Annotated in this window: 50 protein-coding genes (2 of these 50 only partly in view); 12 read left to right on the top strand and 38 right to left on the bottom strand. The window is 39.1% G+C overall.

The features are described from left to right. Window positions 1–376, bottom strand: the 5' portion of a protein-coding gene (gene metB, locus B6A32_RS02620) for a cystathionine gamma-synthase (protein WP_085301181.1). 782 nt of this gene lie to the left of the window's left edge; only the first 376 of its 1,158 coding nucleotides appear in the window; the start codon lies at window positions 374–376; its stop codon lies off the left edge, out of view. A 230-nt stretch (window positions 377–606) separates the two neighbouring features. Here metB and metJ point away from each other — a divergent pair, with 230 nt between their 5' ends. Next, on the top strand, window positions 607–951 hold the full coding sequence (gene metJ, locus B6A32_RS02615) for a met regulon transcriptional regulator MetJ (protein WP_085301180.1): 345 nt from the start codon (window positions 607–609) through the stop codon (window positions 949–951). A gap of 164 nt (window positions 952–1,115) precedes the next feature. Here metJ and B6A32_RS02610 read toward each other — a convergent pair whose 3' ends face one another. The 12 genes from B6A32_RS02610 to ampD all read right to left on the bottom strand — a co-directional run bounded on the left by B6A32_RS02610 (window position 1,116) and on the right by ampD (window position 18,347). Next, window positions 1,116–1,529 carry a VOC family protein gene (locus B6A32_RS02610; protein ID WP_085301179.1) on the bottom strand — a complete coding sequence of 138 codons (414 nt, stop codon included), beginning with the start codon at window positions 1,527–1,529 and terminating at the stop codon, window positions 1,116–1,118. A 166-nt stretch (window positions 1,530–1,695) separates the two neighbouring features. Further along, on the bottom strand, window positions 1,696–3,075 hold the full coding sequence (gene ccoG / locus B6A32_RS02605; protein WP_085301178.1) for a cytochrome c oxidase accessory protein CcoG: 1,380 nt from the start codon (window positions 3,073–3,075) through the stop codon (window positions 1,696–1,698). Window positions 3,076–3,259: 184 nt separating this feature from the next. Next, the gene (locus B6A32_RS02600) at window positions 3,260–4,693 is read right to left on the bottom strand and encodes a sigma-54 interaction domain-containing protein (RefSeq protein WP_085301177.1); all 1,434 of its coding nucleotides are present in this window, start codon (window positions 4,691–4,693) and stop codon (window positions 3,260–3,262) included. A 359-nt stretch (window positions 4,694–5,052) separates the two neighbouring features. Further along, window positions 5,053–6,294: a malic enzyme-like NAD(P)-binding protein gene (locus B6A32_RS02595; protein WP_085301176.1), complete on the bottom strand. Its 1,242-nt coding sequence runs from the start codon at window positions 6,292–6,294 to the stop codon at window positions 5,053–5,055. A gap of 674 nt (window positions 6,295–6,968) precedes the next feature. Then, window positions 6,969–8,267, bottom strand: a complete 1,299-nt coding sequence (locus B6A32_RS02590) for an adenylosuccinate synthase (protein WP_085301175.1) — start codon at window positions 8,265–8,267, stop codon at window positions 6,969–6,971. A gap of 126 nt (window positions 8,268–8,393) precedes the next feature. After that, a complete protein-coding gene (locus tag B6A32_RS02585; protein WP_085301174.1) occupies window positions 8,394–8,579 on the bottom strand; it encodes a DUF2065 domain-containing protein in 186 nt (61 codons plus the stop codon). A gap of 130 nt (window positions 8,580–8,709) precedes the next feature. Continuing rightward, window positions 8,710–10,146 carry a dihydrolipoyl dehydrogenase gene (gene lpdA, locus B6A32_RS02580; protein ID WP_085301173.1) on the bottom strand — a complete coding sequence of 479 codons (1,437 nt, stop codon included), beginning with the start codon at window positions 10,144–10,146 and terminating at the stop codon, window positions 8,710–8,712. 262 nt (window positions 10,147–10,408) lie between these two features. Then, window positions 10,409–12,391: a pyruvate dehydrogenase complex dihydrolipoyllysine-residue acetyltransferase gene (gene aceF, locus B6A32_RS02575; RefSeq protein WP_085301172.1), complete on the bottom strand. Its 1,983-nt coding sequence runs from the start codon at window positions 12,389–12,391 to the stop codon at window positions 10,409–10,411. Between the two features lie 25 nt (window positions 12,392–12,416). Continuing rightward, window positions 12,417–15,092: a pyruvate dehydrogenase (acetyl-transferring), homodimeric type gene (gene aceE, locus B6A32_RS02570; RefSeq protein WP_085301171.1), complete on the bottom strand. Its 2,676-nt coding sequence runs from the start codon at window positions 15,090–15,092 to the stop codon at window positions 12,417–12,419. A 153-nt stretch (window positions 15,093–15,245) separates the two neighbouring features. Further along, window positions 15,246–16,013 carry a pyruvate dehydrogenase complex transcriptional repressor PdhR gene (gene pdhR, locus B6A32_RS02565; protein ID WP_101685900.1) on the bottom strand — a complete coding sequence of 256 codons (768 nt, stop codon included), beginning with the start codon at window positions 16,011–16,013 and terminating at the stop codon, window positions 15,246–15,248. A gap of 574 nt (window positions 16,014–16,587) precedes the next feature. Next, window positions 16,588–17,484, bottom strand: a complete 897-nt coding sequence (gene ampE / locus B6A32_RS02560; protein ID WP_085301169.1) for a beta-lactamase regulator AmpE — start codon at window positions 17,482–17,484, stop codon at window positions 16,588–16,590. A gap of 272 nt (window positions 17,485–17,756) precedes the next feature. Beyond that, complete coding sequence (gene ampD / locus B6A32_RS02555) at window positions 17,757–18,347, bottom strand: 1,6-anhydro-N-acetylmuramyl-L-alanine amidase AmpD (RefSeq protein WP_198946859.1); 591 nt, start codon at window positions 18,345–18,347, stop codon at window positions 17,757–17,759. Between the two features lie 92 nt (window positions 18,348–18,439). Here ampD and B6A32_RS02550 point away from each other — a divergent pair, with 92 nt between their 5' ends. From B6A32_RS02550 to yacG, 9 genes are all read left to right on the top strand, one after another. Further along, the gene (locus B6A32_RS02550; RefSeq protein ID WP_085301168.1) at window positions 18,440–18,961 is read left to right on the top strand and encodes a retropepsin-like aspartic protease family protein; all 522 of its coding nucleotides are present in this window, start codon (window positions 18,440–18,442) and stop codon (window positions 18,959–18,961) included. Continuing rightward, window positions 18,962–19,849, top strand: a complete 888-nt coding sequence (gene nadC, locus B6A32_RS02545; protein ID WP_085301167.1) for a carboxylating nicotinate-nucleotide diphosphorylase — start codon at window positions 18,962–18,964, stop codon at window positions 19,847–19,849. Window positions 19,850–20,186: 337 nt separating this feature from the next. Further along, on the top strand, window positions 20,187–20,615 hold the full coding sequence (locus tag B6A32_RS02540; protein WP_269844033.1) for a pilin: 429 nt from the start codon (window positions 20,187–20,189) through the stop codon (window positions 20,613–20,615). Window positions 20,616–20,757: 142 nt separating this feature from the next. Then, complete coding sequence (pilB, locus tag B6A32_RS02535) at window positions 20,758–22,464, top strand: type IV-A pilus assembly ATPase PilB (protein WP_085301166.1); 1,707 nt, start codon at window positions 20,758–20,760, stop codon at window positions 22,462–22,464. 198 nt (window positions 22,465–22,662) lie between these two features. After that, window positions 22,663–23,916, top strand: coding sequence for a type II secretion system F family protein (locus B6A32_RS02530; protein WP_085301165.1), 1,254 nt, complete (start codon window positions 22,663–22,665; stop codon window positions 23,914–23,916). A 139-nt stretch (window positions 23,917–24,055) separates the two neighbouring features. Continuing rightward, a complete protein-coding gene (locus B6A32_RS02525) occupies window positions 24,056–24,937 on the top strand; it encodes a prepilin peptidase (protein ID WP_408607652.1) in 882 nt (293 codons plus the stop codon). Between the two features lie 114 nt (window positions 24,938–25,051). Continuing rightward, window positions 25,052–25,666 carry a dephospho-CoA kinase gene (gene coaE, locus B6A32_RS02520; RefSeq protein WP_085301163.1) on the top strand — a complete coding sequence of 205 codons (615 nt, stop codon included), beginning with the start codon at window positions 25,052–25,054 and terminating at the stop codon, window positions 25,664–25,666. A gap of 116 nt (window positions 25,667–25,782) precedes the next feature. Next, complete coding sequence (gene zapD, locus B6A32_RS02515; protein ID WP_085301162.1) at window positions 25,783–26,529, top strand: cell division protein ZapD; 747 nt, start codon at window positions 25,783–25,785, stop codon at window positions 26,527–26,529. Window positions 26,530–26,668: 139 nt separating this feature from the next. Then, window positions 26,669–26,905, top strand: coding sequence for a DNA gyrase inhibitor YacG (gene yacG / locus B6A32_RS02510; protein ID WP_085301161.1), 237 nt, complete (start codon window positions 26,669–26,671; stop codon window positions 26,903–26,905). A gap of 78 nt (window positions 26,906–26,983) precedes the next feature. On the opposite strand, the gene mutT is transcribed toward yacG, so the two are convergent. The 3 genes from mutT to B6A32_RS02495 form a co-directional block, all read right to left on the bottom strand. Beyond that, the gene (mutT, locus tag B6A32_RS02505) at window positions 26,984–27,379 is read right to left on the bottom strand and encodes an 8-oxo-dGTP diphosphatase MutT (protein ID WP_085301160.1); all 396 of its coding nucleotides are present in this window, start codon (window positions 27,377–27,379) and stop codon (window positions 26,984–26,986) included. A gap of 228 nt (window positions 27,380–27,607) precedes the next feature. Next, window positions 27,608–30,286, bottom strand: coding sequence for a preprotein translocase subunit SecA (gene secA, locus B6A32_RS02500; RefSeq protein ID WP_085301159.1), 2,679 nt, complete (start codon window positions 30,284–30,286; stop codon window positions 27,608–27,610). Window positions 30,287–30,412: 126 nt separating this feature from the next. After that, on the bottom strand, window positions 30,413–31,309 hold the full coding sequence (locus tag B6A32_RS02495; RefSeq protein ID WP_085301158.1) for a M23 family metallopeptidase: 897 nt from the start codon (window positions 31,307–31,309) through the stop codon (window positions 30,413–30,415). A gap of 27 nt (window positions 31,310–31,336) precedes the next feature. Between B6A32_RS02495 and B6A32_RS02490 the strand changes: the two genes are divergently transcribed. Then, entirely contained in the window at window positions 31,337–31,798 is a 462-nt protein-coding gene (locus B6A32_RS02490) for a DUF721 domain-containing protein (protein ID WP_085301157.1), read from the top strand. A 177-nt stretch (window positions 31,799–31,975) separates the two neighbouring features. Here B6A32_RS02490 and lpxC read toward each other — a convergent pair whose 3' ends face one another. The 21 genes from lpxC to mdh form a co-directional block, all read right to left on the bottom strand. Next, window positions 31,976–32,893, bottom strand: a complete 918-nt coding sequence (gene lpxC, locus B6A32_RS02485; RefSeq protein WP_085301156.1) for a UDP-3-O-acyl-N-acetylglucosamine deacetylase — start codon at window positions 32,891–32,893, stop codon at window positions 31,976–31,978. Between the two features lie 136 nt (window positions 32,894–33,029). Continuing rightward, window positions 33,030–34,193 (bottom strand): cell division protein FtsZ, encoded by a 1,164-nt coding sequence (gene ftsZ / locus B6A32_RS02480; RefSeq protein WP_085301534.1) that lies wholly within the window; start codon window positions 34,191–34,193, stop codon window positions 33,030–33,032. An 81-nt stretch (window positions 34,194–34,274) separates the two neighbouring features. Beyond that, window positions 34,275–35,510: a cell division protein FtsA gene (ftsA, locus tag B6A32_RS02475; RefSeq protein ID WP_085301155.1), complete on the bottom strand. Its 1,236-nt coding sequence runs from the start codon at window positions 35,508–35,510 to the stop codon at window positions 34,275–34,277. A gap of 5 nt (window positions 35,511–35,515) precedes the next feature. Then, window positions 35,516–36,295, bottom strand: a complete 780-nt coding sequence (locus B6A32_RS02470) for a cell division protein FtsQ/DivIB (RefSeq protein ID WP_085301154.1) — start codon at window positions 36,293–36,295, stop codon at window positions 35,516–35,518. A 3-nt stretch (window positions 36,296–36,298) separates the two neighbouring features. Then, window positions 36,299–37,234 carry a D-alanine--D-alanine ligase gene (locus B6A32_RS02465; protein ID WP_085301153.1) on the bottom strand — a complete coding sequence of 312 codons (936 nt, stop codon included), beginning with the start codon at window positions 37,232–37,234 and terminating at the stop codon, window positions 36,299–36,301. Then, window positions 37,234–38,655 (bottom strand): UDP-N-acetylmuramate--L-alanine ligase, encoded by a 1,422-nt coding sequence (gene murC, locus B6A32_RS02460; protein WP_085301533.1) that lies wholly within the window; start codon window positions 38,653–38,655, stop codon window positions 37,234–37,236. Before murC ends, B6A32_RS02465 begins: the two co-directional genes overlap by 1 nt. 44 nt (window positions 38,656–38,699) lie before the next feature. Next, entirely contained in the window at window positions 38,700–39,806 is a 1,107-nt protein-coding gene (murG, locus tag B6A32_RS02455; RefSeq protein WP_085301152.1) for an undecaprenyldiphospho-muramoylpentapeptide beta-N-acetylglucosaminyltransferase, read from the bottom strand. Then, window positions 39,799–41,061, bottom strand: coding sequence for a cell division protein FtsW (gene ftsW / locus B6A32_RS02450; RefSeq protein WP_085301151.1), 1,263 nt, complete (start codon window positions 41,059–41,061; stop codon window positions 39,799–39,801). Before ftsW ends, murG begins: the two co-directional genes overlap by 8 nt. Next, the gene (gene murD / locus B6A32_RS02445; RefSeq protein ID WP_233131301.1) at window positions 41,061–42,455 is read right to left on the bottom strand and encodes a UDP-N-acetylmuramoyl-L-alanine--D-glutamate ligase; all 1,395 of its coding nucleotides are present in this window, start codon (window positions 42,453–42,455) and stop codon (window positions 41,061–41,063) included. The genes ftsW and murD overlap by 1 nt, the downstream gene beginning before the upstream one ends. A 10-nt stretch (window positions 42,456–42,465) precedes the next feature. Further along, window positions 42,466–43,548, bottom strand: a complete 1,083-nt coding sequence (gene mraY / locus B6A32_RS02440) for a phospho-N-acetylmuramoyl-pentapeptide-transferase (protein WP_085301150.1) — start codon at window positions 43,546–43,548, stop codon at window positions 42,466–42,468. Next, the gene (locus tag B6A32_RS02435) at window positions 43,548–44,948 is read right to left on the bottom strand and encodes a UDP-N-acetylmuramoyl-tripeptide--D-alanyl-D-alanine ligase (protein WP_085301149.1); all 1,401 of its coding nucleotides are present in this window, start codon (window positions 44,946–44,948) and stop codon (window positions 43,548–43,550) included. The genes mraY and B6A32_RS02435 overlap by 1 nt, the downstream gene beginning before the upstream one ends. Continuing rightward, window positions 44,945–46,561: a UDP-N-acetylmuramoyl-L-alanyl-D-glutamate--2,6-diaminopimelate ligase gene (locus B6A32_RS02430; protein WP_085301148.1), complete on the bottom strand. Its 1,617-nt coding sequence runs from the start codon at window positions 46,559–46,561 to the stop codon at window positions 44,945–44,947. Before B6A32_RS02430 ends, B6A32_RS02435 begins: the two co-directional genes overlap by 4 nt. After that, a complete protein-coding gene (locus tag B6A32_RS02425) occupies window positions 46,554–48,311 on the bottom strand; it encodes a peptidoglycan D,D-transpeptidase FtsI family protein (RefSeq protein ID WP_101685878.1) in 1,758 nt (585 codons plus the stop codon). The genes B6A32_RS02430 and B6A32_RS02425 overlap by 8 nt, the downstream gene beginning before the upstream one ends. 20 nt (window positions 48,312–48,331) lie before the next feature. After that, on the bottom strand, window positions 48,332–48,646 hold the full coding sequence (ftsL, locus tag B6A32_RS02420) for a cell division protein FtsL (protein WP_085301147.1): 315 nt from the start codon (window positions 48,644–48,646) through the stop codon (window positions 48,332–48,334). Between the two features lie 15 nt (window positions 48,647–48,661). Then, window positions 48,662–49,603, bottom strand: coding sequence for a 16S rRNA (cytosine(1402)-N(4))-methyltransferase RsmH (rsmH, locus tag B6A32_RS02415; RefSeq protein WP_085301146.1), 942 nt, complete (start codon window positions 49,601–49,603; stop codon window positions 48,662–48,664). A gap of 50 nt (window positions 49,604–49,653) precedes the next feature. Then, on the bottom strand, window positions 49,654–50,112 hold the full coding sequence (gene mraZ / locus B6A32_RS02410; protein ID WP_085301145.1) for a division/cell wall cluster transcriptional repressor MraZ: 459 nt from the start codon (window positions 50,110–50,112) through the stop codon (window positions 49,654–49,656). A 272-nt stretch (window positions 50,113–50,384) separates the two neighbouring features. Next, the gene (locus tag B6A32_RS02405) at window positions 50,385–51,494 is read right to left on the bottom strand and encodes an ABC transporter ATP-binding protein (protein WP_085301144.1); all 1,110 of its coding nucleotides are present in this window, start codon (window positions 51,492–51,494) and stop codon (window positions 50,385–50,387) included. Continuing rightward, the gene (locus B6A32_RS02400) at window positions 51,494–53,119 is read right to left on the bottom strand and encodes an ABC transporter permease (RefSeq protein ID WP_233131300.1); all 1,626 of its coding nucleotides are present in this window, start codon (window positions 53,117–53,119) and stop codon (window positions 51,494–51,496) included. The genes B6A32_RS02405 and B6A32_RS02400 overlap by 1 nt, the downstream gene beginning before the upstream one ends. Window positions 53,120–53,143: 24 nt before the next feature. Next, entirely contained in the window at window positions 53,144–54,157 is a 1,014-nt protein-coding gene (locus B6A32_RS02395) for an extracellular solute-binding protein (RefSeq protein WP_101685876.1), read from the bottom strand. 183 nt (window positions 54,158–54,340) lie between these two features. Further along, a complete protein-coding gene (locus B6A32_RS02390) occupies window positions 54,341–54,820 on the bottom strand; it encodes a YcxB family protein (protein WP_085301143.1) in 480 nt (159 codons plus the stop codon). Window positions 54,821–54,998: 178 nt separating this feature from the next. Further along, window positions 54,999–55,934: a malate dehydrogenase gene (gene mdh, locus B6A32_RS02385; protein ID WP_085301142.1), complete on the bottom strand. Its 936-nt coding sequence runs from the start codon at window positions 55,932–55,934 to the stop codon at window positions 54,999–55,001. A 266-nt stretch (window positions 55,935–56,200) separates the two neighbouring features. Between mdh and argR the strand changes: the two genes are divergently transcribed. Further along, on the top strand, window positions 56,201–56,674 hold the full coding sequence (gene argR, locus B6A32_RS02380) for a transcriptional regulator ArgR (RefSeq protein WP_085301141.1): 474 nt from the start codon (window positions 56,201–56,203) through the stop codon (window positions 56,672–56,674). 201 nt (window positions 56,675–56,875) lie between these two features. Here the strand turns inward: argR and B6A32_RS02375 are convergent, their stop codons facing one another. After that, a protein-coding gene (locus tag B6A32_RS02375; RefSeq protein ID WP_085301140.1) for a Dyp-type peroxidase crosses the window boundary here: on the bottom strand, window positions 56,876–57,671 show its 3' portion. 128 nt of this gene lie beyond the right edge of the window; the window shows 796 of its 924 coding nt (coding positions 129–924); its start codon lies beyond the right edge, outside the window; its stop codon occupies window positions 56,876–56,878.

Genomic DNA, 57,671 nt, shown 5'->3' with positions numbered 1-57,671 from the left:
CATTTTGATCAACCACTATTAAGTTAAACTGGCCACGTTTAGCAAGATAGGTAAATAGTCGAAAACTTCCACCATAACAGTCGTGGGGTATAACAATGGTGTCATCAGTATTTAATAATTGGCAAATAAGATGAACAGCTGACATGCCCGTACTGGTAACTATACCAACAGCGCCCTGCTCTAATTCAGCAATAGCACTGGCAAAAGTGGCTCGTGTTGGGTTACCCGTTCGCGAGTAATCAAATTGCCCTTTTTCATTAAAGCCCTTCAGTGCATAGGTACTTGAAAGATGAATCGCAGGAATAACAGCACCATGATGTTGGTCGCTATTTATACCAGCGCGAACTGCGGTAGTGGCAATTTTTTTCTCGCTCATGTGAACTCCAGATTGAACATATTCTATATAGATGTTTGGACGTCTATCAATCTAAACGGTTTAAAGTTCGCGGTCAAGCACTTTAGACATCTAAACTTCTACACATTCGTTATTGACTCGCGCCCCACAACCAGTAAAATTAACAAGTAAGATAAAACGAGTTGCTAACTGGTATACCAGACACGCTAACTATAAGTTTATCGCAATTAATTATGCATAGAGGAATATTCATGGCAGAGTGGAATGGCGAGTATCTTAACCCTTACGCCGAACACGGGAAGAAAAGTGAACAAGTAAAAAAAATCACCGTGTCTATCCCTTTACGTGTGTTAAAAGTACTTACTGATGAACGAACACGCCGCCAAGTTAATAACTTGCGTCATGCTACAAACAGTGAACTTTTATGTGAAGCGTTTTTACACGCGTTTACTGGCCAACCATTACCTGACGATAGTGATTTGGCTAAAGACAACACACAAAAATTACCAGCAAGTGTTCGCAGAGCCTTAGAAGCACAAGGTGTAACTGACTTTAGTGAATACGAAACTGACATTGAAGAAGAAACAGAAAGTTAATGGGATATAAACCCTTAGGTTTATAAATGACAAAAGGCGCTAAAAGCGCCTTTTTTATTGCCGTTAAGTGCAATATTCAATCAATTATTGAGCTTAAGTTCTCTTGGCTTAGTTTATCTTGGCTTAGGTTATCTGGCCATATTAACAGCATAATGACGTTAAAGTTAAAAACTTGAGTCATTCAACTGCAGTAAATCCCATTTCGTGCCATACAAGTCTTTAAACACCACCACAGTGCCATAATCTTCAACGCGTGGCTGTTCGGTAAACTCAACACCTTGGCTTTTCATGTGCTCATAGTCTCGCCAAAAGTCATTAGTTTGTAGGAATAAAAATACCCGCCCGCCAGCTTGGTTACCGATTGACTGATGTTGCTGTTCATTACTCGCTTTCGCTAATAATATATTCGTACCTTCCGCATTAGGGGGTGAAACTTGTACCCAACGCTTTCCATTACCTAAGTCGGTATCTTCAATAAGCTCAAAGTTAAGTTTTTGGGTATAAAATTCAATTGCATCATCATAGTTTTCCACTACTAGGGCGATATTGACAATACGTTGCTTGATTGTTTTAGTCATTTTTAAGTTACTTCTGTTAAATGGCGTATGTTAATCGGCTTCTGTTAAACAATTCTGCTTTAGTTATCAGCTAAGCCGTGGTTATTGTGGCTTGAATTATCACTAAAATAACCACGACTTAATGTTTAAAGGTCTCAAGTATAATGACCTTAACAATCTTACAAAATTAGTTAGAAAAGAATTTTGTTGTTTTGATAATGCTAACTTCCGGCATATTTTCAACGGCGACACTCAATGTCACGGGTGAAATTTTTTGTCTAACTTTGTCTGGCGTCATGGTTAATTTTATCGGTACGCTCGCGATTTCTCCAGCTTTTATCTGCACATTATCATCAACGCTTAAACTGACACTTTTCTCCAATACATTAATTGTAAATTGGCGATCAACTTTTGATTTGTTCGTTATTTTTAATAAATAGCTGTTTGTTACATTGTCTTTAAAGTCGAGCTGAAATAAGGTTCCGCGATCACGTAAAATTGAAAATTCGATCGGCACTCGTACTTGAATAGTAAAAACCATATACGCCATAGCCAGTAGTGACAAAACGCCATAGCCTATAATTTTTGGTCTCAACAATTTTACTTTTTTACCTTGTAATGCATTTTCACTGGTATAACTGATCAAGCCTTTGGCATAATTAAACTTTTCCATGGTTTGATCACAAGCATCAACACAAGCTCCGCAGTTAATACATTCATATTGCAGGCCATTGCGAATATCAATACCCACCGGGCAAACTTCTACACAAAGATTACAGTCGACACAATCGCCCAAGCCTAACGCTTTTGGATCTTCTTTACGCTTGCGAGCGCCACGATTTTCGCCACGTAATTTGTTATAGGCTACAAGCAGTGTATTTTTATCGAACATCGCTGACTGAAAGCGTGAATACGGGCACATATAAATACACATTTTTTCACGCAGCCACCCTGCATTTCCATAAGTACAGACTGCAAAAAATAGCACCCAAAACGTTGTTAGGTTATCCCATTGCCATTGTAGTAGATCAAGATACAACTCATGGGCTGGTAGAAAGTAACTAATAAATGTTGTCGCGGTAAAAAACGCTATCAAGCACCAAATCAAGTGTTTGGTAAACTTTCTTGTGAAGGTATTTAAGGTCATTGGCTGTTCGTCACGTTTAATACGCTGATTACGACTACCTTCTAACCACTCTTCGACCCAAATAAAACTAAAAGTCCATACCGTTTGTGGACAAGTGTAACCACACCATATACGACCTAACCAAGTCGTTAAAAAGAAAAGTAAATAACAACTAACCAGCAGTAATCCCGCTAAAATGACAAAGTCTTGTGGGAAGAAGGTTTGTGAAAAGAAATGAAACTGTTGTCTACCAATGTCTAGCAAAATTGCCTGATGCCCTTGAAACGTTAACCAAGGGAGTAAAATAAAAACTAAAACAAATATCAAACCTGTGTATTGTCGAATACGTTGATAAGTGCCTTTTTGCTGACGAACATAAACTGAGGATTCAGATTTGTATGGTTTAATGATCAAATCTTCTGCTTTAAAATCAAACTTCATGGAGTGCTACTGAGCTAAGGTTAAGATAGCCTGCTATAGCAAAATTTGAACCAACAACAAAAAACAAGTTAAGCTGTTGTTTAATAGTATCTTTAAGAAAGAACTTGAGAATATAAACACAAACACACACACGATATATCACGTAAGAACGATATATCGTGCCCACAGGGGTTTTTCTTTATAATTAAAATGATCCGTTCGGCCGTACAATTTTCAATTTTTTCATCCGTGATCGCAAGGTACTTTCAGGTAAACCTAATTGCTTTGCAGCACCCGACTCTCCACCGATACGCCATTTAGTTAATTTTAATGCGTTCAATATATAGCGTGCTTCAACTTGTGCTAAGGTTTCAATTACCGGTGGTAGCAAAGTTTTATTGCTGGTTTTAAAATTAAAATTTAACACGGTTGATTGGGTTAGGATCATCTCTCGTTCAAGTAAGTTTTGTAATTCTCTAATATTCCCAGGCCAAGAGTATTGCATGAGTTGCGATAAGCTTCGGTTACTAATAGCACTGATATTTTTTCCTAACTTTTTATTTAACGTACCGATAATAGCTTGCGATAACAGTGGAATATCTTCATAGCGCTCTCGTAACGGTGGCACAGTGATCGGAAATACATTAAGTCGGTAAAATAAATCCATTCTAAAAGTACCCTGATCTAGCATTGCCAATAAATCACGATTAGTCGCTGCGATAATTCTTATATCTACCTTTAAAGTTTCACTACCGCCAATTCGTTCAAACTCTTGCTCTTGTAGTACCCGCAATAGCTTACCTTGTGCCTCTAGAGACAATTCACCAATTTCATCGAGAAACAAGGTACCATCATTAGCTAACTCAAAACGGCCTTTGCGACGCGAAGTAGCCCCGGTAAAAGCACCTTTTTCATGACCAAACAGTTCAGATTCAAGCAGGCTTGGTGTAAATGCGGCACAATTAACTTTTACCATGGTAGAGTTTTTACGTTGGCTCAAGGCGTGTATGTTTCGTGCAACCAACTCTTTACCTGTACCATTTTCACCTAAAATTAATACGGTACTATCAGTTTGTGAAACTAACTCTAATTGCGACAGCATTTCCATCATTTTAGAACTTTTACCCACCAAGCCTGTAGGTGACCAGGTTTGAGCTAGCTCATTTTGTAGGTAGGTATTTTCTGCTTGTAACTGCTCAGTTAACGATTGCACATTTTCAAGTGCACTGCGAAGTGCAAGTTCAACTTGTTGCTGTTGGCTCACATCTCTAAATACAGCAACAGCACCAACAATAGTATTATTTTTATAAACCGCACGTGTTGTATATTCTACAGGGAAGTTACTACCATCTTTACGCCAAAATACTTCACCCGCTACCTGGCGAGAAATACCATCAAGGGCCGTATTAAATATTTTGCAATCACATGCTGGATAATGCTCACCATTGCTATAACTATGATGATGAAATTGATGAATGTTTTTCCCTAATAATTCAGCACTAGACCAGCCTGTCATGGCTTCTGCTGCTGAGTTAATAAAAATTGCATTACCGTTTATATCGAGACCATAAATACCTTCACCAACCGCGTTGAGTAATATCTCAGAGTCAGCAAGGTAGGCTTTTATTTCTTTATCCATTTATTTTCCTAAATGAAAAACTAAGCTCAAATTACGGCGATAATTTAGGCCAAATACTGAACATTGAATATACCACGATATACCGTGGCTTAGATTAACAATAATACCAACTTATTGGTCGTTTTATCAAACCCTGTAATTCATCGTTACTCTGTTAATTGAGCGATGGCTTGGCTCTAGCGTACTTATTTAACTGAGCACATTTATTTAGATGTTTTTTTAGCGCTAGGTTTAAATTATGAAGATTTTCGTTCACAGTGCCCAGAAATATAAATAACAAAAAGGGAAGCCTGAGCTTCCCTTGATACGATTAACAATACTCAGCACAAAAGTTGCTCTGCTGATTTATGCATGAATGATTAGCCGTTATAGTCTTCGGGCATTGCTAGCGCTGCTACACCAGAATCAACCGCAGCTTGGGCAACCGCAATAGCTACAGCCGAACGCAAGCGTGAATCCATAGGCTTAGGAATAATATAGTCTTTACCAAAGCTTAAGCTTTTACTACCACTTGCATCGAGAACCTCAGCTGGTACAGGTTCTTTTGCTAATGTACGAATGGCGTGTACCGCCGCAATTTTCATTTCATCATTAATAGTACGTGCACGCACATCCAGTGCGCCGCGGAAAATAAATGGGAAGCAAAGCACATTATTGACTTGGTTTGGATAGTCTGAACGACCTGTCGCTATAATTAAATCGTCACGCGTTGCTAATGCTAGCTCTGGCTTAATTTCAGGATCAGGGTTCGAACAAGCAAAAATTACCGGCTTATCAGCCATTAATTTAACGTGCTCAGACGATAAAACATTCGGTCCCGACACACCAACGAATACATCTGCACCGTCAATAGCTTCTTCTAACGTACGTTTGTCTGTATTGTTCGCAAATAATTTTTTATATTCATTTAAATCGTCACGTCGGGTATGAATTACACCTTTTGTATCGAGCATATAAATTTTTTCACGCTGAGCACCACACTTTATTAATAATTCCATACAAGCGATTGCTGCAGCCCCTGCGCCCATACAAACAATATTGGCAAGGCGAAGTTCTTTACCTTGAATTTCTAATGCATTTATCATACCTGCAGCAGTTACAATGGCCGTACCGTGTTGGTCATCATGAAATACAGGAACTTTACAGCGTTCAATTAACGCTTTTTCAATGACAAAACATTCAGGCGCTTTTATATCTTCTAAGTTAATACCACCAAAGCTGTCTGCAATATTAGCAACAGTACTGATAAAGTCTTCTACCGTTTTATGCTTTACTTCAATGTCGAAAGAGTTAATGCCAGCAAAACGTTTAAATAATAGCGCTTTACCTTCCATTACTGGTTTAGAAGCCATAGGTCCTAAATTACCTAAGCCTAAAATCGCTGTACCGTTAGTAATAACAGCAACGGTATTACCTTTACCGGTGTATTTATAAACATCATCAGGATTTTCTGCAATAGCACGTACTGGCTCAGCAACACCAGGACTATAGGCGAGCGAGAGATCTTGGCTGGTTTCAGCCGGCGTAGTTAATTCAACACTAATTTTACCTGGAGTTGGGTATTGGTGATAATCAAGTGCTTGTTGTCGAAGATCTGTCATGTTATTTCCTAGTATATAAGTCTGATGGGAGAGCCTGCCGGTTAATTAAATTTTCTAATAATGTCATTAAACATACTATTGCAATATCTTGGTTGAGTTCAAGCTATTTTGTATATATTAATTAGCTACAAGCTATAATAAATATAGCTTTAATATAAACGTTTTTCATATAACTGAGCTGAATAGTCAAGATATTACGCCCACTATTTATAGAAAAAAAGCAATTAGAGCTCACTATCGATTCATAATGCATTTAAAAGTAAACTAAGAGTTTGTGTTAGTTGTATTACTTATAAATATAAGTGTGCTTGTATTATTTCATGACGATTAACAGAATTTAGCCACAGCGTACTTTAAGAGTTTACACAGTTGTGACGCGCGCCGATCTTATCACACATTATCACTGGTTAACCTGTTACATTGAAATTATTTATCAGTTGAAACATTAACCAATACGCATGTAGCTCCATTGATATTTGCAGAGTATATTGAAGGCTTTCTATGGCGGGTTATTGCTTAACCTTTGTTGTGGTAGCTGTTAATGGTTAATGAAGAAAATAGGCACTAACTTTCTAAGATGCTCACAGAGATGTTTGCATGAAATAATTAAATCCTACACATAAAAAAACCACCTAGAAGGTGGTTTTTTTTAAGCTTGTAACGTTAGATATTAATTACTCGTCAAACGGGTTAACTAAAATCATAGTTTCAACGCGATCAGGACCAGTTGAAATAATATCAACAGGAACACCGGTAATTTCTTCAATTCGCTTAATATAAGCAATTGCATTAGCGGGTAAAGCATCTACAGAAGTAGCGCCTACTGTTGTTTCACTCCAACCTGGCATTTCTTCATATACTGGGGTAATTTTCTCGTAACCCTCAGCAGCAGTTGGCGGTACAGTAATAATATCGCCTTCAGCGGTTTTATAGCCTGTACATATTTTTAATGTTTCTAAGCCGTCTAGAACGTCTAACTTAGTTAAACAAAAGCCACTAATGCTATTTACTTGTACTGAACGATGCATTGCTACGGCGTCAAACCAACCACAACGACGTTCACGGCCAGTCGTAGCACCAAATTCATGGCCTACTGTACCTAAGTGATGACCTACTTCGTCGTCTAATTCTGTAGGGAATGGACCAGAGCCAACACGTGTTGTGTATGCTTTTGTAATACCAAGTACGTAATCTAAGTAAAGCGGACCAAAACCACTACCAGTAGCTACGCCACCAACAGTTGTATTAGACGATGTTACATATGGATAAGTACCGTGGTCGATATCAAGTAATGTGCCTTGCGCGCCTTCAAACATGATAGCGTCACCCGCTTTACGCGCTTGGTCTAGCATTTCTGAAATATCGGCAACCATGCCTTTTATCACTTCAGCAACGGCCATTGCATCGCTAAGTACTTCTTCGTAACTCACTGGCTCAGCTTTGTAGTAATTTGTTAAAACAAAGTTATGGTATTCCATAATTTCTTTTAATTTTGCAGCAAAAGAGTCTGCACAAAATAAATCACCAACACGTAAACCACGGCGAGCAGCTTTGTCTTCATAAGCTGGCCCAATACCACGGCCTGTAGTACCAATAGCTTTGCTACCACGTGCTTTTTCACGTGCTGCATCTAAAGCATTGTGGTAAGGAAGAATTAACGGACATGCATCGCTTATTAAAAGACGTTCACGTACAGGTACGCCACGTTCTTCTAACATTGCCATTTCTGTCATAAGTGCTTTTGGACAAAGAACAACACCGTTTCCGATTAAACATTTTACGTTATCACGTAATACGCCTGATGGAATAAGGTGTAGAACGGTTTTTTCACCGTTAATGACTAGTGTATGACCCGCATTGTGGCCACCTTGATAGCGCACTACATATTTTGCTTTATCAGTAAGTAAGTCTACGACTTTACCTTTACCTTCGTCACCCCATTGGGTGCCCAGAACTACGACGTTTTTACCCATGTTCACATATTGGTAAGAAAATTAGGCGGGGATTCTATCAAATATCAATATTGAGTCCAAGCAATAATTGTTGATTTTTAGCGCGATAAAAAAAAAGCCTGTAATAGTGCAGGGTTAGCAAAGTAATTAATTTACCATCCAGAACATTACAAGACCGATAATGACTAAAAAAATGCCTACTTGGCGAATGGCACTAACAGGTTCATTGGCTAATTTTAGAACATAAGCACGCCATTTATTAGGAAAAAGTGCCGGAATTAAGCCCTCAATTATCAAGGCAATTGCAATAGCCAGTAATAATGTAGAAAACATGGTTTATCCTCGCTTAAAATTGATCAATAACTTATTACATTTGGTATTATTTTTTAATGACAAAAAAGCCAGCTAATTCAGCTGGCTTTTAGAGAAAAATAAAGCAAGGTATAAGCGTTAGCTTAACTCATTACTTTTTCTTTTTAACTGCTTTTACATTAGGTAAATCAGTGATTGAACCTTCAAAGATTTCTGCTGCTAAACCAATTGATTCATTTAGTGTTGGGTGAGCATGAATCGTTAAACCGATATCTTCAGCATCTGCGCCCATTTCAATAGCTAAACAAACTTCACCTAATAATTCACCGGCATTAATACCAACAATGGCACCACCTAAAATTCGGCCAGATTCTTTTTCAAAAATAAGCTTAGTTTTACCTTCAGTACGTGCTGAAGCAATCGCACGACCAGAAGCCGACCATGGGAAGTTAGAAACTTCTATGTTTAAACCTTGATCTTTTGCTTCACGCTCAGTAACACCAACCCATGCCATCTCAGGATCAGTATAAGCAATAGAAGGAATGCAACGTGGGTCAAATTCGTGTTTCTTGCCTGAAATAACTTCAGCTGCACAATGTGCTTCATGTACTGCTTTATGCGCTAGCATAGGCTGGCCAACAACATCACCAATAGCAAAAATATGAGGCACGTTAGTGCGCATTTCTTTTGAAACATTGATGAAACCACGCTCATCAACATTTACGCCAGCTTTATCAGCAGCAACTAAGTGACCGTTTGGCTTACGCCCTACAGCAACTAAAATTTTGTCGTAACGTACTTGGCCTTCTGGTGCATTTTTGCCTTCGAAAGTTACGTATAAACCATCGTCTTTCGCATCTACAGCAACAACTTTAGTTGATAACATGACTGATTCGAAACGTGGCTTGTTGTATTTTGTATAAATTTTAACAATATCTGCATCAGCAGCTGGCACTAGTTGGTCAGCAAATTCTACAACTGAAACTTTAGAGCCTAATGAGCTATATACTGTGCCCATTTCTAAACCTATGATACCGCCACCTAAAACTAGCATTTCTGCAGGAACATCTTTAAGTTCTAGTGCGCCAGTTGAATCAATAACACGTGGGTCATCATTAGGAATAAATGGTAAGTCAACAACAGAAGAGCCACATGAAATAATAGCATTCTCAAAAGTAATTGTTGTGTTGCCGTCTTTGCCTTCTACTTCAATCGTTTTGTCTGAAGTAAATTTACCGTAGCCTGTTACCGTTTTAACTTTACGCATTTTGGCCATACCGCCAACACCTTGCGTAAGCTTACCTACTACGTCTTTGTCTTTCCATTGACGAATTTTTTCTAAATCAATCTCAGGTTGGCCAAAAGTAACACCGTGTGCTGCCATATCTTTAGCATCATCAATTACTTTAGCAATATGAAGTAATGCTTTTGAAGGAATACAACCTACGTTTAAACATACACCACCTAAACTGTCGTATTTTTCTACTAATACAACATCTAGGCCTAAATCTGCTGCGCGAAATGCTGCTGAATAACCACCAGGGCCTGACCCTAAAACGACTACTTGAGTTTTAATCTCGTTGCTCATGCTAACCTCAAAATTAATGTGTTAAGTGCTGGTTATGCCAGCTTGTATTTGCCAAACGTTTATTAAAGGTGTAAACAATTAATATTTTTAGCACTTTCGATATTTACTTGCCGCAATTTTACTTAAAGCGTACAAGGATCGCTATCTTTAATCCGCAATTATTGATGAAACGTTGGCAAAAATGAAATAATTCAACGGTTATTTCATTCTGCCAACTTATTGTTTCATATCAATGCCTAATTTTAAATGCTGTATAGCAGCACTATAAAATTAATTTTCTTATATCACTCATAACGCCTGCTAGGTGCACAGTAAAGCGTGCCGCTAGCGCACCGTCAATTACACGATGGTCGTAAGACATAGATAATGGCAACATTAGCTTAGGCTCAAAGTCTTTACCATTCCACTTAGGTTTCATTTCTGATTTAGAAACACCTAAAATAGCTACTTCAGGTGCATTAACAATCGGCGTAAATGCCGTACCGCCAATACCACCAAGGCTTGAAATAGTAAAACAACCGCCTTGCATGTCACTTGCTTTTAGCTTGCCATCTCGTGCTTTAACACTGATCTCAAGTAATTCACGTGATAACTGGTGAATACCTTTTTGATCAACATCACGTACTACTGGCACAACTAAACCATTCGGTGTATCAACAGCAACACCAATGTGAATATACTTTTTAAGAATTAAGCTTTCACCGTCTTCACTCAAGCTAGAGTTAAACACAGGGAAGGTGCGCAAGGCATCTGCTGCGGCTTTTAAAATAAACACAAGAGGGGTAATTTTAAAGCCAAGCTTTTGCTTTTCACAAATAACATTTTGCTCTTTGCGAAAGGCTTCAACATTCGTAATATCCGCTTCATCAAACTGCGTAACATGTGGAATAGTTACCCAGTTACGATGTAAAAATGGTCCCGATATTTTCTGAATACGGGTTAATGCTTTTGTTTCAATTTCACCAAACTTAGAGAAATCGATTTGCTTAGCACTAACAACTTGTAAACCACCTTCACCTGACGCTACTGAACTACCTGCATTAGCTTTCGGACGTGACAATTCATATTTAACATATGACTGAACATCTTCTTTTAAAATACGGCCTTTACGTCCAGAACCTTTAACTAAAGTTAAATCAACACCAAACTCACGCGCCAACCGACGAATAGAAGGTGATGTGTAAATAGCACTCGCATTAGTTAAGCCCATTTGTGGGTGGTGCGGTACAGGCGCTGCTTTTTTAGCTGAAGGTGCTGGCGTTGCAACCGTGGCTGTTTTAGCCGCTGGAGCAGGAGCTGCTTGAGCTTCTTGTGCAGGTGCGCCCGACGAAGTTTCAAGCTTAATAACAATAGAGCCCTGTTTAACTTTATCACCCGTGCTGATCAACACTTCTTTTACCGTGCCAGCATGTGACGAAGGTACATCCATTGTTGCTTTGTCGGTTTCTAAAGTAATTAAACCGTCTTCCGCCTCAATTACATCACCAACAGCAACGAGTACGTCGATGACATCAACTTCACCCTCTTCACCAATATCTGGAACAGCAATATCGATAACTTCACTGCTAGCAGCAGGCGCTGATTTTTCAGCAGCAGGAGCTGGTGTTTCTGCTGGAGCTTCTGCCGTTGAGCTTGTTTCAGCAGGCGCACCTGATGAAGTTTCAAGCTTAATAACAATTGAGCCTTGCTTAACTTTATCACCGGTACTAATGAAAACTTCTTTTACCGTTCCGGCGTGCGGTGAAGGCACGTCCATAGTGGCTTTATCAGTTTCTAGTGTAATCAAGCCATCTTCAGCTTCAATTACATCGCCAGCAGCCACTAGCACTTCAATTACGTCAACTTCGCCATCTTCACCAATATCAGGTACCGCAATTTCGATAACTTCACTACTTGTTGCAGCTGCCGGTGCTTTTTCTTCAGCAGGCGCTTCAGCTTGTTCTGCTTTTGGTTCAGATTTTTGCTCTGGCTCTGCTTCTTTTGGTGCTTCATCGGCACTGCTTGTTGCAGCCCCTTTCATTTCAGCAATAACATCGCCTTCTTTAATTTTGTCACCAACTTTCACAGAAAGCGCCACAAGTTCACCTGCAAATGGTGCAGGAATATCCATTGAGGCTTTATCTGTTTCAACAGTAATAATACCTTCGTCGGCTTCTAAACTATCACCAACTGCAAAGCATATTTCGATAACTTCTACTTCATCGCCACCGACATCTGGGACTAGAATTTTTTCAATATCAGACATTTCTTAATTCCTTATCTCGACTTAATTACGCGTAAAGCGGATTAAGTTTGTCAGCATTAATGTTAAAGCGTTTAATTGCTTCACTTACGACAGTACGTTTAATATCACCACGATTTGCCAATTCAAAAAGAGCAGCTACAACAATGTAGTTTTGGTCTACTTCGAAATGTTGACGTAAATTATCGCGACTATCACTGCGACCAAAACCGTCAGTACCTAATACACGATACTCAGTATCAATGTAGGCACGTACTTGGTCAGAATAGTTTTTAACATAATCTGTTGCCGCAATTGCTGGGCCATTATCAGCTGTAATTACCTTAGAAATATAAGCAGTTTTTTGCTTGCTTTCAGGGTGTAGCATGTTCCAACGTGTTACTTCTTGACCTTCGCGTGCCAATTCGTTGAATGAAGTAACAGAATATACATCACTTGAAACACCGTAATCAGCTGACAATATTTGTGCTGCTTCACGTACTTTTTGTAAAATTGTACCTGACCCCATTAATTGAACATTCGCTTTCGCTTTTTTAGCTTCAACGCGCTCAAGTTGGTAAATACCTTTAATGATTTCATCTTCAATTGTTTTGTTTTCTGGTATAGCCGGGTGTTGATAGTTTTCATTCATTAACGTTAAGTAGAAGAATATATTTTCATTTTCTTCATACATGCGACGTAACCCTTCACGTACGATAACTGCAATTTCATAACCGTAAGTTGGATCATAAGTAACACAGTTAGGAATTAAACCTGCTTGTACATGTGAATGACCATCTTGATGCTGCAAACCTTCACCATTTAGTGTTGTTCTACCGGCTGTTGCACCTAATAAGAAACCACGCGCTTGGCTATCGCCAGCAGCCCATGCTAAATCACCAACACGTTGGAAACCAAACATTGAGTAGTAAATGTAGAATGGAATTGTCGTGGCATTACATGTTGAGTAAGACGTACCAGAAGCAACCCAAGACGCCATAGCACCTAATTCGTTAATACCTTCTTGTAGTACCTGGCCTTTTTTGTCTTCACGGTAATAAGCAACTTGGTCAGCATCTTGTGGTACGTATTTTTGCCCTTCGCTAGCATAAATACCTACTTGGCGGAATAAACCTTCCATACCAAACGTACGTGCTTCGTCAGGAATAATTGGCACAATACGCTTACCGATTTTTTTGTCTTTTAATAAGCTATTAAGTACACGAACAAAAGTCATTGTTGATGATACTTCACGCTCACCTGAGCCTTTTAAAATCGGATCAAATATTTTTAATGCTGGAATATCAAGCGACTCTTCTGCTTGTACACGGCGTGCTGGTAATGAACCACCTAAGGCTTCACGACGCGCTTTCATGTATTTGTATTCTTCGCTATCTTCTGGGAATTTGAAGAAAGGAAGGTCAGCAATATCGTTATCACTTACCGGAATGTTAAAACGGTCACGGTAATGCTTAAGTGAATCAACGTCCATTTTCTTAACGTTATGTGCAATATTTAATGCTTCACCTGATGCACCTAAACCAAAACCTTTAACGGTTTTCGCTAAAATAACGGTTGGACGACCTTTTGTTTCCATTGCGCGTTTGTATGCCGCGTAAACTTTAACAGGATCATGGCCACCACGGTTTAAGCGATAAATATCTTCATCTGACATATTAGCCACTAGTGCCGCTGTTTCAGGGTACTTATTGAAGAAGTTTTCGCGCGTATATTTGCCACCTTTAGCTTTACAGTTCTGGTATTCACCATCAACAGTTTCGCTCATTAGTTGCAATAATTTACCTGAGGTGTCACGGGCAATAAGTGCATCCCAGTAAGAACCCCAAATAACTTTAACGACTTCCCAGCCTGCGCCACGGAATGTACCTTCAAGTTCTTGAATAATTTTACCGTTACCACGAACAGGACCATCTAAACGCTGTAAATTACAGTTAATAACAAATGTTAAGTTATCTAAACCTTCACGTGTTGCTAAACCAATAGCACCTAATGATTCTGGCTCATCAGTTTCACCATCACCTAAGAAACAGTAAACACGTTGCTCAGAGCAGTCTTTAATACCACGATCAGTTAAGTACTTAAGGAAACGGGCAGTGTAAATAGCTTGTAATGGACCTAAACCCATTGAAACCGTTGGGAACTGCCAAAAGTCTGGCATTAAATGTGGATGAGGGTATGAAGACAAACCTTTACCATCACATTCTTGGCGGAAGTTATTCATTTGGTCTTCAGTTAAACGCCCTTCTAAGAAAGCACGTGAATAAATACCTGGAGAAATATGACCTTGAGCGAAAATAAAATCGCCACCGTCTTTATCAGACGCCGCTCTAAAGAAGTGATTAAAACCTACATCGTACAACATAGCAGAAGAGGCAAAACTACCAATGTGACCACCAAGCTCTAAATCTTTTTTAGAAGCGCGTAAAACCAATACTAAAGCATTCCAACGAATAGCAGCACGAACACGCGCTTCAATTGTTTGGTCAGCTGGCATATGCGGCTCTAACCCTGGTGGAATAGTATTTACATAAGCAGTTTTGGCGTCAAATGGTAAATGTGTACCGCTACGACGGGCTCTATCGATTAACTTTTCAAGTAAAAAATGAGCGCGTTCAGGGCCTTCATTTTCTAACACAGACTCCATTGATTCCAACCATTCTTGGGTTTCCATTGAATCAATATCTTGATTTGGGAGCTCAGACATAATTACTTAGTCTCCATATTGTTATTTGTTAAGTAAATTTAATTGTTTAAAGATAGCTGATTTTAAGCAGATAACCTTAATTCGTATTGTTTCTTATCTCTTAAATACTTTTTTAAATTATTACAGGGCATATTGAGCCACTTTCATCTTTAATTAAGTATCCATTCTTGCTCTTTTCATTCTTCTTATTGACCGCTCCATGCGGCTATTTTCCTGCGACATTTTTAATAGCACTTCTTCAATAAACGCTAAATGTCGATGGCTAGCTCCCCAAGCCGCTTGGGGTTTACCACTAACAATCGCACTCATTAAACGCGTACGGTAGTCAGATATTCTGCTAAACACGTCAGGTCGCTTAGCTAAAGTTGTTAAATTTTTCTCAATGTTATCAATCAACAATGGCGCCATACTGGTAGCTAAATGTAAAATAACCGCATTATGACTGGCACCACATATTGCAATGTAAAACTCAAACACAGCTTCAGCTTCAAGGCGATAACTATCTTCAAGTTGCGCTGTGCCTATATTGTCATGTTTGCGTTGAATTTCATCAAAATCGGCTTGAGTGCCTCGCATAGCTGCATAATAAGCTGACATGCCTTCAATGCCATGACGAAATTCTAATAAATCAAATTGCGATTCTTTATTGTTTGCCATTAGGGCAAATAATGGATCAGAGAACCCGCTTAACACTTTCTCGCTGACAAAGGTACCGCCACCTTGGCGACGGGTAACTAAACTTTTAGCTTCTAACTTTTGAATGGCTTCGCGCAATGAAGGTCGAGAAACGTCAAACTGTTTTGCTAGTTCGCGCTCGGCTGGTAATTTTTGGCCCGGTTTTAAGCTACCTTCAAGGATCATTGTCTCAAGCTGCGCCAGAATTATATCTGACAGCTTTGCTTGCTTAACCGGTTTTTCAATAGTCGGAATCGACATTCATAACCCTTAATTATTCAGATAAAACGTATCTAAATTCATTAACTCAATTTCGAAATCACATGGTAAATTGGTCTTACCATTAGATTAATTGAGATGTAATGTATCAAATACAGTCGCTGTTGTAAATACAGTGGATAATATATCAACAATCAAAAAAGTCATTAACCGTAGGTATAAACTGCAAAACTAATAAAATAAAAATAACGAAATCAATGAGTAAATATACACACTGATTTTTCAGGTTTTTATGAAAAATTATTATTGCGGTGCTTTTGCATTAATACCAAATGTAATAAGTTATTGACGATGTAAACCGCCTTAAAATGATCGATTATTTATTTCGATTGGGATAACACCATGAGATAGCATACCCAACACTAACAATAGCCGCTGAGTGATCTAATGATTAAAAAAACTGAACGCTGGATAAGCACTCATTATCTAGCGTTCAGGTTAAAATAAATCTAGGTATTTTGAATTAGGAAGTATAAACGAATAGGTGTTGGTAGTAGTTTTGGCTGATACAAAAACTATCAGCCAAAAACATAAGCAGGTCTTACGAGAGTATGCCTGTTAATATAAGCACAGCAATAATCACTAAAAATAATAATAAGGTACGCTTGGCTAATTTAACCAATAAGCAAGGCTCAGCGGTGCAGTCACCGGCATCGACCATAAAGTCTTCAGACATTTGCGCAACAGCTATTAAGACTTTGCTTGGTGGCTTTTCAAATTCAAATAAGTTTTCAAGCCATACCGGCATAGCTTTAGAAAAGTGGCCAACAAACATGTAACCAAAAGCAACTAACCTTACTGGCAACCAATCTACCCAAAACAATAACTGCTGATTATTTTGGCAAACTTCTTGTCTGCTTTTGTTATCTTGCGCATTTTCGTTAGTTTCAACGCTTTCATCTGCTTTATTAACTTCACTAGTTTCTTGATCATTTGCACATTCATTTACCGTGGTAAGTAAGCGATAAAAAAGTGCGCCTGCCGGACCAAATAATACAAAAAACAACATAACGGCGATAAAATAACGATAATTTAACCAAACCATTGTTTGACCAAAGCCCATACTGGCAATGTTTTTATCTTGCTGTAATTGCAGCTGCTGCAGCTCACAACTGGTTAACTCGCCTTTAAGCGCTGAAACTAAATAACTTTTATAAGCGTCACGGGTTTTCATACAACCAAAACAAACAATTAATATGAGTGTTGAAGCTATTAGATAGAGCAAGGCGTTATCAATTTGCTCAAGTAAAAAATAACAAGCGATCACTGGAATAAAAATAACCGCATAACTTTGCAGTGTAGAGTTTTTAAAATCAGCAAGTAACTTTGTGCGCTTAATTAGCGCCATATATCGCTGATATAAAGTAGAAAACTGCCACGCACTTGAAGATAAGTAACGTTCGGCAGCTAAAGCAATTAATAAACTAATTAAGCTCATTTGTAATTATCCATATGTATTAAAGTTATTGTAGTGAAGCTGCAAGAATTTAGCTGTAAGCTGTCAGTTTTAAGTTATTGCCAACGCTCTAATATCATTTGTCTCACTGATATTTCTTTTCGATAGCTTTCCCTCATTCTTTTACTGACAGCTTATAGCTCTATCTCTTACTGACAGCTCAAAACTGACAGCTTATAGCTCTATCTCTTACTGACAGATCGTAACTGACAGCTTATAGCTTTATCTTTTACTGATAGCTCAAAACTTAAAGCTTAAAGCTTTTTTGTATCTAGTAACGTTTGAAAATGTTGCCAATCAAAGGCTTCACCGGGATCTGTTTTTCTACCTGGTGCTATGTCGCTATGTCCAACAATATTATTTTTTAGTGCCGGATACGTAGTAATCAAACATTGGCTTAAATTACTGAGTTGTTGGTATTGTGCTTTAGTATAAGGAATATCGTCTGTACCTTCTAGCTCAATACCAATAGAAAAGTCATTACATTTTTCTCGACCTTGGTAAACTGAAACACCCGCATGCCATGCTTTATCATTGAACGAAACATATTGAACAATATGACCATCACGTTTAATTAGGCAGTGCGCAGAAACACGAATGTTATATATATCCTCAAAATAAGGATCAATGTTGGGATCTAACTTGCCGAGAAAAAAGTTGGTAATGTGACCACCACCAAACTGCCCCGGAGGTAGGGAAATATTATGCACAACCAACAGGTTTATAGCTTCATTTTTAGCTCGAGGCTCAAAATGACTAGAACGCTGAATTTCAGCGCTATTTAACCAACCCGCCTTAATGCGCAGTTCAGGGCTACTTTGCTCATTATTTTGCAGAAATGACATACAATACTTCACACCTTGTTTATCAAAGCACTATTACATAGTAAAGTTATCATCAGAACAAGAAAATATATTAATCTAATTATTGGGCGTATATGACTAAAAGTAACACTTCAACAAATTTTGGCAAAAGCTTTGTCTGGATAGCTTGGATTATCGGCATTGCATTATTAGTGTTTGTTTTTCAAGATGTGTTAGACCAGCAATATAACCCAAACGAAACGCCGCAACTTTTATTACAAGCCAATGGTAAAGCCGCGGTTACCTTGCAACAAAACCGCCAAGGCCATTATATTACTAATGGCACGATTAACGGTTCGCAAGTTACCTTTTTGCTTGATACTGGTGCTACGCATGTTTCAATTCCAGCTCATATCGCAAAAAACTTATCTTTAGAGCCGCAAGGCCAAATGCGCGTGCAAACGGCTAATGGCACAATTACGGTTTATCAAACACAAATAAATGAATTACGCATTGGCAATATCTATCTGTATAATGTTGCGGCGAATATCAATCCGAGTATGGCGGCTGATGAAATTCTGTTGGGCATGAGCGCCCTAAAAAGAGTAGAATTTAGCCAAACCGGAAAACAACTAATTTTACGAGAGCAGTATTAAATGTTACCAGCATCATTATTAAACGATATCATCAAAACCGTTACTTGGGCATTATGTGAAGACTTAGGTGTAAACGACTATAACGAACTCGCCAATAGCAGCGACATTACTGCTGAGCTAATACCTGCAGAAAATCAAGCTGTCGCCAACATTATCAGCCGTGACGAATGTGTTATTTGTGGTGTTGCTTGGGTTAATGAAGTGTTTAAACAGCTCGATAGCATTTACAACACCAACACCAAAATCACTTGGTTTGTAAACGACGGGCAACACGTTACCGCCAATACCACGTTATTTGAATTAACCGGCAATGCGCGCATTTTATTAACCGGCGAGCGTACCGCATTAAACTTTTTACAAAGTCTTTCAGGTACGGCAACAATTACTAGCTCGTACGTTAAACACCTTGAAGGTACTACAACCAAATTACTTGATACCCGTAAAACTCTACCGGGCCTTCGTAGCGCACAAAAATACGCGGTTACTTGTGGTGGTGGTGTTAATCATAGAATTGGTTTGTTTGACGCCTTCTTAATTAAAGAAAACCACATTGCTGCTTGTGGTTCCATTGAACAAGCCATTAGCACCGCTCGTATTAATCATGCGGATAAAACTGTAGAGGTTGAAGTAGAAAGTATCGATGAATTAACTCAAGCTTTGAACGCTGGTGCTGACATTATTATGCTAGATAATTTCAGTACCCAAATGATCGAACAAGCGGTTAAATTAACCGCAGAAATATCTGCCGGTAATACAAAATTAGAAGTTTCTGGCAACATGACTTTAGCCACACTTAAAGATTACGCGAAATCAGGGGTAGATTTTATCTCGGTTGGCGCTTTAACAAAACATGTGCAAGCAGTCGATCTTTCAATGCGCTTTGTTTAATGGATAACTTTGTTAACTAAGTTAATGATGAATTGTTATTAAACATAAAGCAGGCTTTTAAAAAAAAGTCTGCTTAATTTTAATGCAAACCTCACAACCTAATCAGATAAAAATTTAATTTTTTAAAATTAAGCCCTAAAACCTGCTAATTTTTCACTAAATAAAATCTTATGCTTTGAAGTTAAAATCTTGTTAAACACCATAAATTTTAGCAATTAAGCGTTAAAAACAGCTAAAATCAAAAAAAAATTAAAAAATATGGTAACAATGTTTTACATTTGGCAAATTTTGTCGCAGTATCAATTCAGCCCCTGTAATTATGTATGGAATACTTAAAATGAAAAAACTAAATACAATGAAAAAAGCGAAAGGTTTTACTTTAATTGAATTGATGATCGTTGTTGCGATTATCGGTATTTTGGCAGCGGTAGCATTACCTGCTTATAATACTTACACTGAAAAAGCTCGTTATTCAGAAATTCCACTTGCTGTAGGTTCGGTTAAAGCGGCTATCGAAACTTGTTTTCAAACACGTGGTGATTATTCTTTAGGGAATTGTGATACATACGCTAAAATAGGTGCAGTTAAAGCTGGTGCTGAAGCTGGTGATGAAGTTGCATCAGTTGTTATTACCGCAGGAACGGCTGTCATTACTGCAACTGGTTCAGATTCTGGCGCCTCTACTTATATTTTAACACCTACAGCGGCTAATAACTCATTAAACTGGGCTCAAACTGGTACATGTATCGCCAATGGTGTTTGTTAATTTTTAAATAACTAAGAACATAAAAAGCTCCTATTGGGAGCTTTTTTTATACCTTAAAAGTAATGAAAATTGTTTTTTGTTTTTCATGCTTAAAATAGTTACACTGTAACTTGCAGTTATTAATAGTTTTATTAAGAGATCTATGAAAGGACTTCACCAACAATCAAGCTTACTCTCTGCTTTAACTAAGCAAAACGTTGTGCCTAGCGACAAAGCAGAAAATATTAGTGTAGATTTTATCCAACAAAAAAAACCGTTTATTCGTTATTTAGTTGAAGATAAAGACATTGATGCAGAAGCTATTGCCAACACCTTATGCCGTAGTTTTGGCTGTCCGTTAATTGATCTCGCTAATTTTGATACTAGCTTAGTGCCCGAAGGTGTACGTAACGAAAAATTAATACGTAAGCACCATGCACTGCCGTTATATTTACGTGGCAAAGTGTTATTTGTTGCCATGTCTGATCCAACCAACCTTGATGCCCTAGAAGAAATTCAATTTAATACTGGATTTTCTACCGAGTTAGTGCTTGCTAATGAAACAGCGCTTGCCGCTTGCATTGAAAAAATATTAGAAGAAGACAGCGATGCCCTGGATATTTCTGATATGGATGCAGAAGAATTAGCGGGCATTGATGTTCAAGAAGAACGACAAGAAGAAGACAATACCGGCGGTGGTGACAAAGAAGACGCACCCATAGTAGTTTATATTAATAAAATATTACTCGATGCTATTCGCAAAGGCGCGTCAGATTTACATTTTGAGCCTTATGAAAAATCTTACCGCATTCGTTTTCGTATCGACGGCATTTTAAACGAAGTGGCTAAGCCACCAATAACACTTGCTTCTAGAATGGCTGCGCGATTAAAAGTCATGTCGAAATTAGATATTGCTGAGCGTCGAGTTCCCCAAGATGGCCGCATAAAATTAGCCTTGTCGAAAAAGAAATCGATAGACTTTCGTGTCAGTACCTTGCCTACTATGTGGGGCGAAAAAATAGTAATGCGTATTCTTGACTCGTCAAGCGCCATGCTAGGTATCGACATGCTCGGCTATGCACCTGAGCAAAAGAAAATTTACATGGAAGCATTAGCACAGCCTCAAGGCATGATCTTAGTTACTGGACCAACAGGCTCAGGAAAAACCGTATCACTTTATACCGGCTTAAATATTTTAAATACTGAAGAGCGTAATATTTCAACCGCGGAAGACCCAGTTGAGATTAATCTTGACGGTATTAACCAAGTACAAATTAACACCCGTTCTGGCTTAACCTTCCCTAGCGCATTACGTTCATTTTTACGTCAAGATCCCGATATTGTTATGGTAGGTGAGATTCGTGATTTAGAAACCGCTGAAATTGCCATTAAAGCCGCACAAACTGGTCACTTAGTTTTATCTACGCTCCATACTAACTCAGCGGCTGAAACCTTAACGCGCTTATTAAATATGGGTGTACCTTCATACAACGTTGCTAGTTCAGTTTCTGTTATTATTGCCCAGCGACTGGCCCGTCGTTTATGCCTTCAATGTAAAGAAGAAGAACATATTCCAGAAAATGAACTACTCGCACAAGGCTTTTTACCCGAACAACTTTCAGAGATTAAATTATTTAAACCTGTAGGGTGCGATCTTTGTACTGGTGGCTATAAAGGCCGAGTCGGTATTTACGAAGTAATAAAAATCAGCGATGTTACCGCCAACTTAATCATGACCGGCTCTAACTCTTTAGAAATAGCCGAGCAATGTCAAAAAGAAGGCTATAACAATCTACGCCAATCTGGCTTAGAAAAAGCAGCACAAGGCGTAACCAGTTTAGAAGAAGTTAATCGAGTAACTAACGCTTAATTTATTTCTAAGTTACTTATATACTTAAAATATTACTATTAATGTTATCTATCAAACAAACTGCTAGTAATTGCTTATCTCGAATTTTAGCGATAAGCTGATTGTATTATTATCCAGCTTAAAATCAGTTATAAAAGCGCCAACGATAAGCTGTGCTCTAACAAAGACATAAAAGTCACTAATAATTAGGTTATGCGAATGGCTGTTTCTTCAAAAAAAACAAAAGATAAAAAGACTAAGATTAAAGCGCTCGATATTTATAAGTGGCAAGGTCTAAACCGTAAAGGTAAGAAAGTAAGTGGTGAGCTTAATGCCGGCAGTGTTTTAGAGCTTAAAGCTCAGCTACGTAAACAAGGTATAACGCCCGGTAAAATCAGTAAAAAAGCGAAACCTTTATTTGGTATGGGTGGCGATAAAAAAATAACTCCTGCTGATATTGCTGTAGTTACACGCCAAATAGCCACTATGTTAGGTGCCGGGGTTCCTTTAGTGCAAACTATTGAAATGATAGGTTCTGGCCATAACAATGGTAATATGCAAAAACTACTAGGAACCATAGGTAATAAGCTACAATCGGGTATTCCTCTATCGGAATGTTTACGTGAGCACCCACAGTACTTTGATGATTTATATTGTGATTTAGTGAATTCAGGTGAGCAATCTGGTGCGCTTGAGACTATTTATGATCGTGTCGCAACCTATAAAGAAAAAGCAGAAGCATTAAAAGCTAAAATTAAAAAAGCCATGACTTATCCTATTTCGGTATTAGTGATAGCCTTTGTAGTTACGGCAGTATTGTTAATCTTTGTTGTGCCTGTTTTTAAAGATATATTTGATAGCTTTGGTGCTGAGTTACCTGGTTTTACTTTACTGGTACTTGCCATTTCTGAATTTATGCAGGCCTATTGGTACTTTGGTCTTGCCGGCATATTCCTCTCTATTTATCTTTTCAAAAAAACACACGCTAATAGCCTAAGTTTTCGTGATAGCGTAGATAAAAAAATATTAAAAGTCCCTGTTGTTGGTGATGTATTAAAAAAAGCTGCCGTAGCTCGTTATGCCAGAACCCTTTCAACAACATTTGCTGCCGGTGTCCCTTTACCTGATGCACTAGAATCTGCCGCAGGAGCCTCAGGTAACGCAGTGTTTCGTGATGCTATTTTAGAAATACGTGCTGAAGTAACCTCAGGTATGCAAATGAATTTAGCCATGCGAAATTGTGCCATATTCCCTGATATGGTTATTCAAATGGTTGCTATTGGTGAAGAGTCGGGCGCAGTTGACGACATGCTTGCTAAAGTAGCAACCGTTTATGAGCAAGAAGTAGACAACGCGGTTGATAACTTAACTACCTTACTAGAACCTATGATTATGGCTGTTTTAGGTGTCGTTATTGGTGGTTTGATCATTGCGATGTATTTACCGATATTCCAAATTGGTATGGTGGTTTAAAGGTTTACTCCTTGTGTGTTATAAAATAAAAAAACGATGCTAGTCATCGTTTTTTTATCGATATATCCAGCACTTTATTTAACATTTTATTTAGCTTTTATTTAGTACGATAGATTCACTTAATTTTGAGGCAAAACTCTTGAGCGATATAATTACATTGATGAGCAATTCCCCTGCTTATTTTTACACTATTGTAGTAGTTTTTTCTTTGTTAATAGGCAGTTTTTTAAATGTGGTTATTTATCGCCTACCTAAAATGCTTGAGCAAGGTTGGAAAAGCGAATGTCGTGAATTTTTAGCCGATGAGTTAGCAAAACCAATACAAGCTAACGAAAACCCTATTACCCTTTCAACACCCAGTTCTAGTTGCCCTAAATGCCAACATAAAATACGCTTTTACGAGAATATTCCGGTAATTAGTTGGTTATTTTTACGTGGCAAGTGTAGCCAATGCAAAGCTAAAATTTCGCTACGCTACCCTTTGGTTGAACTTACCACTGCTATATTAAGTGTGGTTATTGCAGCACATTATGGCGTTACTTTTACCACATTGATGCTGCTAATATTAACCTGGGGTTTGGTTTGTTTAACCTTAATTGATGTTGATCACATGCTATTACCTGATCAAATAACTTTGCCGCTTTTATGGTTAGGTTTATTGGTTAATATTAATGGTGCCATAGTGCCTTTGAATGACGCGGTAATTGGCGCAGTTGTTGGCTACATGAGTTTATTCAGCATTTTTTGGTTATTTAAACTTATCACTGGCAAGGAAGGTATGGGGCATGGTGATTTTAAGCTTGTTGCGCTTTTTGGTGCCTGGATAGGTTGGCAATTGCTGCCATTACTTATTTTAATGGCTTCGGCGGTTGGTGCGATAATTGGCATCAGTTTAATGGTGTTTAAAAATCACCAGCGTGAACAAGCCATTCCTTTTGGCCCTTACTTAGCCATTGCAGGTTGGATTACTTTACTTTGGGGAAATGGTATTTGGTCTTGGTATTTAAGCACCCTAACTTAAATCGCTTAACTACAGAAATAAAACCTTTAAGCTAATTAAAACGGATAGCTGACCAGCTTAAAGCTCAAACTGATAGCTTAAAACTGATCGCTCAAAACTGAAAAAGGCGCTTACATGTCTAAATTTATCGTTGGTTTAACGGGTGGAATTGGCAGTGGTAAAACAACTGTCAGCGATATGTTCGCTAAACTCAACATTGATATTATTGATGCTGATATTGCTGCGCGAACCGTTGTTATGCCTGGTAGCAAGGCGCTAATTGCAATTGAAGCTAACTTTGGCCCAGACTTTATAACCCCAACTGGCGAATTAGATAGAACCAAACTTCGTAGTAGAATCTTTAGTAATAGTGATGATAAAACATGGCTGAACAATTTATTGCACCCGTTAATTAGAACAGAGATTCTCTCTCAAATATCACAAGCAAAAAGCAATTACTGCGTGCTAGTTGCGCCACTATTAATAGAGAATAACTTACAAAAATTAGTTAACCGAGTTTTAGTTATTAATATAGACGAAGCGAATCAGATCGCTCGCACTGCTGAGCGCGACCCTAGCTCTGTGGCTGAAATTAAACGCATTATTGCCAGCCAAATGCCGAGCAAACAACGCCTTAGCTTTGCAGATGATGTTATTAACAACCAAGATATTAGCCTAGACGACATTCAACAACAGGTAATAGCACTAGATCAAAAGTACCGTACCTTAGCGCTAAAGCATAGTGGTTAAACACTTAAATGAGCCTAATTGTAAACGGCTGTTTACATAAAAAATTCGCCATTTACCTGTGCTATGGTTACTATAAAGCAATGACCTTCAATCGTTTCAAACAAAGTTTCGAATAAATGACCGCAATATTATATGAACATCCGCTTAATGAGCGAATACGAAACTACTTAAAGCTAGAGCAATTATTTGCTCAAGCTTCTGATTGTCTAAATTATAATATGACAACCAGTCACAGCGTATTTTTTAATGCTTTATTTGCTATTTTAGATACTTTAGAGCGTAACGATATTCGCGGTGATTTAATCAAGGATTTAGAAAAGCTCGAACAAAGTTTAGTGGTTTGGTCACAAGTCCCCGACATTAACAATGCAGCTCTAGAAGATAACTTGCAAAAAACCGTTCAGCTATCGAGTAAGCTGAAAGTGCATTCCGCGCAATGGTTACAGTTAAAAACAGATAAATTTTTAACCAGTTTAAAACAACGTTTTGCTATTCAAGGCGGCAGCTCGCATTTTGACTTGCCTCAATTACAGTTTTGGTTAAATCAACCGAGTACAGAAGTTGCAGCACAATGTAGACACTGGCTTTCGATGCTTGAGCAAATTAACGCGGCGCTAGCGCTGAATCTTATGTTTGTTCGCCAACGTGCTGAGTTTAAAGAAATAACCACTGAAAGCGGTTTTTTTCAAGATAATGGTGAAGGCTTAATTCTTATTCGTATAAAAGTAGCAAACGGCCTACCTTTCTACCCAACCATTAGCGGCAACCGTTTTCGTTACTCTATTCGCTTTATGATGCCCTGCAACGAGACAGGTCGAAAATATGCTAAGCAAGCCACGAAATTTCATTTAGCTCGCTGCTAATTAATTACAAAGCTGTCAGTCATTAGTTGTCAGCTATCCGTTTTGAGCTGTCAGTTTAAAACTTCTTTTTCAGCGCTAGCTGCTTATGTGAAATTCTTCTATAATAAGCGCATAATTTTCCCCGTTAGTATTGTGTATTATGACCTTAAAAGTTGCTTGTCCCACCTGTAAAACAGAAGTTATTTGGCAAGAAGAGAGTCAGTATCGACCATTTTGTAGTAAACGATGTCAGCTAATTGATATTGGTGATTGGGCTGATGAAAATCATAAAATAAGCCAGCCTGTGCAAGGTGCTGTTGAACTGAACGAAGAAATGCTTGACGCCTTAGAAGCAGAATTTTTACAGCACAATAAATTTTTTGTTGAACCTGAATAATATAGTTTATAGCTAACTTGCTAAGACAACTGTTGAATATATTGTGTAACAGAACTATCAACACAATATATTCGCTTGTTATTGATATACTTGATTTAGCTTTTCGATAATTGACTGGTTAGCAGCAGGAAAATTTAAACCTTCAAACTCCGACAATGCAAACCAACCTGATTGTTGGCCTTCTAAAGCTTTTGCTTCACCGGTAAAGTTATCTACAACAAACACATCTAACAATACCTTTTTATCGCCGTAATCATGGCTAATTTGCATTAGTGGCGTACAAGACAACGTATCAATAGCAACTTCTTCTTTTAGCTCTCTATGAAGTGCCTGATGCAAAGTTTCATTTGCTTCTACTTTACCACCGGGAAATTCCCATTTACCGCCTTGGTGACTCGCCGCTAAACGTTTAGTAAGAAAGATTTTATCTTCGCGTTTGATCACACCAACCGCTACATGCACAATTTTTGTCATTTTAAATCCTTGAGCTTTTTCTATTTATTATTATTCAACCAAGTACTGATTCACTGCCAATAATAAGACATTGCTTATTGTTGCAAAGTTCTCAATGCTATGAGTTTAAAGTATAAAACTGATTTACAACAAACAGTTGGTTGATACTTACAAAATTTGAATATAAAAATGCCAGTCAATTGACTGGCATTAAAATACAATTACGACTTAACTCGTTATATCAAGTGATTAGGTTAATTTACCGTGACACTGTTTATATTTTTTACCTGAGCCACATGGACAAGCTTCATTTCGACCAACACGCGGCATAGCTGCCGGCTCTGGCTCTGAAGTTGACTCGTGCTTGAACTCTTTTGGCGCTTCGTCTGCTTTTCTGTGTTGTTCTTCAACAGCTTCCACATCAGATTCAGCTCTAATTTGCACTTTACTTAAAATACCAATAACGTCATATTTTAAGTTATCTAGCAACTCGGCAAATAACTCAAAAGACTCACGTTTAAATTCTTGTTTGGGATTCTTTTGCGCGTAACCACGTAAATGAATACCTTGACGTAAATGATCCATTGCCGCCAAGTGCTCTTTCCAGTGCGAGTCTAAACTTTGTAGCATTACTGCTTTTTCAAATTGACGTAGCACTTCGGCGCCAACCATCTCTTCTTTCTCAGTGTAGCTAGTTTCAACGGCCTCTAAAATTTTCTCACGTAAAGTTTCTTCATGTAACTTCTTATCTTCTTCTAACCATTTAGCAATAGGTAGTTCAAGCGTAAGTTCACCTTTAAGACGTTCTTCTAAGCCTTCAATATCCCACATTTCTTCCATAGATTGTGGTGGTATATGTTGCGCAATTAAGCCGTTTACAACATCAACACGAATCGCTTTAATAACCTCGGCGATATCAGCTTCGTCCATTAATTCATTACGTTGTTCATAAATAACTTTACGTTGGTCGTTTGATACATCGTCAAATTCAAGTAATTGTTTACGAATATCAAAGTTACGGCCTTCAACTTTACGTTGTGCGTTTTCAATACTTTTAGTTACCCAAGGGTGCTCAATAGCTTCGCCACGTTCCATGCCCAGTTTACGCATCATGTTTGTAATACGTTCTGAAGCGAAAATACGCATCAAACCGTCTTCCATTGACAAGTAAAAACGGGTTGAACCGGCATCACCTTGACGACCTGAACGACCACGTAATTGGTTATCAATACGACGAGATTCATGGCGTTCTGTAGCAACTATGTGTAAACCACCAGCAGCTAATACTTTTTCATGCTCTTCTTGCCATGCAGCTTTAACTTGCGCAATTTTATCTTCACTTGGATTTTCAAGTTTAGCTAGCATTGTGCCTAGATTACCACCTAATACAATATCGGTACCACGACCCGCCATATTAGTCGCAATAGTTACAGCGCCAATTTTACCGGCATCAGCAACAATTTCAGCTTCTTGTTGGTGAAACTTAGCATTAAGCACTTTATGCTTAATTTTTGCTTTCTTTAGAAACGAAGAAAGAAACTCTGATGTTTCGATACTAATAGTACCTACTAACACGGGTTGCCCACGCTCAACACAATCTTTTATATCATCTAAAATAGCTTCAAACTTTTCTTCAGCGGTTAAGTAAATTAAATCAGGTAAATCTTTACGTACCATAGGCTGGTTCGTTGGAATAACCACAGTCTCTAAACCGTAAATATGGTTAAACTCGAACGCTTCAGTATCAGCGGTACCTGTCATGCCTGATAATTTGTTATAGATGCGGAAAAAGTTTTGAAAGGTAATTGAAGCCAAAGTTTGGTTTTCGTTTTGAATATTTACACCTTCTTTAGCTTCAACAGCTTGATGTAAACCCTCAGACCAACGACGGCCTTCCATTGTACGACCGGTATGTTCATCAACAATAACAATTTCGTCGTCTTTTACGATGTAATCAACGTCTTTTTGAAATAGTTTGTGTGCACGCAATGCCGCCATAACATGATGTAATAAGGTAATGTTAGCTGCTGAGAATAAAGAATCTCCCTGCTGCATTAATCCTTTTTCTATCATGATTTCTTCAATATGAACTTGACCTAATTCAGTCAAATAAATTTGTTTTGCTTTTTCATCGATAGTGAAGTCACCTGTGCTGTCTTCACCTTCTTTATCTTCTTCTTCTTGTTGAACAAGCGTTGGTACCACGAGGTTTATATTACGATATAGCTCTGAACTATCTTCGGCTTGGCCTGAGATAATAAGTGGCGTACGCGCTTCATCAATTAAAATAGAGTCAACTTCATCAATTACCGCGAAATTTAATGGCTTTTGAGCACGCTCTTCTGGCGAAAAAGCCATGTTGTCGCGCAAGTAATCAAAACCAAATTCGTTGTTAGTGCCGTAGGTAATGTCTGAGTTATAAGCGGCTTGCTTATCTTGAGGAGCCATACCGGCGATGTTACAGCCAACGGTCATACCTAAGAATTCAAATAGTGGACGACTCCAGTTACCATCACGCGTGGCAAGATAGTCGTTAACCGTAATTACATGTACACCTTTACCCGTTAAAGCATTTAAGTATGATGGTAATGTTGCGGTAAGGGTTTTACCTTCACCGGTACGCATTTCTGCAATTTTACCCGAGTTTAGTACCATGCCACCGATCATTTGTACGTCAAAATGGCGCATGCCAAATACACGTTTACTGGCTTCACGAACTACAGCGAATGCTTCAGGAAGAATAGCGTCTAACTCTTCGCCCTTTTCTACACGTTCTTTAAACTCAGTTGTTTTTGCTTTTAGTTCTTCATCACTGAGTGCTTCAAAAACAGGTTCTAGTGCATTTATTTTACTTACTTCTTTTTGCATTTGTTTCAGTAATCGATCATTACGACTGCCGAACAATTTTGTCATTAAACTTACAAACATCGTGTTAAACCATATTGAGAAGAAAATCTTCCGCTGAAAATAAAATGATCGGTAGAGCCGACCACATAAACTTGCTTAGTATTGTAATCGCAGCAGTATTTTAAACAACTGAAATTAGTGTTTAAGCTATTCTTTTGCTTTTCGATAAACGTATCTTTTTGGATCTATTTGCTTATTATTACGTAAAATTTCATAGTGCACGTGTGGACCTGTTGAACGGCCTGTACTGCCCATTTTAGCAATAACTTGCCCTTTATTAACTACATCGCCAACCGAAACGAGTATATCTTTGTTATGTCCGTAACGCGTTTTTAAACCATCGCCATGATTAATTTCAATTAATTTACCATAACCATATCTATCACTTGCCCAACTTACTACACCTGAAGCGGTGGCAATAATATCGGCATTTTCTTTTCCGGCGAAGTCCACTCCCTTGTGCATGGCAGCTTTGCCACTAAAAGGGTCTTTGCGAATACCGTAGTAAGAAGACAACCAACCTTTAACAATTGGTCGACCAGACAGATACCTTGTATTTTCTATATGGTGACCAAAACTGACAGATTCAAGCATTTTTAATTGTTTTTCTTCATGTGCTAAGGTTTTTTCTAGTGACGTTATATTTAGTAGTAAATCAGTTAAGCTTTCTTGCTTATCTTCATTGCTCTGAATCATTGGACCACCACTTGGTGGTGATTGCTGAAAATTAAACTCGTTGTCTGGAATATTAGCTTCTTCTGCTAACCGATCTCCAAGCGCATTTAATCGCAGCACCTGACTTTGCAACTCAGCCAATTTCATAGTAACTGCTGTTACTTGGCTATTGACCTTAGGAGTGTCGATATCAGGCAAGCTAGACATGCCATAGATTGGGTTTTTAGGTACGTCATCGGCAGAAACAACTAAATGAACAATAAAGCCAGAAACTAGCGCAAAGGCTGTTATTGCAGATAACCAATGCAGCTTATTTAGCTTCATTGAAAATCTAACGTTCTTTCCACGGTATAGTAATGTTAAACTCATAATTCATTCATAGTTTAGAGCTGACTAATGGCAAGAAAATCTAAAATCCCTACAGATATGTCAGCGCTGTTTAATTCAACGTCAGGCACTTTGGCACAAATAGCCGCAAAAACCAACTCTTTAACAATATTGTCAGACATTGTACGACAAATCTGCCCCGACCTACCAGCAGATGTATGGAAAATAGCCAATTTCAGAGCTAATGCGATCGTTATTGAAGTTAATTCCGCTGTTTGGAGCCAACGACTACAATTTGAACGAGTAAACATTTGCCACGAACTCGTTCGAGTCACTAATAATGAATTTAACCAGTTAGAAATTAAAATTACCCCCTTTAGTACAAAAGTTTATGAAAAAAAGGTACGGCCAAATAGCGGCAATACCACTATTTCTGCATCCACCGCAGAGCAACTATTAAAAGTAGCAAAAAATGCCCCTGATAGTTTACGTAAAAAGCTAGAAAAACTCGCCTCACACGCAAATAAATAGGTGCAAAAAGTAGGGTCAGATACACATTAAATTTAAACGACTTAAGCTCAAACGGTTTATTGGTAATGTACATTAAATGTTAGTAACAGAATTAATGTGTATCTGACCCTACTTTTAGAATTTTGATATAAAAAAACCAGTCAATTGACTGGTTTTAAATGAGGAGTAAACTAAAGTTTAAAAAGCTGTTGCTTCAATCTCTTGATATTGAATAGGCGACTCTGTACTGTCTTCAAATGTCACCCATTCCCAACAATCAACTTGCTTAAACACTTCTCGTAGCAAGATGTTATTTAATGCATGACCAGATTTAAAGGCATTAAGTTCACCTAAAATACTAACACCGCTCATGTATAAATCACCAATGGCATCAAGAATTTTATGTTTTACAAACTCGTCATCATAGCGAAGATCATCTTTATTTAGCATACGATATTCATCTAACACAATAGCATTTTCTAAACTGCCACCTAGCGCTAAATTATGTGAGCGCAAGAATTCAATGTCTTTCATAAAGCCAAAGGTACGTGCACGACTAATTTCTTTGATAAACGAACAACTTGAGAGGTCCATACTCATCGCTTGACAAGTATTTACAATGACCGGATGTTCAAATTCAATAGCAAAGTTTACGCGAAAGCCTTCATAAGGCTTTAATTCGGCCCACTTATCGCCTTCTTCAACACGAATAGTTTTAGTTATGCGTAAAAAGCGTTTAGCAACATTTGATGTTTCAATACCAACCGATTGTATTAAATAGACAAAGGGTAAAGCACTACCATCCATAATTGGAATCTCAGGCGAGTCAACCTCAACAATAAGGTTGTCAATACCTAAACCTGCAACGGCAGAGAGCAAATGTTCGACGGTGGAGATCTGTACACCTTGCTCATTCACTAAACAAGTACATAGGGTAGTTTCGCCAACAGCTTCTGGTGTCGCGGGGATATCGACAACAGGATCTAAATCAACTCGGCGAAAAATAATACCGGTGTTAGCAGGGGCAGGACGGAGAGTGATCTGCACCTTTTCACCTTTGTGTAACCCTACGCCAATGGCAGAGACACTTTCTTTTAATGTACGTTGTTTAATCATAAATAGCCTTCTTAAGCCTATATTTTATATTTATTAGCCGCCACTGATTTCAGCGGAGACGTAATATATCAAAAAAGCCTAACAAAATCAATATTCCAACTTTTTTAGCATTATTACTAAAGCATTTTTAGAGCAATTAGTCAGCCTGCTTACGTAAAAATGCAGGGATATCTAAGTAATCATCAAGCTCTGTAGCTGCTACTTTTTGTGCTTGAGCATTTGCTTCAGGCATAGTAACCGGGCTAGCTGACAACTCAGGTTGTGTGCTTGGGATATAATCACCACCAACTACTTGTGGCTCTGCAACCGGCGCGGGGTTAACCAAAGTGATATCTGGCTTTCGCTCTGCACCAATACCTGTAGCAACAACTGTTACTCGTAAGTCTTCTGTCATTTCAGGATCGATAACTGCACCAACAACAACTGTAGCATTTTCTGATGAAAACGCTTTAACCATGTTACCTACTGTTTCAAACTCATCAATGCTGATATCCATACCCGCAGTAATGTTAACTAAAATACCACGAGCGCCAGCTAAATCTACATCTTCAAGTAACGGGCTTGAAATTGCGGCTTCTGCGGCTTCTTCTGCACGGTCTGGACCTGATGCGGTTCCTGAACCCATCATAGCCGTACCCATTTCAGACATCACAGTTCTTACATCGGCGAAGTCGACGTTGATTAGACCTGGGCGAGTAATAAGCTCTGCAATACCCTGAACCGCTCCTAATAAAACATCATTCGCCGCTTTAAATGCATCTAATAAGCTAGTACCAGGGCCTAATACTTTTAATAGCTTTTCGTTTGGAATAGTGATCAATGAATCAACATTTTTTGATAAAAATTCAATGCCTTGATCAGCATAATTCATGCGTTTCTTACCTTCAAAAGGAAATGGTTTCGTTACTACTGCAACGGTTAATATGCCCATTTCTTTAGCAATTTCTGCCACTACAGGTGCTGCACCCGTACCTGTTCCACCGCCCATACCTGCAGCGATAAACACCATATCAGCACCTTTTAGTGATTCTTGAATTGTTTCTCTATCTTCTTCTGCACTACGACGGCCGATTTCTGGGTTTGCGCCTGCGCCAAGACCTTTTGTAACGTCATGACCTAGCTGCAAAGTTACATTCGCTGCCGAGTTGCGTAATGCTTGCGAGTCAGTATTTGCAGTAATAAATTCAACACCTTCGATGGTTTGTAAAACCATGTGCTCTACTGCATTACCACCACCGCCACCAACGCCTATTACTTTGATGACTGCTTCTTCGTTATGATCTTCCATTAATTCAAACATTTTATTATCTCCGATTTTTATTACGTTTTGTTCCACCAAAACTCTTTTACTTCATTTTTAAGTAGCCGATATTGCCACTAGTTAAAATTCGCCTTTAAACCAAGCCAGTATTTTCGATCCGATACTGCCAACTGACTCGCTTTTCTTCTGTTCTTTATTTTGCTGCTGGCCCGCTTGCATGCCGTAATGCAATAGACCTACCACTGTTGAGTACGTTGGGTCGTTAACATACTCTTTCAATCCACATACATCTGAAGGCTGAGCTATACGAGCTGGCATTTGAAATACTTCTTCTGCAAACTCAACTACGCCTTCCATTTTTGCGGTACCGCCGGTTAAAACATAACCGGCTGCAATTTGATCTTCTAAACCACACTCTCTTAATTCTTCTTGTATTAACTCAAATAACTCTTGGTATCTAGGTTCTACAACTTCAGCCAATGTATGACGAGACATTGAACGCGCTGGACGTCCACCAACACTAGGCACTTCAATATTTTCTTCCATGCTTACCATTTGGCGTAAAGCACAGGCATATTGCACTTTAATGTCTTCTGCGTGGCTTAGTGGTGTGCGAAATATTTTTGCTATATCACTTGTTACTTGGTTACCTGCGACTGGAATTACTGCGGTATGACGCAAAGCGCCGCCGGTAAATACGGCAATATCCATAGTGCCTGCGCCCATATCAACCACACAAATGCCAAGCTCTTTTTCATCATCGGTTAAAACGGCATAGCTAGAAGCAAGCGCTGAAAAAATTAATTGATCTGCCTTTAAGTCACATCGCTCAACACATTTAACAATGTTTTTTGCCATGTCATTTGCACAGGTTACAATATGTACTTTGGCTTCCATTCTTACACCTGACATACCAATTGGGCTTTTTATGCCGTCTTGACAGTCAATACTGTATTCTTGAGGCAGTACATGTAGCATGCGACGTTCAGCAGAAATGGGGACTGATCGCGCAGTATGAATTACGTTATCTACATCGTCCTGCAATACTTCTTTGTCGTTAATTGGCACCATACCGTTTTCATTTTGACAACTGATATGCTTACCAGAAATGCCAAGATATACTGAAGTTATATGGCAATCAGCCATTAATTCAGCTTCGTTAATTGCGCGTTGAATTGACTGAATAACGAGGTTTAAGTCATTAACACCGCCTTTATCCATGCCTCGTGCAGGTTGATTTCCAACCCCTACGATACTGAGTTGGTTATCGGGCGTTATTTCGCCAACAGCTACTGAAATTTTTGACGTTCCAATATCTAATCCAACCACTAAATTTCTTTCAGTTATTTTTGACATTAAGGCTAAACTCTTTCTTTATTATTCGCGGTCTTCCAACCAACGGCTAAACCGGTATCGTATCTCAGGTCAACATAATCAACTTGTTGACCTTCCTTTTTTTGCAATTTAATTTCGGGATAAATATCCATAAAACGCTGTATGCGCTCTACGCGATTATCTCGTCCTAAATTGATGGTAACGCCATCATTTAAGATAAGCTGCCAAGCAAAACGCTCGGTCAGTACTAATTCATCAATCGCTAATTCGCTAAAATCTAATAACTTATTCAAATTAACAAAGTTTTCTAAAGCAATTAGCTCACTACCTTCAGGGCCATAAAACGCCGGCAATTTTTTCACTAAGCGCTGAACATCCGCCTGAAAAGCCTTACCATTAGCATTTATTAAAAAGTCCCCATTCCAGTGCGCAATAGGCTTTTGATCAACGACATAAATTTTTAATTCATTCGGCCATTTTTTACGCACAGATACCGAGTAAACCCAAGGCAACATGGCAACTTTCTGTTGAACATCGTTTACATCTAAGTTGAAAAAATTACCCAAATTAACTTTTTCTATGGCGCCTTCAATATCAACCCGCGTTGTATACGGCATTTCGCCAGCTATCGCAATAGAAGTTACCGGTGCAGACTCTTCCGCACTCATTTTTTTATTCAGAAAAAAGCCAAATGTTAAAATGCCAACAATAACCGCAATAAAAAATGCAACACCGAGCCAAAAAGACCAATGCAGCTTTGATATTTCTTCCCTTAAAGGAAGTTGCTGTTCTGCGGCAATTTCCATAATTTACACGCTACCTTCTGCGCTCAATGCAACAATTTTTGTCACTAGCTCACTAAAACTTAAACCAAATACTTTTGCGGCTTTAGGTACTAATGATGTTTCTGTCATACCCGGCACAGTATTTACTTCTAATATTTGCCATTGCCCTTGATTGTTACGCATTACATCTACGCGCCCCCAACCTTTAGCACCTGTGGCATTAAACGCTTGTAATGCTATCGATTGCAGTTCAGTTTCATCTGCTTCTGACAATGAGCAAGGGCAGTGATATTGCGTTGTGTTCGCTTTGTATTTTGCATCGTAATCGTAAAAGTCGTTTGGCGTAACCATATGAATAACAGGTAAAGCCGTTTGTCCTAATATCGCGATGGTATACTCAGGCCCTTGAACCCATGCTTCTACTAATATTTGCTGGTCATAGTTAAAAGCCGTCACAAGCGCTTGATGCAATTCTTCAGCATTATTCGCTTTAGACATGCCTATGCTAGAGCCTTCGTGAGCTGGCTTTACCATGACCGCGTTACCAAGCTGCTGCAAAATTATTGCTGCATCTGCCATTTGATATTGAGCTTTATCAACAATGGCAAACGCTGCTGTTGGTAAATTTAACGCTTGAAATACTTGCTTACTGCGAATTTTATCCATCGATAACGCAGAGCCTAAAACGCCAGAACCGGTGTATGGAATATTCATATACTCCAATGCACCTTGAACACAGCCGTCTTCACCACCTCTACCATGTAATGCAATAAACACGCGATCGATAGCTAATTTATCTAACTCACTTAAACAGAAACCTTTTGTATCAATAAGTTGCACTTCAAAACCTGCGGATTCTAAACCTTTAGCAACCGCGATACCAGAATTTAATGACACGTCTCTTTCTGCTGATGTACCGCCATATAACACGGCTAATTTTTGTTCCAATAAAGGTTTCATTAATTGGCTACCTTTAATTTTTTATCTGCTGCTAGATTTCGCGCAATAGCGCCAATATTGCCTGCACCTTGAGTAATAACCATGTCACCATCTTGTAGTTGTGCTGCAATTAATTCTGCTAATTTGTCGCTGTCGCTCACATATATAGGCTCTATTTGGCCACGTAATCGAATACTACGCGCTAAGTTTTTACTGTCAGCATTGGCAATGGGTGCCTCGCCTGCGGCATAAACATCGAGTAAGAATAAGCAATCAACTTCCGATAATACTTCAACGAAGTCTTCATACAGATCACGAGTACGTGAATATCTGTGCGGCTGAAATACCATAATTAACCTTTTTTCAGGCCAACCTTTACGCATAGCAGATATGGTTGCTTTAACTTCTGTCGGGTGATGACCGTAATCATCAATTAACATCATTTCGCCTTGTGTTGTTTGCAATTTAGCCAGTTTTTCAAAGCGTCTACCAATACCGGCAAAACCTTGTAGGGCTTGTTGAATGGCGATATCGTCAACACCTTCATCAATTGCAACGGCAACACCTGCAAGGGCATTTAAGACATTATGCTCACCTGGCAAGTTAACACTAATAGCTAAAGGTGCGCTGTCTTTACGCTCAACCACAAATGAACTCATACCAGCTGATTGCTGATATTGAGTTGCTCTTACGTCGGCATCTTCACAAAAGCCGTAAGTAATTACTTGGCGGCTAATACGCGGTAAAATTTCTCGCACCACTGGGTTATCTAAACAAACTACTGCTAAACCATAAAAAGGCAGGTTATGTAAAAACTCAATATAGGTATCTTTAAGTTTTTCGAAGTCTCCTTCGTAGGTTTCCATATGATCTTCATCAATATTGGTGATCACCGAAACCATAGGTTGTAAGTGTAAAAATGATGCGTCACTTTCATCTGCTTCAGCAATTAAATATCGGCTGCTCCCTAAACGTGCATTAGTGCCGGCACTGTTCAACAAGCCACCAATAACAAAAGTAGGATCTAAATTTGCTTGCGCAAAAATACTGGCGATTAAGCTAGTTGTAGTCGTTTTTCCATGAGTACCGGCAATGGCAATACCATGTCGAAAACGCATTAACTCTGCCAGCATTTCTGCTCTGCGTACCACAGGAATACGTTGTTCATGTGCAGCGACTAACTCTGGATTTTCAGGATCAATCGCAGTTGATACCACAATCACACTTGCCCCGCTAACGTTATCAGCGTGATGACCAATAGTAACGTTTGCTCCAAGAGCTATTAAGCGTTTAACAACCTGATTTTCACCAATGTCTGAGCCGGTAATTTGATAGCCTTCGTTTAACAATACTTCAGCAATTCCGCCCATACCTGCACCACCAATGCCAACAAAGTGGATGGTTTTAACACGGCGCATTTCTGGCACCCTGTTGTTGCTCATATTAGAACCGTTATTGTTGCTATTTACTGCTGTCATTGTATTACTCATAATTTTGCTACATCGATACAAGCTGATGAAACCAAGTTTGTGGCATCAGCATGGGCAGCATTATGTGCTGCTTTAGACATTTGCTGCACAACTTTGTCAGATATAAACAAGCTGTTAAGCATTTGCCCAAGGGTTGTACCGTTAAATTCTTTTTGTGCGATTAATTTTGCCGCACCACAATTAACTAAATACATCGCATTTTTGGTTTGATGATCATCTACTGCATGCGGTAATGGTACGAATATCGCTGGTTTTGCCGCCATGGCGAGTTCAGAGACAGTAAGTGCACCTGCTCGACATATAACAACATCGGCCCATTCGTAGGCAGCAGCCATATCATCAATAAACTCTGTTACCTTGACCTTTTCCTCAGGTAAACCGTAATCTTGATAACTTTTTAATACCGCTTGTTCATTACCGCCGCCAGTTTGATGCCAAACATCAATACTTTGTACTTTAATTTGATTCATTGCTTGCGGAACAACATCATTCAGTATTTTTGCCCCTAAGCTACCACCAACAACCAATACTTTTTTACTGGTAGCCGGTTGTTCAGGCACGGTATGTTTAATCGCGATAATATCGCTACGTAATGGATTACCCACTACTTTTGAGCTAACACGTTGGCTAAATGCCCCCGGAAATGCGCTTAACGTTGTGGTTGCGATATATGAAAGAAAGCGATTACTCATACCTGCAACAGCATTTTGTTCATGTAATACCAAAGGAATACCTAAAACCCAGGCAGCTACTCCGCCAGGAGCACTTGCATATCCGCCCATGCCTAGTACAACATCGGGCTTAACTTTGCGTAAAATTTTGATCGACTGCATTACCGATTGCAAAATCTTAAAGGGTGTTTTCAACCAGGTTTGCCAGTTTTTATTACGTACACCCGCCATATTGATAAATGAAATAGGGTAGCCATTTTTAGGCACTAGTTCTGCTTCCATTCGCTGAGCCGTACCAAGCCAATGGATATTCCATCCTTGTTTAGCTAATGCATCAGCCACAGCAATACCCGGGAATATATGCCCGCCGGTTCCGCCTGCCATTACTAGCAGAGTTGGACGTTTAACATCATGACTTACTTGTTCAGTCATTTCCGCCCTCGATAAGTTTTGTTTTCTTCACTTTACTTGCTTTCTTCTTAGTGCTTTTATGTGTACCAGTCGCGCGACTGGTTGCTTGAATACTTTGTAATCTGATTTCGTGATCAATACGGATTAACACAGCCACTGACATGGTCATGATGATCATTGAACTGCCGCCATAACTAATAAGCGGCATAGTGAGTCCTTTAGTTGGCACTATGCCAGCACTAGCGCCGATATTTACTGCCGCCTGAAAACAAAACCAGATACCAATTGCGTAGGCAAAAAAACCTTCAAAATATTTCTCTTGATTAACCGCTTTTCTACCCAGTAATAACGCTTTAAATACTAAAGTCATACTCAATAACAAAATAACGCTAATACCAATAAAACCCATTTCTTCTGCTAACACCGCCATAACAAAATCGGTATGTGCTTCTGGTAAATATTCTAATTTTTGTACACTGTTACCTAAACCTTGACCAAAAGTTTCGCCACGACCATAAGCCATTAACGATTGAGTTAACTGATAGCCGCTACCAAATGGGTCTTTCCATGGGTCAAGAAAACCCGTAACCCTCGCCCAACGATAGGGCGAGAAGTAAGCCAACATTGACAGTAAGGCAATACCTACACCTGAAATAGCGATAAATTGCCAAAGCTTAGCGCCTGCCAAAAATAATAAGCCAAAGGTAGTGACAAACATCACGATAATGGTACCTAGGTCAGGCTGCATTAATAACAAGCCACTTAATACACCAAAAACCACTAGTGGCTTAGCAAAGCCTTTTACGTTTTCCATGACTTCATCGCGTCTTCTAACGAGATAAGCCGACAAATAACAAAAGAAAAATAGTTTCGCAGGTTCAGCTGCTTGTATGGTTATCGGTCCAATAGCAATCCAGCGTGTTGAGCCATTAACATTTCGCCCCACAACCAACACAATAACTAATAAAACAATGCCCATTAACAATAATTTACTGCTGTATTCATGCCAGCGATGCATAGGTATTTGTAAGGTCAAGCCCGCAACACCAAGACTTAATATGATATAAATCATGTGTCTTACGATGAAATGAAATGGGTTATCAAAAATGCGTTCAGCTATTGGCATAGATGAACTTGCCACCATAATTAAACCGATCATATACATGCTAAGCGCCAGCAAAACATAGCCACGGTCGAACGTTGACACGGAACGAGACTCTACTTGCAGCCAACTTGGCAGTGTCCATTGTGAAAAATTAGCAAAAGATACCGACATTACACGGCCTCCTTTGTCATTAAAACAGACTTGATAAACACCACACCACGTTCAACATAATTAGCAAACATATCTAAACTTGCACAAGCAGGAGATAGTAAAACCATATCGCCTTTAACAGCGTGCTTTTTAGCTAAAGCAACTGCGGCGGGTAATGAGTCAACGTGTATCGTTTGCTCAGTTTGATTAGGCAAGCGCAATGAAGCAATAGCGCGCCCGTCTTTACCGAGCGTTATTAAATAGTCAACATGCTGAGTTAATGCTTGAGTAAGCGGGGTAAAATCTGCCCCTTTACCATCACCACCAGCAATTAAAATTAATTTATGGTTTTGTAAGCTTGGTGATAAGCCTTCAATAGCAGCAAGCGTAGCGCCGACATTGGTTGCTTTTGAATCATTAACCCAACGAATACCATCAGTTGTGTCGATAACTTCACAGCGATGCGCAAGGCCTTTAAAGGTCATTAAACTGGCTAGCATGTCAGGAATATTCCAACCTGCACATTTTCCTAACGCCAATACAGCTAAATAATTAACTGCATTATGAATACCTTGCAGTGGTAACTCAGCTAAAGCACATAACGCGGTTGAGCCTTGCATTAAATGGGGAGCATTATCGATATTAGCTAAGCCAAAGTTGTTATCTTGCGCTGAATCATGACCAAAACTTAATTGGCTAGCTTGGGTAATATCACTATTGGGCTGCGTTAAGCTATCGTTGCGGTTAAACAGGGCATAAGTGGCGTTGTGATAAATCTTTTGTTTGATCGCGCTATAGTTATCGATAGTGTTATGACGATCTAAGTGATCATCACTAACGTTTAATACTGTGGCTGCTAATGCCTTCATGCTTTTAACGGTTTCTAATTGAAAACTAGATAACTCAAGCACTATGAAATCAACGTTTGGCTGCTCTATTTGATCAAGTACTGGCAAACCAATATTACCGCCTAATTGCACACAATAGCCTAATGCGTTACCGACATAATTTAACATCGACACCACGGTTGATTTACCGTTTGAGCCAGTTACGGCAATTATCGGTGTATCACTTAATCGGCAAAATAGTTCTATATCACCAATAACATCACAATTTTTATCAATAGCGTTACTAATAGTCGGTTCATTGATATCAATACCTGGGCTAACAATTAACACTTCTGCTTGCGCAATAAGCGCTTGATCCCAGCGACCTAAAACTAAAGTATTTTCAGCAAATTGATGTTTAAAGTCACCCGGTGAAATCGGCATGTCTCGGCTATCGTTAACCGCAAAGGCTAGTTCATGATGATGTAAAAAACGCGCGCACGATAATCCCGTGATCCCAATACCTAAGATCACGATTCGCTTATTTGCTAATTGCGTCGTTACCGACTGATGCAATTGTTTATTCACGCGTTTATATTTACCTTAATTTCAGAGTGGCTAAGCCAATCAACACTAACACTAAAGAAATAATCCAAAAGCGAACAATCACTCTTGGCTCGGGCCAACCTTTTAATTCGTAATGATGATGAATAGGTGCCATGCGGAAGATGCGCTGACCACGCAACTTGAATGATCCCACCTGTAAAATTACCGACAATGTTTCGATAACAAATACACCACCCATAATAAATAAAACTAACTCTTGTCTAACCAACACAGCAATAACACCTAATGCTGCACCTAAAGCCAACGAGCCCACATCGCCCATAAAAACTTGTGCTGGGTAAGTGTTAAACCATAAAAACCCTAAACCTGCGCCCACAATTGCCGTGCATACCACCACCAGTTCACTTGCTAAAGCAATGTGTGGAATGTGTAAGTATTCAGAAAAGTTTGCATTACCTGTCATGTAAGCAAATACGGCAAACGCCCCTGCCACCATAATGGTTGGCACAATAGCTAAACCATCAAGACCATCAGTTAAGTTAACGGCGTTACTTGTACCGACAATAACGAAGTACACTAAGCCGATATAAAGTAAGCCAAGTTGTGGTAAAACATTTTTCACAAAGGGGATCAGTAAGGTTGTTTCTTCTGGGCTTTGCGCAAACCAATATAAAAATATTGCGGTCGCTAAACCAATTACGGTTTGCCAAAAGTACTTCCAGCGGGCAATTAAGCCATTAGAGTCTTTGCGAATTACTTTACGGTAATCGTCTACAAAGCCAATAAGACCAAAACTCAATAGTACAAATAGCACTACCCAAACGTAGGCATTAGTTAAATTAGCCCACAATAAAACGCTTACTGCAATCGACGCTAAGATTAAAATTCCGCCCATGGTTGGCGTGCCTGATTTAACTAAATGACTCTCTGGACCATCGTCTCGAACCGTTTGACCAATTTGCATGTTTTGCAAGGCGCGGATTAATTTAGGACCAAAATATAATGAGATAACCAACGCGGTAAGCGTAGATATAATGGCGCGAAATGTTAAATACGAAAAAACGTTAAAAAATGAATAATACTGAGTGAGATACTCACCTAACCAAAGTAACATTATGCATGCTCCTGCATAGATTGACTGTTATGCCATTGAATAATATCAGCCACTACGTATTCCATATGAGCACTGCGTGAACCTTTTACTAAAATAGTCACTGGCTGTTCTTCACCCTGAAGTAACAGTTGTAATCGTGACAATAAATTTTCTTTACTACTAAAATGTTGAGATTGCTCTTGCTGCCCTTGATAAAAGGCATCTGAGGCATTTTGGCTTAACACGCCCAGCGTGAGTAAATCGTCGATTTGCTTACTCTTTGCATGTTCACCTACTTCTTGATGATATCGACGCGCTTCTTCACCTAGCTCACCCATATCACCCAGAATAAGAATTCTGCGACCGGTGTAACTGGCGAGTAGATCTGACGCGGCATTAATTGATTCGACATTCGCGTTATAGCTATCGTCAATTAACTTAGTTTGGTGATTAAGTTGATGTAAGTTTAAACGTCCTTTTACCTCACTCATTTGCGCTAGCCCTAAACGAATATCGTCTAAACTTGCGCCAAACTCTAAAGCGATAGTTGCCGCGGCTACTGCGTTACATACGTTGTGATGCCCTGGCACAGTTAACTTAATAGCGGTACTTCCCACAGGGGTTGTTAAGGTAAAATTCGCACAACCATTGTCGTCGAGCGTTTCTTGCTCGCTGTAACAGTCAGCTTTATCTTTACATGAAAAACGTAATACTTTTTTATCTGTTAAACGCCATTGCCACTTGTCAGCCCATTGCGTGTCTTGATTATAAATTGCTACGCCACCCGCCGTTAAACCAGAAAATATTTCACCCTTAGCACGCGCTACACCACATAAGTCGCCAAAACCTTCTAAATGAGCGGCAGCAATATTATTAATAATGGCAACATCGGGTTTTACCAGTGCTGAGGTGTATGCGATTTCACCGATATGATTTGCGCCTAACTCCACAACAGCAAAGTCATGTTGAGTTTCTAAACGCAGCAAGGTTAATGGCACGCCAATATCGTTATTGAAGTTACCATTTGTCGCCAATACATTGCCTAAGCGACTTAAAATAGCTGCCACCATTTCTTTTACCGTGGTTTTGCCACTACTGCCTGTAATAGCTACAGTTTTTGGCGCCACTTTCGCTTTCACATAAGCACCAATTTCGCCTAATGCTTTATGAGTGTCTTTAACAATAATTTGAGGAATGGACAGATCTGCTTGTGCTTTTTGCACGATTGCCGCACTACAACCCAACTCAGCCGCTTGCGTTAAAAATTTATGGCCGTCAAAATTTGGGCCTTGTAATGCTAAGAAAACATCACCTGCTCTAAGTGCTCTACTGTCAGTACCAATGGCATTAATGGTGATATTCTCACCGATTAACTCGCCATTTACCGCCTGTGCAAGTTCAATTAAGGTTAACGCTATCATAATGTTACCCCTTGCTCTGCTGCTTGTTCTGACTGTGCAGAATAAAAGCTTTGTACCACGGCGCGTTCGTCATAATGGTGTTTTTGCGTACCAAAAATAATATAATCTTCGTGACCTTTTCCGGCACAAAGCACCACATCATCAGCATCTGCTTTTTCCAATGCCGTTAACACCGCGGTTGTTCTATCAAGAATTTTTTCAAAACCTGCGTTTTTGGTGAAACCGGTAATAATACCTGCCGCTATAGCTTCTGGATCTTCACTGCGAGGATTGTCATTAGTAATAATAATGTGATCCGCTTTATTTTCAGCAACGTGAGCCATTAGCGCACGCTTACCTACATCTCTATCGCCACCACAACCAAAAACTAACCATAACTTGCCATGGCAATGTAAACGACAAGCATCTAAAGCGCTCGCTAAGGCATCCGGAGTATGAGCGTAGTCAACAACAGCGGTAGGTTTAGCTGTGCCAGAAAATGCTTCCATACGACCTATAATCGGTTCGAGTTGTGTAATGGCTTCAGCGATTGTTATTAAGTCTATTTTTTCAACCATTAACACTGCAATTGCCGCTAACAAGTTCTCAACATTGAAGTCACCTAGTAAGCGGCTTCGAATTTCACATTCGCCTTGCTCAGTTACTAATTGGAAACTAACGCCAGTAGCGGAGTGTTTAACTTGTTTTGCCAGTGCGAAGCGTTGAGAGTTGGCAACGTTTTCATCTCGACCATAAACTACAACAGCTTGTGTAGACGGCCAATTCTCTAACCATGTTTTCGCTTGAGGATCATCGCCATTAATTACCGCTACTTGCTTATTATCACCAGTAAATATCGCTTTTTTCGCCTCAGCATAGGCAGCCATTGTGTGGTGATAATCTAAATGATCACGACTCAAATTAGTAAAGACAGCGGTATTAAATAATGTTGCATCAACACGTTTTTGCGCTAAAGCATGCGACGACACTTCCATAGCTACATCGGTTATTTTGTTGTTCGAAAATAACGCCAGTAATTGATGTAATTCGGTTGCACCCGGCGTGGTGTTGTCAATGGTTTGTAAGTTGGCTAGCTTACCGGCGCCGTTGGTGCCAATAACAGCACAATTTTTCTGACAGTAATCGAGTAAATTAGCAATAATTTGGCTAGTACTGGTTTTGCCATTAGTGCCCGTAATACCAATAATGTTCAACGATTTTTGTGGTTCACCATAAAACACTTTTGCAACATTAAATAAATTATTGTTAAGCGCAAAGTAGCTTAGTACAGGGGTTTCTAAGCCTGATGCTTGTCCTAGCCATGTTAATTGCCCGTGTTCAGTAAACTCGGTGGTTTCTTGTAATATCATTGCACTATTGGCTGATATTGCTTGAGCTACAAATTCGCGACCATCACGCACACTGCCAATCACCGCACAGAATACATCACCTTCTTTTAAAGCGCGTGTATCGTTAACTAAATCCGCTTTATTAGCAGAACTGTGCTGAGCCAAATGCGCTTTAAGCTGCGTTAAATCACTGCTTGAAAGCGTAATTTCACCCAAGCGTAAAACCGCCTCAATAGCGCTATAATTTCTTGCGTTATTAGAAACGTCTAAAGCGTGATCAAACATGGTCACGCTCCTTAGGGGTAGTTTTAATTTTGTTATCGGTTTGAACCGAAGTAATTCTGGTGTTCGCATCAGGCGGAACATTGAGTAGCCGCAGCGTACCCTTCATAATTCGAGAAAACACCGGAGCGGCAACTTCACCGCCATGATATAAATCACCACCTGGGTCATCAATTACCACCACCACAGCAATTTCGGGATCAGATATTGGTGCAACACCGGCAAATAAACCGACATAATCATTCCCGTAACCACCGGCAAATGCTTTAATGGCGGTACCACTTTTCCCACCTACACGATAACCGTCAACTTTGGCTACGGTATAATGTTCGTTAACTACATGCTCAAGCATTTCTACAACATTTTGGCTATTTTCAGCTGAAAAAATACGCTCATGTTTTTGCTTCGCTAGTGAATCAGTATCTTGTTTTAAAATGGTAAGAGGTGTTTTAATACCGCCATTAGCCAAGGTTGTATAAAAGCGCGCTAGCTGAATTGGCGTAATGGCTACACCATGACCCCATGATAAGGTTGCCAGTTCAAATTTCGACCATCGTGCTCTGTCGTGCATCATGCCAGAACTTTCGCCAACTAAGCCTGTGCCGGTATCTTCAGAGAAGCCAGCATCAAAAAACTTATCAATTAAATAATCTTTTGGTACCGATAAGGCCAGTTTAGTCGTGCCCATATTTGAAGAGTGTACAAGCAACTCTGCTAATGAAATTTTGCCTAAATAGCGAGGATCAGAAACACGACTGCCGCCTAAGCGCATCCAGCCTGGATAAGTATCTACAATACTGTCTTTTTTCACGCTACCAAATTCTAAAGCCGTTAACACGGTTAATGGCTTCATAGTTGAACCTGGCTCATAGATATCGGTAATCGCCCGATTACGAAAGCGATGAATAGCGACACCTGAGCGGTTATTTGGATTATATGAAGGGCTGTTAACCAAGGCTAAAACCTCACCCGTATTAACATTAGTAACAACCGCAGAGCCCGAAGTTGCTTTAAAGGCTTTAACGGCACCTTTTAGTTCACGATAAGCAAGCGCTTGAATACGTTGGTCGATACTCAAGGTAATTGTTTTAGCTTGTGTTGATGCTTTTACAGAGACAATTTCAATTTTGCGGCCTTTAGCATCTTTACGATACTTTTTCTCGCCATCTTCACCCGTTAACAGTTGGTCATAAACTCGCTCAACACCTTCAATGCCTTTATCATCAACATTGGTAAAGCCAACTATGTGCGCACTTATTTCACCTGCAGGGTAAAAGCGTTTAGACTCTTTACGTAAATGTATGCCTGGAATTTTTAATTCTTGAATATAGTTTGCCATTGCAGGAGCAACTTTACGCTCAATGTAAACAAAACGTTTAGTTGGGTGTTTAGTTACGCGAACTTTGAGCTTGTTAACGTCTTGTCCTAATACATCAGCAAGGGCTTGCCAATGTTCTGTCATTGCCAAAGCATTGGTATCAAATATAATTTTAGGATCAGCCCAAACGGTTTCTACTGGAACACTTACCGCGAGTTCGTGACCATTGCGGTCTACAATTGAGCCTCGTTGTACTGTTTTTGTATTGGTGCGAAGCGAACGGTTGTCACCTTGCTTCTTTAGCATGTCAGGTTCAAATACCTGTATGTAAGCAGTACGAGCCATTAAACCAGCATAAATCAGCACAACAGCACCTAGCACAACGTAAAAACGCCATGCTACCGTGTTTGGATTATACTGTGCTGATTTTTTCATTGCCTACCCGTGCTAATAAATCATGGTAATTTAATAATAATTTCCGAGCTTGAGTCTGGTCTTGTCATATTCAGTTGCTTTTCTGCACTGCTTTCAATCGCACTATGTTCTGCCAAACTATTTTGCTCTAAAACCAAGTTACGCCATTCGTTTTCTAAAGTGTCACGCTCGCTGAGTAGCATTTCAATTTTACTGGTCGTCAGTCGATTTAAGTGCGTGAAGTAAATCACCGAAAATGCTGAAATTAATACCAATAACAAAATGCCATAAATCAATATATGTCGGCGAATGTCATGCCAAATATCAAGTGCTAACACAACTTTCTGGGTTGCCATACTCAAGCGCCAAAGTTAGCGCGCTAATCTCTGAGCAACTCTAAGTACTGAGCTACGAGAACGCACATTTTCTTCCACTTCATCTTTACTTGGCTTTAACTTACGACCAATTAAACTCAAGTTTTTACCTTTATTTAGCTCTTCTTCGCTGATTGGCATACCGCGTGGTACTTTTTTACCTTGCGAATGCTTCTTCATAAACTGTTTTACTAAACGGTCTTCAAGCGAATGAAAGCTGATAACAACCAAACGCCCTTCAGTAGCTAATACCGATAAAGACGCCGACAATACTTTCTCTATTTGCTCTAATTCGCTATTAATATACATACGAATAGCTTGAAAGCTTCGTGTTGCCGGATGTTTTTTAATTTCTCTTTGTGGTGCAGTTTTTTTAATTAATTGCGCTAATTGGCCAGTGCGTGTTAATGCGGTAACTTCACGCTCGTCAACAATGGCATTTGCAATACGCCATGCATGTTTTTCTTCACCAAAAGTACGTAGTACCCAAGTAATATCTTCAACATCTGCAACGGCTAGCCATTCTGCTGCCGTTTGGCCACGAGAGGTGTCCATTCTCATATCAAGAGGGCCATCTTTCATAAAGCTAAAGCCACGCTCTGCTTCATCAAGTTGTGGCGAAGACACACCAAGATCCAATAAAATACCGTCAATTTTTTCAACTAACTGATGCTTTTCAACAATCATTGCTAAGTCAGCAAAACCATGATGCTCAATAATAAAACGCTTATCATCAGCATATTTTTGGGCTGCAGCTATTGCAGAAGGATCTCGGTCGATCGCTATTAAACGCCCATTAGGACCTAGGTTTTCAAGAATTAATCCCGAATGTCCACCGCGCCCAAACGTACAGTCGATATAAATACCATCTGGTTTAATCGCAAGCCCTGTAATTGACTCGGCAAGTAGTACTGAAATATGTGCATTATCGTGTTGCATTATGTGTTTATCGACACCATTTTGTTTTCATTATTTTGTTGCGAGATTTGTTATAACGACAAATCAAGTAATCGGTCAGTCAGCTCTATTTCACCTGACTGAATTTTTGCAATACCTTGCTGCATTTGTGCTTGCCAGGCATTTTCGCTCCAGATTTCGAACTTTCTTAACTGCCCAACTAACATTAAGCCTTTTTCTAAACCGGCGTGTTGTCGCAGAGGCCCATTAATTAATAAACGACCACTTTTATCTATTTCACAATCTGAGGCGTTACCTAATAACACTTGCTGTAAAAGTCGCTCTTGCGGATTCATACTCGATAAACCACAAAGCTTTAATTCTATTTCTTCCCATTCAGGAAGCGGGTAAAGCAATAAACACGGATGTTGAATATCAACAGTACAGACCATTTTTCCTTGGCAATCAGCAAACAGCTCCTCGCGGTACCTTGTAGGTATCGTGATTCTGTTTTTACTGTCGAGCGTTATTGCGCTAGTGCCTCTGTACATAATCCACTTTGTTTAATTGGGATCTCTGTTGATCCACTTATTCCCACTTTTCCCCACAATGGTACAGTTTAGTGAGTAAAGTAAACTTATGTCAAGCAAAGTTTTGTAATTTGATCGCGCTGAGTGCCTAGAAAATAAAGGCTTTTAGGGAAGTGAATGAATTTGTGGGCTTTTGTGGATCGCTTGCCCAATTTGCGCTGAAAAATTAAATTTTTTTCACTTAGAATGATGTTTTACTGTCACAGATCGGCGACAGTGGCACTAAATTTACCCTACAAGTGGTTATTTTCAACCGCATATAAATGGAAGCTATCAGCTTTTAATCGCACTGAAAGTGCATCACCTAATGTGTGAAGTTCTTGGCTATAATAACTTAACTGCGAAAAGGATAACTCTGAATTCTGCTCAATACTGCGTAATAAATAGTGAAAGCCTTGCTCGGTAACACTAATATGTTCGATAACCACATTATATTCTTTCAGCTGACATCGCTCGATATTATTTGGCTTAATTAACAACTGATTGTTACTTTCTTGCTTAGCAAGGTCAGCCAAAACTTGATACTTAATAGATTGTTCATCAAGTTCACCAATTAACGTACGCACAGACAACTTATTGTTATTATTTATTAATGAAGCAGGTAACCAACTACCCAACTGCAGAAAATCAGCAACCTGCCAACTATTCGGTTGTTGGCAAACACTTGCAGGAGAACCTACTTGTAATACTTGCCCTTGATGCATTACGGCAATTTTATCGGCAAAGGTAAAGACCTCATCTTTATTATGAGTAACAAAAATAGCCGTCATGCCAAGGCGCTTTAATAACTGTCTTATCTCGATCATTAACTCATTGCGCAATCTAGCATCAATATTTGAAAAGGGCTCATCGAGCAATAACAAACTAGGCTGTGGCGCTAATGCTCTTGCAATAGCGACACGCTGTTGTTGTCCACCAGATAACTGATGTGGAAAACGTTGTGAAAATTCTGATAATTCAAGCAAGGTTAATAACTCAGCACAACGGTTTTGTTGTTCTGTTTTAGCTAAAGCGCTTAGTCCAAAACAAATATTTTCATTAACAGTCAAATGCGGAAACAATGCGTAATCTTGGAAGATCATACCAATATTGCGCTGCTCTGCTGGCAGCATATTATTGATACTTATTTCTATAGGTGCCTTATTAGTAGGTTTTATTTCAATAATGCCCGCATTTTGTGCGATAAAACCGGCTAAAGTATTAAGTAAGGTAGTTTTACCACAACCACTTGGCCCAACCAGCCCTAAAATCTCGCCTTTTTCTAATGAAAGATCAACATTTGATAAAATTATTTTAGCTTGTAATTCAACCGTTAAGTTTTCAATATTAATGAGTGATTGCACTAACTGTCCTTCTGACGGTTGAGAAAAATAATAGGTAATAAACCAAACAATACAATCAAAATTGCACCTAACGCACCTTGCTCTAAGCGTTCGTCGGAAATTAGCTGATAAATTTGTGTACTTAAGGTTTCAAAATTAAACGGCCGTAATAATAGCACAGCAGGTAGCTCTTTCATGGCTTCAACAAACACTAAAAGCCATGCAACCAAAATTGATGATTTTAATAACGGTAGATGCACCCGAAAAATAGCCGGTAAGGTTTTTACCCCTAAACTGCCCGGCGCAAGATCTAGCGATTTAGGAATTTGACTTATCCCAGCGTTAATCGTGCCATTTGCAATAGCAGAAAAACGTACAACAAAAGCAAAAATGATAGCAAAAACCGTACCCGATAATATTAGCCCTGGTGCTTGAAAGCCAACCCCTTTAGCAACATCGTTAATCGCATGATCTAACGGTCCAAAAGTGGCTAGCATCGCCATAGCAAGTACGGTACCGGGAATGGCATAACCAAAACCAGAAATTTGCAATGGGATCATACGCGAACGACTTTGATGTAACCGATGAAATAAAGCCAAGGTTAGCGCAATTAAGGTGGCTATAGTTGCACTATAAATCGCAATTTCAAGGCTATTTTTACCGGTAGCAATTAACGCAATAAGTTGCGGGTAGTCAGCATAATCTATTGCCATGATAATGAGTAAAGTCAGTGGCAATAAAAATCCAGCCAGTACTAAAAACCAACAAAAAATACTGCCGAATATTTGCTGAGTTAAAGACAGTTTTTTTCGTTCTTGGTTTGCATTAGGTCTACTTGATTGATGACGCTGCCCTGCTCTTGCACGCTGCTCGGCGACCACAACAAATAAAATAAATAGCATTAACACACTAGCTAATGCATTAGCAGCGCCAAAGTCACCATAACCTAACCAAGTATCATAAATAGCGGTAGTTAAGGTATTCACAGCAAAATATTGTACTGTGGCAAAGTCAGCCAGTGTTTCCATAATCACTAAGGTTAACGAAATAGCAATAGCTGGGCGTGCTAAGGGAAGTGCAATTTTATAAAAGCTTTGTCGTTCACTGCAGCCTAATAAGCGACTAGCTCTGAGCAGGTTTCTGTCTTGCTGCTCAAAAGCAGTACGTGTAAGCATATAAACATAAGGAAACATGACTAATGAAATAACAATAGCTGCGCCGCCTAAGGTTCGAATATCAAAGAAGTAGTAATCGTTTGGAGATTGCCAATTAAACCATGCACGTAACAAACGCTGCACTGGACCGGCATAATCAAATAAATCTGTGTATAAATAAGCCACTAAATATGCAGGCATGGCTAAGGGAAGCATTAGTAACCATCTTAGCTGCTTAGCCATAACAATATTCGTTTGACTAATCAGAACAGCTGCCGGTACACCAAAGCAAAATGAAAGCAGCGCAACTAATACGCCTAACACAAGTGTGTTTTGAATATATTCAGGTAAAACAGTTGCCCATAAGTGTGAAAACAAATCGCCAGCGTTATTTAAACTACCGACGAGCATCACCACGATGGGCGAGATTAACGCTAAAGCAAAAAACCAGCTGAAAAATTTCCAACTGGTACTGGTATTGCCAATAATCACGCCGTTAACTCGGCATTTGAAACACTAGAGATCAAATTGTGCTTTATCTAATAAAATCAACGCAGCTTTTCGGTGCTTAGCGATTGTTTCAAGTGAAAGTGTATCAGCTTTAAATTCGCCCCAAGAAGCAACTAATTTTGAAGGCTGCACACCTGGACGAACAGGGTATTCCATATTAGTTTCGGCATACATTTTTTGTGCAGGCTTTGAAACAAGGAAGTTCATCAATGCTAATGCATTGGCTTTATTAGGTGCGTATTTCGCCATTGCCATACCGGAAATATTCACATGCGCGCCACGATTTTTTTGATTAGGGAAGTTAATATAAACTGCATCTGCCCATACTTTTTGCTTGTCATCGTTTAGCATATTGCCAAAGTAATAGCTGTTACCTAATGATATATCACATAAGTTTTGGTGAATAGCTTGCACTTGTGCACGATCGCTCCCTTGAGGTTTGCGCGCTAAATTAGCTTTAACTTTTTCTAACCATGTTAAAGTTTCAGCTTCGCCATGCTCTGCGATCATCGCGGAAACCAATGCTACGTTATATGGGTGTTTGCCACTGCGAGTACAAATTTTTCCTCGATACTTTTCATCGGCTAAATCTTCATAGTTAAAATCAACTTTACCTAATCTTTTTGCTGAATAAATATTACGAACACGTGTGGTTAACGCATACCAAGTATTATCTGCTGCTTTGTATTGTGCTGGAATTGCCGCGGTTAACTCAGGCGATTGAACGGCTTGCAACAAATGCTTATCTTTTAACTCAATTAAACGACTAATATCTGTAGTTAATAAAATATCAGCAGGACTATATTCGCCTTCGCGCTCTAATCGCTCAGCCATGCCTTTTTTAGCGAAAACAACATTCACTTTGATACCCGTTTCTTTGGTGAACTCATTAAAAAGTGGTTCAACTAAAAACGGTTGTCTGTATGAATAAACATTAACATCGTCATTAGCGAAAACGTTAATGCTCGTTGTTAAAACTGCAACTAAAACAAAAGAAGAAAACAAAATTTTATTCAACATCAAGCCCGCCTAAACAATAAGAAAATTAATGAATTTAAAGTTGCCGCAAGACTAATCAAGATACTTATCGCTGTCAAGGTTTTTGCGAACTATTCTCATTCAGCTTTTGTGTTATTTAGCTAATAAGTTAACTATTTTACTTCATATAAGCATATTAAAAAATATGCTCGAGCCAAGAGCGGTTTATTGACTAACTTTCGACTGCAAAAAGTCTTGAGTAGCTTTATCAAGGCAACGGTTAGAAATATAATGCCTGTTGCTGTTATGACTGATTAGCCATCCCTTTTCTGTCGGAGTAATTAACTCAATATCACTGAACTGCATATTATTATCAATATAAAAAGATGAAATATGAATACTATCTTGGTTTATAGCAAGTTTAACTTCTGCTTTAGCCGCTTTACTCAACATTTGGCGAGCAACCCACCAGGGCTGTCGATAATAACTACTAACCAGCTCTAATATCCCCAACGAAAAAATAAACCAAGCTGCATAAGGGTTTAGCTCTGAAAACATGACTAACAGCATACCTACTAACATTAAAATCAAACCTTTACGATATAACATCCAAGGTGTTTGCACGGTTACAGATTCTTCGAAGCATTCGCTAAAGTGAGATTTGTCTAAGATAAAGCTTGTCTGATAATTAAAGGGTTGGGTCATATTAAGGTGATAAGTAATGGAGTTGTGTGCATTTTACCTATTACTGAATCGAATTACTATTTTGTCGCTGAAAAGATCATCCCGGTATACTTGAGGCTAAATATTCAGCCGTTTAAAATAAGAATTGGGCAATAAAAAAACCGCGTAAACGCGGTTTTTTTTAGCAAGATATTAAAGATTAGCCGTTGATAAAATCAACACCTTCTTTAATGTCTGCGTTTAATGTAGCAAGCATGTCGTTTTTAGCTTTTTCTTCAAAAGCACTTAGCTCGCCGTATGGTAATATTTCACTAATACCATTAACACCTAAACGTACTGGGTGAGCAAAAAATGAAGCATCGCCACCTTCTACTTCAACGTAAGCGTAATCAACAACATCTTCGCCTTGTAAACCTTTTACTAACGATAAACAAAAACGAGCAGCAGCAGCGCCCATTGAAAGTGTAGCAGAACCGCCACCAGCTTTAGCGTTTACAACTTCAGTACCAGCATTTTGAATGCGTGGCGTTAAAGCGGCAACTTCTTCATCAGAGAAGGTAACACCTTCAACTTGTGAAAGAAGTGGTAAAATAGTTGTACCTGAATGACCACCAATTACTGGGATTTTAACTTCGCTTACGTTTAAACCTTTTAATTCAGCAATGAATGCTTCTGAGCGAATTACGTCTAGCGTAGTTACACCAAAAACACGGTTTTTATCGTAAGTACCCGCTTTTTTGAATACTTCAGCAACGATTGGTACAGTACCGTTTACAGGGTTAGTAATAATACCAACTAATGCTTTAGGACAGTTAGCAACAATGCCTTCTGCTAAAGTTTTAATAATACCTGCATTAACAGCAAATAAATCAGCACGGTCCATACCAGGCTTACGTGGCATACCAGCAGGAATGATTACAATATCAGCACCTGTAAGAGCACCGGCTAAATCGTCAGCACCAAAACCAGCAACTTTTACCGCTGTAGGGATGTGTGATAAATCTACGGCAACACCTGGAACCACTGGTGCAACGTCATATAAAGATAGCTCAGAACCTGCAGGTAATTGAGTTTTTAATAGTAAAGATAACGCTTGGCCGATTCCGCCAGCAGCGCCTAGCACAGCAACTTTCATTCGATGTCTCCGAAAATTTGAGTAATTACGTAAAAAATTTGTCGGCCAAAAGATATATTATAACTAGCCAAAAAACAATGTTTATACTAATTCTATTCAATATATTTCCCGCTGAGCGAGTCAATACTTAATTGAGTTAGTGTTATTCGTCTGTATTGAACTATAAGGATAACGTATAATAAAAATTGTGAAATAATACTTAGGTATAATTTAAATATTATTAACCAACAATAGTCGACCATAATTTTATTACTTAATGGACCTATATGAGCGGACAACACAAACAGGAAGCTTTAGTGCAAGCTTTCAAAGATTTATTAAACCAAGAGCAGTTTAGTTCTCAAGGTGATATTGCCGATGCTTTAAAGGCGCAAGGCTTTGAAAATATCAGCCAATCTAAAGTATCTCGTATGCTGAGCAAGTTTGGTGCGGTGCGCACCCGTAATGCTCGTCAAGAAATGGTTTACTGCTTACCTGCTGAGTTAGGCATGCCAACAGCAAAAAGCCCACTTAAACAGCTTGTGCTTGATATTGAACACAATGACGTGATGATAATCATTAGAACAAGTCCAGGCGCGGCGCAACTAATTGCTCGCTTACTCGATAGCTTAAGTAAAAGTGACGGTGTTTTAGGCACAATTGCCGGTGATGATACTATTTTTATTGCTCCAACTGACGTCAAAGCGATTAAGCAAACTATTTCTAGACTTGAAGCGCTATTTTTAAAGAATCTGACTTAACCGCTTTCTTAAGTGATTTACCCAACTGACTTAATTAATTGAATTAAATATTTTTTACTCATTAAATACAATTAATTAAGTGGTTTTTGAAACCAGAGGGCGGCAGGTCGAATAGCCTCAAACACAGTTAAAATTATGCGAAATTGCTCTACTCACTCTGCTATATTAATATTAATTTTCTATCGTTAAACCTCAGAAATACTACTCACCAAGTTTTGCAAGAATGTTCAAGCTAGGCACAAAAAATGCGGCGCCGGTTTCAGCTTGAGTATATTTAAGCAGGTGATCGCTATGACCATGAGCATCACCAGCAATCATACTTTTTAGCATCAGTTCAAATGGCTCTGGTGAGTGACAATAAGCAACAAATAACAATCCCTGCAACTTCATATCACCATAAGGCATGCTTTGGCGTAATATTTCCAGGCTGTTACCTTCGCTATCTTTTAAATTCACACGTTTAATATGTGAGGTTGGCGCTTTGTTTTCTTCTGAATACTCTTCATTATTGACTTTCGTGCGAGAAAAAACATCTTCTTGTTCTTTAACTTCCAATGAGTTCCACAAATTCAAGTTATGTCGATATCGCTGAATATGTAAATAACTACCGGCAGCAAACCCAGGGTCTTGCTCTTCATTTATCAGTGCAACATTACGCCTGTGTTGTCCTCTTGGGTTTTCTGTTCCGTCAACAAAACCGGTTAAATCACGCCCATCTAAAAAGCGAAAAGACCGAACTTGTTCAACTAACTCAACACTATCTGCCAAAAGCTGACAGACTTTGGTAGCCACTATATGATTTACATCAGCACGGTCACTACGAATTTCGATATACAAATCATAATTATTCACTGGTGCTGTTCTGTCTTCAATGCCCATTTCTGGAAATTGACGTAAATGCTTTGGCCTTCCTTCTGGATAGAGTTCATCCCAAAAATTTGTACCAATTGCAATAACACCCGCTAAATTAGCTTCTGAAAAGCGATCTGCATACTTA

It is taken from the genome of Colwellia polaris, from assembly GCF_002104515.1.
Classification (GTDB): Bacteria; Pseudomonadota; Gammaproteobacteria; order Enterobacterales; family Alteromonadaceae; genus Cognaticolwellia; species Cognaticolwellia polaris.
Note: the sequence above shows the minus strand (reverse complement) of the source record. Positions and strands in the feature narration are given on the sequence as shown.

Bases quoted from the DNA above. Each gene is read 5' to 3' on its own strand.
- B6A32_RS02430 (WP_085301148.1), bottom strand. From the start codon at position 46,561: ATGTTTGATCACGCTTTAGACGTTTCTAATAACGCAAGAAATTATAGC.
- B6A32_RS02425 (WP_101685878.1), bottom strand. From the start codon at position 48,311: ATGAAAAAATCAGCACAGTATAATCCAAACACGGTAGCATGGCGTTTT.
- nadC (WP_085301167.1), top strand. From the start codon at position 18,962: ATGTTACCAGCATCATTATTAAACGATATCATCAAAACCGTTACTTGG.
- mraZ (WP_085301145.1), bottom strand. From the start codon at position 50,112: ATGTACAGAGGCACTAGCGCAATAACGCTCGACAGTAAAAACAGAATC.
- lpdA (WP_085301173.1), bottom strand. From the start codon at position 10,146: ATGAGCAACGAGATTAAAACTCAAGTAGTCGTTTTAGGGTCAGGCCCT.
- B6A32_RS02540 (WP_269844033.1), top strand. From the start codon at position 20,187: ATGAAAAAACTAAATACAATGAAAAAAGCGAAAGGTTTTACTTTAATT.
- ftsZ (WP_085301534.1), bottom strand. From the start codon at position 34,193: ATGTTTGAATTAATGGAAGATCATAACGAAGAAGCAGTCATCAAAGTA.
- zapD (WP_085301162.1), top strand. From the start codon at position 25,783: ATGACCGCAATATTATATGAACATCCGCTTAATGAGCGAATACGAAAC.
- B6A32_RS02495 (WP_085301158.1), bottom strand. From the start codon at position 31,309: ATGAGTTTAACATTACTATACCGTGGAAAGAACGTTAGATTTTCAATG.
- pilB (WP_085301166.1), top strand. From the start codon at position 20,758: ATGAAAGGACTTCACCAACAATCAAGCTTACTCTCTGCTTTAACTAAG.
- mutT (WP_085301160.1), bottom strand. From the start codon at position 27,379: ATGACAAAAATTGTGCATGTAGCGGTTGGTGTGATCAAACGCGAAGAT.
- B6A32_RS02435 (WP_085301149.1), bottom strand. From the start codon at position 44,948: ATGATAGCGTTAACCTTAATTGAACTTGCACAGGCGGTAAATGGCGAG.
- ftsA (WP_085301155.1), bottom strand. From the start codon at position 35,510: ATGTCAAAAATAACTGAAAGAAATTTAGTGGTTGGATTAGATATTGGA.
- B6A32_RS02465 (WP_085301153.1), bottom strand. From the start codon at position 37,234: ATGAAACCTTTATTGGAACAAAAATTAGCCGTGTTATATGGCGGTACA.
- ftsW (WP_085301151.1), bottom strand. From the start codon at position 41,061: ATGTCGGTATCTTTTGCTAATTTTTCACAATGGACACTGCCAAGTTGG.
- lpxC (WP_085301156.1), bottom strand. From the start codon at position 32,893: ATGATTAAACAACGTACATTAAAAGAAAGTGTCTCTGCCATTGGCGTA.
- aceE (WP_085301171.1), bottom strand. From the start codon at position 15,092: ATGTCTGAGCTCCCAAATCAAGATATTGATTCAATGGAAACCCAAGAA.
- rsmH (WP_085301146.1), bottom strand. From the start codon at position 49,603: ATGCAACACGATAATGCACATATTTCAGTACTACTTGCCGAGTCAATT.
- murC (WP_085301533.1), bottom strand. From the start codon at position 38,655: ATGAGCAACAACAGGGTGCCAGAAATGCGCCGTGTTAAAACCATCCAC.
- mdh (WP_085301142.1), bottom strand. From the start codon at position 55,934: ATGAAAGTTGCTGTGCTAGGCGCTGCTGGCGGAATCGGCCAAGCGTTA.
- B6A32_RS02530 (WP_085301165.1), top strand. From the start codon at position 22,663: ATGGCTGTTTCTTCAAAAAAAACAAAAGATAAAAAGACTAAGATTAAA.
- yacG (WP_085301161.1), top strand. From the start codon at position 26,669: ATGACCTTAAAAGTTGCTTGTCCCACCTGTAAAACAGAAGTTATTTGG.
- B6A32_RS02595 (WP_085301176.1), bottom strand. From the start codon at position 6,294: ATGACAGATCTTCGACAACAAGCACTTGATTATCACCAATACCCAACT.
- secA (WP_085301159.1), bottom strand. From the start codon at position 30,286: ATGTTTGTAAGTTTAATGACAAAATTGTTCGGCAGTCGTAATGATCGA.
- B6A32_RS02590 (WP_085301175.1), bottom strand. From the start codon at position 8,267: ATGGGTAAAAACGTCGTAGTTCTGGGCACCCAATGGGGTGACGAAGGT.
- B6A32_RS02470 (WP_085301154.1), bottom strand. From the start codon at position 36,295: ATGGAAATTGCCGCAGAACAGCAACTTCCTTTAAGGGAAGAAATATCA.
- ampE (WP_085301169.1), bottom strand. From the start codon at position 17,484: ATGAGCTTAATTAGTTTATTAATTGCTTTAGCTGCCGAACGTTACTTA.
- B6A32_RS02585 (WP_085301174.1), bottom strand. From the start codon at position 8,579: ATGTTTTCTACATTATTACTGGCTATTGCAATTGCCTTGATAATTGAG.
- murG (WP_085301152.1), bottom strand. From the start codon at position 39,806: ATGACTGAACAAGTAAGTCATGATGTTAAACGTCCAACTCTGCTAGTA.
- argR (WP_085301141.1), top strand. From the start codon at position 56,201: ATGAGCGGACAACACAAACAGGAAGCTTTAGTGCAAGCTTTCAAAGAT.
- ampD (WP_198946859.1), bottom strand. From the start codon at position 18,347: ATGTCATTTCTGCAAAATAATGAGCAAAGTAGCCCTGAACTGCGCATT.
- B6A32_RS02395 (WP_101685876.1), bottom strand. From the start codon at position 54,157: ATGTTGAATAAAATTTTGTTTTCTTCTTTTGTTTTAGTTGCAGTTTTA.
- coaE (WP_085301163.1), top strand. From the start codon at position 25,052: ATGTCTAAATTTATCGTTGGTTTAACGGGTGGAATTGGCAGTGGTAAA.
- aceF (WP_085301172.1), bottom strand. From the start codon at position 12,391: ATGTCTGATATTGAAAAAATTCTAGTCCCAGATGTCGGTGGCGATGAA.
- mraY (WP_085301150.1), bottom strand. From the start codon at position 43,548: ATGTTACTTTGGTTAGGTGAGTATCTCACTCAGTATTATTCATTTTTT.
- ftsL (WP_085301147.1), bottom strand. From the start codon at position 48,646: ATGGCAACCCAGAAAGTTGTGTTAGCACTTGATATTTGGCATGACATT.
- B6A32_RS02390 (WP_085301143.1), bottom strand. From the start codon at position 54,820: ATGACCCAACCCTTTAATTATCAGACAAGCTTTATCTTAGACAAATCT.
- B6A32_RS02610 (WP_085301179.1), bottom strand. From the start codon at position 1,529: ATGACTAAAACAATCAAGCAACGTATTGTCAATATCGCCCTAGTAGTG.
- ccoG (WP_085301178.1), bottom strand. From the start codon at position 3,075: ATGAAGTTTGATTTTAAAGCAGAAGATTTGATCATTAAACCATACAAA.
- B6A32_RS02550 (WP_085301168.1), top strand. From the start codon at position 18,440: ATGACTAAAAGTAACACTTCAACAAATTTTGGCAAAAGCTTTGTCTGG.
- B6A32_RS02490 (WP_085301157.1), top strand. From the start codon at position 31,337: ATGGCAAGAAAATCTAAAATCCCTACAGATATGTCAGCGCTGTTTAAT.
- B6A32_RS02600 (WP_085301177.1), bottom strand. From the start codon at position 4,693: ATGGATAAAGAAATAAAAGCCTACCTTGCTGACTCTGAGATATTACTC.
- metJ (WP_085301180.1), top strand. From the start codon at position 607: ATGGCAGAGTGGAATGGCGAGTATCTTAACCCTTACGCCGAACACGGG.